This window comes from Aeromonas fluvialis, assembly GCF_000819885.1.
GTDB lineage: Bacteria > Pseudomonadota > Gammaproteobacteria > Enterobacterales > Aeromonadaceae > Aeromonas > Aeromonas fluvialis.
Genome location: NZ_CDBO01000013.1, coordinates 1 through 57,671, shown reverse-complemented (window position 1 = coordinate 57,671; position 57,671 = coordinate 1). Strand labels below are relative to the sequence as shown.

Sequence of the window (57,671 nt, the reverse complement as noted above, 5' to 3'; positions counted from 1 at the left end):
ATTTGCGCTGCTCTTTGTGCTCGCCCTGCTGATCTGGCGACAAATGAACATCTCATTTCTGCAGCACAAACTGATGCAGCAACTCAATGACAAACTGCTGCGGGCCAATCAGGCGGCAGAGGCCGGTACAAGAGCCAAAAGCAGCTTTTTGGCCAACATGAGCCATGAAATTCGCACCCCCATGAATGGCATTCTCGGCATGCTCTCACTGCTGGCCGACCGGGATATGGATCCGAGGGAGCGAGACTATCTGGAGACGGCGCGCGAATCAGCAAACCATCTGCTCGGTCTGCTCAACGACATTCTGGACGTATCCAAGCTGGAAGAGGGCAAGATAGAGTTGCAGATGGCTCCCCATCACCTACCCCAGCTGCTGGAGGATATTCGGGCCCTGATGCAGAGCAACTGCGATGCCAAAGGGATCAAACTGACCCTGACGGTTGCCCCCGATACGCCGGAGTGGTTGATGATCGACCCGCTCAGAGTGCGCCAGATCCTCTTCAATCTGGTGAGCAACGCCATCAAGTTCACCCACCAGGGAGAAGTGAAGATCCACGTTGATAGCACCTTGCTGGAGCAGGATCACCACTCGATACACATCTCGATTCAAGACTCCGGGATCGGCATGAGCAAACATCAGCTGAAGAACCTGTTTCAACGATTCTCCCAGGCTGATGTCTCGATCACCCGCCAATATGGGGGATCGGGTCTGGGACTTGAAATATCCCGTAACCTCGCACGCCTGATGGGCGGTGATATCTCGGTTGAGAGCAGCGAAGGGCATGGCAGTACCTTTACCTATATCTGGCCCGCCAGAGCCACGACCCCATCGATTGTTTGCCTCCCCGCCAAGCCGATGGATCAGGAGCGCTATCGCATCTTGCTGGTTGATGACAATGCCACCAACCGCAAGGTGATCGGCGCCATGCTCGACTCCGTCGGCCATCACGTCACACTGGCCATTCAGGGAGAAGAGGCGCTGGAGAAACTGGGTCACTCCGAATTTGATCTGGTGTTGATGGATGTCCAGATGCCAGTGATGGATGGCCTGGTGGCCACCACCCGGATCCGCACCTCTCAGATGCCCTGGGCAGATATCCCCATCATCGCCCTGACGGCTGATGCGATGCCGGAATCCAAGCAATACTATCTCTCCCATGGCATGAATGGATATATCACCAAGCCCATCAATAAAGAGATGCTGCTCAGTGAAATAAACCGGCATATTGCCCATGTTCGGCTCAAATACGACGCAACCGTGCGTGTCTCCACGCAATAACCCCCCGATTACCTCATGCAGGAAAGAGGGGCACTTTAGATGAGACCGTTCACGGTGAAATAACCAGCGCCATCTTGAAAATGTCCGGCTGGATAATATTAATCGTGCTGAAACCGCCCTGTTCTCGACATGGGGGACTATCGAAATATCGAAATCCTCACGGCGTATCTAGCCTCGCGGAACACCTGCGATTAGCTCCCCTTATATCCCCGCCCGATTGGGCGGGGGTTTACGGGGCATCGGCTAAATAACGAAAAAAAACTGCACTAATATGATTTTCAGTATGGTTCCCACGCCAGGAAAAATCATCGCGTAGCAGATTTCTGGACGACCTGTCGGCGCAAGTTGATTACCATACGCAAGGATAGCTGGGTTACCAGTTGCACCGGATGCGATCCCGAGCAACTCATCAAATTTAATTTTGAAGATGAAGTGTCCGAGCAAGATAACGGCTAGCACGACGACTGCAAGCTCAACGACCCCAGCGATAAAGATATTTAGCCCTGCCCCTGCGATGTTGTTCACAAAGGGAGCACCTGAAGAGATGCCTACGCTAGCTAAGAACAGGGTTAGGCCAAAATTGCGCAGTAGGGTATTGGCAACTATCGGCATGCTCCAGTTTAACGGACCAAGGCGACCGACATAACCAAGTACTAAAGACATAATCAACACGCCACCGGCTATTCCGAATTTAACCACACCCACACCCGGAATAGGAAATGGAATCAAGCCAATCATTGCACCAACAGCGATGCCTAAACCCATGGCAACAAAACTGTATTGGAACTCTGCATTGATAGAATCACCTAATACCTTTCTTAGTTGCTCCTTTTTACTAGGTTCAACTAAAAGGCCCAGTTGATCACCATACTCAAGCTCTAAATCAGGGTTGGCAAGTAGATCAGCATCACCTCGGCGAACTTGAATAATTTCTACCGAGATACCTTTTGGTAGAGGAATATCACGTAATTTCCTGCCAATTAATTGTTCTTTTGAGACAAACATCCGCTCATAGTCGAGGTTGTGTCTATCTTCAGAAACATGGCCATGTTCGGTGGCTTGCAACATAGCAATATGCTCAGGGTAACCAGCAACCAAGATCGTGTCGCTGGCGTCGAGCTGTAGATCATTCTCTGGAATAAGGTTGACGTTGTTACGTCTTATCGCGAGCAGGTTCACTTCATCAGGCAGTTTATGCATAACATCACCCACCTTTAGTCCTGTGAAATTCTGCGTTTTTGCATCCAGTTCGCCAGTCACTATTCGCTTAGGCGCTGGGACGTCTATGTTAGGTTTAAATATGCGTAATGCTAGGTAAAAGAATATCATCGGGCCGAACACACCAAAGGGATATGCAATGGCGTAGGCAACAGCAGGATCGTTATTACCAGAAGCATCAATTGCTGCCTGTAAACTGGCGGTGCTGGTCAATGAACCCGCAAACATACCGGCAGCAAAATCTGTTGAAAAACCCATGGTTTGACTAAGCAAAATGGCAGTGCCAAAACCGGCCAACACAGCGATAGCAGCTAACAGATTGGCTTTGATACCGAATGAACTCGCTAAGCCAGAAAAAAAGTGCCTGCCGTATTGAATACCAATGCCGTAGAGAAACAGTACCAACCCCATCAAACTCAACAAACCAGGCGGGGTAGCGTTAGGGGCAATGGCGCCAAAAGCTAAACCAACAAAAAGCACAGCGCCAATGCCAAGAGAAAAACCACCAATATTGATCTTTCCGACGGCGTAGCCGATGCCAATCACCAAAAATAGCGTGATAAATGGCTGAGAGTCTAAAAAATGCGCAATGTTTTCAATCATTTTTTGTGATCCTTATATAGTGGTCAAGTGACTGCCCACGCCATGACATGTGACCGTTCAGCTGATCACCGAACTCGATAATAAAGCGATTTAAGGCAAGCCTCCAATTCTGGATCGGCATGGTCCTTTTTTTGGAAGCTTGCAGTATAGCAAGTGTCATCACGCCTGCTGGCTCTGTGTCCGTAATGCCTGATGACCAGCCAACCCCTCGAGCAACAAGTCCAGCAGCATATTCTGCAATGCCCTGGCCTTATCGGGGTGAGAGAGGTACGTCAGCGACATGCCCTGTTGGGTTTCCATGCGTCCGATGACGGCTTCATCCACCGCATTCGGGAAATCGCCATGCAGGATCGATTCCCGTGGGTTATTGCGGACCTGCTCCATCAGGGGCCCGTTTTCACTCAGCTTGCTGACCATCCCCTGCACCCAGTCGAGCTTGTCCCCATCAGTCACGTCCAGGCCAAACAGATCATTCATCCGAGCCAGCAGTTCGGAGAGGAAGTCCTTCTTCTCCTCTTTCGGCTTGGCACTGCCGAGGGAGGCGATCCCCTCCAGTCCATAACCGGCCGCACTCTCTTTGAGTTGCAGATCCTGGGTCCGCTTGGCCTTAAGGTGGTAGTGGCTCAGCATCACCGAGGAAAGGTCTACTTGCTCTTCATCCAGCACCTCTTCCCGCAGCAGGGGCAGCAGGTGGCGTGCAAAGACACACAGCCGCTCCATGTCGTAATCGTCGAAGGGGGTGATCTGGGAGACAAACTCATAAAACCGCACATAGCCGCCCAGGTTCTTCTTGAACAACTCCAGCACCGAACGGGCTTCCCCCGCCTCCTTCAGGCGACGCTCTGCATTGACCTGGTCGCTACCTGAACCACCCTGTTCCATCAGCCACTTGAGCTGGGTCCGACACTCCCGAATAGCATCGATGGCAAGCCGGTAACGCTTGGCGAAGCGATCTCTGGCCGGAACGGCGTGCCGCAAGAAGGCATCAGCACCCCGTTTGGGGTCGAAGTAGGCATCGGTAAACGCCACCACCTCGGGCCAGGTAAAGATCCCTTCGCCCTTGAGCTTGTGAAACAGGTCATAGATCAGGTTGGGGTCCGATACCGAGTCCAACGTGGCGGTTTCGTAATACTTCTGGAACTCTTCCAGCACATCCTGCGGGTCGTTCACGAAGTCGAGTACATAGGTACTCTCCTTGCCCGGATAGGTGCGATTGAGCCGCGAAAGGGTCTGGATGCAGTCCACCCCGGTTAAGCGTTTGTCCACATACATGGCACACAGCTTGGGCTGATCGAACCCGGTCTGGAACTTGTTGGCCACCAGCATCACCTGATAGTCAGCCGTATCGAACGCCTTACGCATGTCCCGGCCCTTCAGCTCCGGGTTCATGTTCCGCTCGTTCCACGTCTGCCCCTCGTCCTCGATGTCGCCCGAGAAGGCCACCATGGCCCGAATGGCTTGATAACCCTGGTCCTTAACGTACTTGTCGAACGCCAGCTTGTAGCGGACCGCCTCCATCCGGCTGCTGGTTACCACCATCGCCTTGGCTTGTCCGCCCAACAGCTTGCCAACATGCTGGCGGAAGTGTTCGACAATCACCTGCACTTTCTGGCCAATGTTGTGCGGGTGCAGCCGCACCCACTGGGAGAGCTTGCGTTTGGCCCGTCGGCTGTCCACTTCTGCATCAGCCGCTTCGCTCTCCATCGCCAGCTTGAACGCCAACTGGTAGTTGGTGTAGTTGCGCAACACGTCAAGGATGAACCCCTCCTCGATCGCCTGGCGCATGGTGTAGACATGGAACGGCTCGGGTTTGTTCTCATCCGAAATGGGCAGATGGGGCTTGGGCGGGCGACCGAACAGCTCCAGCGTCTTGGCCTTGGGGGTGGCCGTGAAGGCGAAGTAGCTGATGTTCTGACTGCCGCCACGGGCAGCCAAGGTCAGGTTCATCACATCCTCGGCCGAGAGCTCTTCCTCATCATTCAGCTGCTCGGCCATCAACACCTCACGCAGCTGACGAGCAGTCTTGCCGGTCTGGCTGGAGTGAGCCTCGTCGGCCACCACCGCAAAGCGGCTGGCTTTCAGGCTGGTGCTCTCCTGAATGGCCTTGAGCACATGGGGGAAGGTCTGAATGGTGACGATAATGATTGGCGTGCCCGAGGTTAACGCCTCGGCCAGCTGAGCCGATTTGCTGCCATCCCCCTCTTCCCGATTAATGCGGGAGATCACCCCGGAGGCGTGATCGAACTGAGCGATGGTCTCCTGCAACTGGCTATCGAGCACGGTACGGTCGGTGACGACGATGACGGAATTGAATAGCTTCTCACTCTCTCCGGCATCGGTGTCACGCCGCAGCGACGCAAGCTGATGGGTCAACCAGGCGATAGAGTTCGACTTGCCAGAGCCCGCCGAGTGCTGAATAAGGTACTTCTGGCCGCTCCCTTCTTGGCTCAGTGTCGCCAGCAGCGTCTCGACCACCTTCCACTGGTGGTAGCGGGGGAAGATCATCGTCTCTTTTTTCTTGATGCGGCCCAGAGCGTCCTCATCCAATTTCACCTGCAGATGCAGATAGCGGCCCAGAATAGTGAGGAAGGTCTCGGGGGCGAAAATCTCCTGCCAGAGGTACTCGCTGGCGAACCCTGTCTCAGGCTGATCGTTCCCTGCCCCACCCTTGGCAGTGCCCCGGTTGAACGGCAAGAAGAAGGTATCTGCCCCAGCCAGCCGGGTGGTCATCGCCACCTCGAACTGATTGACGGCAAAGTGCACCAGCGCCCCCCGCCTGAAGGCCAGCAAGGGCTCACGCTTGCCCGCCGTCACCAACGGGCGGTCGACGCGGTACTGCTGCTTGGCGTTCTCCAGGCTCTGCTTGAAGCACGACTTGAGCTCCAAGGTCGCCACCGGAATGCCGTTCAAAAACAGAGTGAGATCGAGTCGGCCCTCATAGCCATGGGGGCTATAGACCAGCTCTGGCACCACCCGCAGCCGGTTCTTGGCATACCGCTCGCAAAGCGTGGGGTTAAGGTCATGGTCGGGCTTGAAGGTGGCCACCGCCAGCCGATGCCCTCTGTCCTCTACCTGATGACGGAGTAACCACAAAGTGCCCCGCTCATCGCTCTCAAGGGCTCTCACCACGGCGTTGAGCAGATGACGCTCCGGCTCCTCACCGTAGGTCTTGCAGTATTTCTGCCACCCCTCAGGCTGGCTCTCCTGCACATAGGCGATCAGATCGATCGGGTAGAGGGCTCGCGCTTTGTCATAGTGAGCCGACTCACCGACCAGCCAGCCCGAAGCAGCCAACTGCGCGATGATATGATCTTGAAACGCCTTCTCGCGGGCCTTATGGTCCTGACTCATAACTGACCCCCTCGGGCCAGCAGTACCTGATACAGCGCCTGCATCGCCGCAAGATGCCCCGGCAGACGGCGATAGATCTCGACCGCAAGATCTTCCTTGTAGGTATGCGAGGTCAGATTGCGATCTTTGAGCATCGACAACCAGACCGTCTCATCGGCCAGCCAGTGGGCCGCATAGGCCTGGCTCATGCACTCACGGGGGGTATTGGCCTCAATCCCTTCTGCGGCCAGCGCCTTTTTCAAGGTCTTCCAGGTCAACTCGATACAAAACTCGAAGCGTTGGATGCTGGCATCCACCACCAGCGGCTGGCTCACGTCATAGCTCAGGGATTCGGCGAGGCGTTTGAGGGCGTTGCCAAGGGCAACCAGATTCAGATCCAGACTCATTGCACCTCCTTAGGGCGTCATTCGACGGAAGAGCGGCACCCTGTCACGCAGGATGGCCTGATACAGCGGGCTCTGGGGCGACTCGTCATCGAGTCGCACACAATCGATCGGCAGAAGCGTATCGGCCTCATCGACGATCGCCAACACCTGCTGCCATTGCGCCTCGCTGGCACCGGGGCACTCGATGGCGAGATCGATATCGGAACGCTCACGGTGATCGCCACGGGCCCGCGAGCCAAATAGCCAGATCGCCTCGACAAACGGCAATCTCGCCAGTGCCTGCAAAAATTGGTAATCAACAAGCGGCATACCAGACCTCAGTATTTCTTATGCTCATTGGCTTGGCTGTAGAGAAGACATTCCATCTGCGACATGATGCGGGCCTCCTCGGTCAGGCGACGACCCTGATGCCCCGTCGCTCATCGAGCCGATTGTAACCCAACACCGTATAGACCACCTCGTCACCATCAAACGGGCCATGGCAGATCGAACACACATCGGTGCCCTTTTTATTCAACCGTGCCAGATCTTTTTCATATTTGGTTTTCATGCGGCCTCCTCGTCACTGGGTGGCGTCCAGCCACGCAGATCGATCTTGCCGGTGACGGCGGCGGAAATGAGGGCGATGCGGCGTTCTTGGAGAAGTAAGTTCTGTTGCTGAAGCTGGTTATTCAGACAATCAAATGTGCACAACCTTGCCGCGACATATTTCAGGATATCATTCGCTTCGTCCATTGGCGGAACAGCAATTGGCAATTCTTTGATTGTGCTTTGACCTATATTCTGCATCGAATCACTGGCACCAGAGGCAGATAGCTCGATTTGTCCCCTATACGCAGAGGTGCCAAGCAATAAAGCTACAAACTCTGGGCTTGCGCCAGATGACAATTTAATTCGATACAGCTTATCGCATAGTAAAAGCTGATCATAATCGTCATCGACAACTGCCGCACTACCAACTAATTCACGAGTGTTAGCTCGCGACACTAATAGCTGCCCTTTTTTTAAACGATATTCTGTTTTCGGCTCTAGTTCAGCAGGTAATGCTTTATGTTCACTAAATCTGAATACGCCTCCATTGACGCAGCCGACCTTCATAACACCAAATTCATCTTCTTCAGCAAGGCGAGCTTCACATTGAGGCGACCAGCCTTGATCCATTGAAATAATATGATGTTTCAACCTTCTGACAATCCAATGCTCCGGCACTTGGCCGAGCCACTCGACGCCGGAATCTTTCATGGGAGCATTCGGGTTAAGGCCCTTGGTGACGGCGTGGGAGATCACCGCCTGCCGCTTCTCTTTCAGCAGTTCGATCAGCCTCTGCTGCTGGGCAATCAGTCGGTCTATCCGGGCGGTTTCGTAGTCGAGGAAGGCGGCGATGGTCTGCTGCTCTTGGAGGTTCGGCATTGCAATCTGGTACTGGTATAGATCCTCCATGCGGAATGATGCTTGCATGTGTTCCGGTATAAGACCACGTTCATAGGAAAAAAGTGGCTGACAATGATAAAAGTAAAATCGTGTATCAATAACATCTGACGTTGGTATTATTACCATGCAGTTTTGAGAAAGACTAAACTTCCCTTTCAAAAATGAAAGAGTCATGGCTTTTGCACCTACTGTTGTTGCAAATAAGCACCCATCCTGAGCGGAATCGAACTCGTAAGAATTGATACTGCCCATGACCCCATCATTCTCAGTCTGGCCACTGTATACAGGGAAATCACCAGGGTTATCACCACAAAATTCTTTTGTAAGCATCTGGGCATTGCGGCCTTTTTGGGCTTTAAAATACCAAGCGATTTTTTTTATGGCCCAGTGATTTGGTATTTTCCCCAACCACTCTACTCCCGAATCTTTATATTCAGGATACGGTTGATATTTGCTGATTGAATTATGTTCGGCAGCTATCATCTCTGCTCTCCTTGTTGTTGGGCCTGTTGCCAGAAGGGATCTTGCTGCCAGCTCACTGGCATCCCCATATGGGCAAGGGATATATGGGGGTATTTGGCTAGCAGTGTGACCAAGCGGGATGACCAGGCACTGTCCGGGCTGACACGCGTCAACAGGCTCTCGATGATCACCAGCAAGAAATAGAGACGTTTGCGAGCATTGAGCTGTTGTCTGGCGTTGACCGGCAACCGCTCTGATACGATGGCCAGTCGTTCGGAGCCCTTTTTCGGCCATAAGGGGGCCGTACCGAGCTCACGATTCCAGACACGGCTATGGTGAGCACTCCAGTTACGCAAATCTGAGAGCGAGCGAAACCAGGACTTCAACACGGCATGGGGCCAACCAAAGTGGCCGGCAATCTCTTTTTGCACCTCGGGTGATCTCAAATTGGCAAAAAAGCTGGAGATTTGAGCAAAGGTCAACAGTTCCATCACCATCCAGACCGGTGGCTCTTCAGATGCGTCTGGATATCGTTGCCGATAGTGCGCCATAAAATGCTCCATCTTATGGCCCTGGGCTTTCTTCCGTAGCTCCGCCAGCAACCAACCGTGATCATAACGGCTGTCAAACAGTGCAGGATCCAGGTAACAGAATGGATCCTTGTAATGGGTTGCCAGCACCTCTGTTAACCGGGCTCGCAGTGCGACCTCCAACCGCTCAATGGCATCGAGCAGCAATAAGCGTAACTCCCTGTCAAACACATAGAGCTCAAGCACCTGCTCAAAACGAGTACCATCAATAAAGTGGTGCTCATCTTGATCCGGAATGTAAAAAGGCCGGGTGTAGGCGCTGAGACGAAAGTAACTGATATTGGCGAGATAATGACGAGCCCTGGCATCGTCATCAATCAAGAGGCCACGTTCGGCAAGCAGGGCCAGCTGTTCATCCAGCGACAGAGGGGGTTTAAGGTAGCTGTTCACTGAAATCCTCCGTTCATTGCAACGCAGTGGATTTCGAGCATAAAAAACCCGCCAGAGTGTGCATCGTAGAGAGGCATGGCGGGTGTGTTGCCCGCAATATTAGGTATCGGACGTCCGATAGTCAATCTCTTTGCGTCATATTGCGTGCTATTGCGTCCAACCCCGTCGGCAATGCCTGAGTAGCCAGTATGCATTGGTATCATGAATGCACCTGTGCCAGCAGCTGCATGATCTCCTTGGCCACTGCATCGAGATCGGCGTCGATGGCTTCCAGCGAACGGGGCGGCTGGTACTGGTAGAAGTGGCGGTTAAAGGGGATCTCGTAGCCCACGATGCCTACCTGACCATCGAGTGGATCGGTCTTGCTGGTGTCGATCCAGGCATCCGGTACATGGGGCAGCACCTCCCGCCGGAGATACTCATGAATGTCTTCCCCGAGCGGCACGTTTTCGTAGTCCCGCAGATCGGAGCTGGCCTCCATTTCCCCCTTGCTCTTGCACACTTGGGCCTCATCGCTCTGCTCACCAAAGGTGCTCACCAGCAGTTTAAAGGCGGGGGCTGGCAGTTTGATGGTGCCTAATGCCTTGGTGAGCTGCTTTTTGAACTGCTCGCGGCAGAGCAACCGCTCGGGCAGCGTTGGCAGGGCCGCAAGGATGGCTTGCTGCAAATTTGCATCTAGCTTGGCCCAGCCCTTGTCGGCGGTGAGGCTGGCGAGCCGCTCGGCATCGTGCGGGGTGAATGCCAGTTTCAGCGGCCGCTCGATAGTCAGGCGGCGATAGCCAAAGGCGGTGGTGGGGAAGATCTTGGCGATCGGGCTCGCCTCGAAACGGCTGGCGAGGCGGACTACTTCCTCGATGGCCTCATCGCTCAATTGCTTACGCTTGGAGCCCAACGACTTACGCATCGGGCTGTGCAGGTCACTGGCGTTAATGAGCAGCACCTTGCCCTTACGCTCCGCCGGTTTGTGGTTCGATAGCACCCAGATATAGGTGGCGATGCCGGTGTTGTAGAACATGTCGGTGGGCAGGGCCACCAGGGTATCGAGCAGGTCGTGCTCCAGGATATAGCGGCGGATCTCGCTCTCGCCGCTGCCCGCCCCACCAGTAAAGAGCGGGGAGCCGTTGAGGATGATGCCGATCCGGGCGCCCTGATCTTCACCATTGGCGGGCTTCATCTTGGCGATCAGATGTTGCAGGAACAAGAGTGAGCCGTCAGAGACACGGGGCAGACCCGCCCCGAAGCGGCCACTGTAGCCCTTTTGCAGGTGTTCGTCCCGCACTTGCTTCTCGACCTTCTTCCAGTCCACCCCGAATGGCGGGTTGGAGAGGCAATAGTCGAACCGATCGGTCGGCAGCTGGTCGTCAGAGAGGGTGTTACCCAGCTTGATGTTGTTGACCTCCTGCCCCTTGATCAGCATGTCCGCCTTACAGATGGCGAATGACTCGGGGTTGAGCTCTTGCCCGAAGGTGGCAAGTCGTGCCGCCGGGTTCAGCTCGTGCAGGTACTCCATACCGCATGAGAGAAAACCGCCGGTGCCAGCGGTGGGATCATAGATGGTTCGCACCACGCCCGCGGTGGTCAGAGCCTCGTCATCAGCCGCAAACACCAGCGAGGTGGTGAGCCTCACGATATCACGGGGGGTGAAGTGCTCACCGGCGGTCTCGTTAGAGCTTTCGGCAAATTTGCGGATCAGCTCCTCGAACACCAGACCCATGTGGTAGTTGTCGACAGTCTCGGGAGAGAGATCGACGTTGGCGAAGTTGCGGACCACCTTGTAAAGCAGGTCGGCATCTTCCAGCAGATCGATGCTGGCGGCGAAATTGAAGTGCTCGAACACCTCGAATGCCTCACGGGAAAAGCCCCGCACATAGGCATCCAGGTTATCGCCAATCTGCTTCTCGCCGAGATTGTCGAGGGTGAGCTTGGCGATGTTGTAGAAGCTCTGCCCAGCGGCATTGAGCAGCAGCTTATGGCGGGCCAGCTCGGGCAGCGCCTTGGTGCTCTCGGCGGTGGCCAACACGTTTTCACGGGTCGGGGCCAGCACGCACTCAAGACGACGTAACACGGTGAACGGCAGAATGATGCGACCATACTGGGACTGCTTGAAATCACCTCGCAGGAGGTCAGCCACCGACCAGATCAGGTTGGCAAGGGAGGAAATATTGGTTGTCATGGAAACCCCGTGGGACCGCCCTGCGGTCTGAGACAGACGAAATGGCACGGATTCTACCACGGCAAGCCAGCCATGGGGGGGATACAGGTAGCACTTAACTCCCTGGTTGGACGTACATGTCGCATGTTCAAGCGGCTCGGTTTGGGCCTGCTGATGGGGGATTCCCGTCTGTGCAGTGGATGAGGAAAACGGCCATTCTGTGGCTTTCCGGTAATACCAGACGCCGTGGGGACTGAGCCAGAGATTCATCGATGAGCGCCTCGTCGTCCACACAACGTGGATGACCAAGGGCGTTAGGAAGGTAACTTATTGAAGTGCAGAAACAAGTGGTGGCCCTACCAGCCACATCCCGGCACTCGAGTCCCCCACCTTGGCTGCTACCTTCCGGTCCTGACCAGGTCGACGGGTTATCAATGCGAGAGGACCAATAGGACCACCGGCGAGGAGAATAGGCAAACTGGCCGCTCAATGCAATGGCTTTCTGCCATCCAACAGTTTGTTTGCCTTATTTTTCAACAATCTGCCGAATGAATCAGCTAAATAGCATAAATTTGGCCCCCACCAGCAGCATCAGCAGGGCAAATGCCTGCTTGAGGCGTGTTGGTGACAGGCGGTGTGCCAGTTTGGCGCCAATGCGGGCGAACGGGGTGCTGGTCAGCACAATGCCCAGCAGAGCGGGCAGATAGATGTAGCCCACACTCCACTCGGGCAGATCGGCATGATCCCAACCCGCATAGAGGTAGCTGAGGCTGCCTGCAAACGCGATAGGCAGGCTGCAGGCGGCGGAGGCCGCCACCGCATTGCGCATTGGCACCGAGTTCCAACTCAGATAAGGGACGGTGAGCGAGCCACCGCCGATACCAAACAGCGCCGACAACCAGCCGATAAGGGTGCCTGCGATGCCGGTGCCAAGCGCTCCTGGCAGGTGTCGTTCCGCCTTGGGCTTGAGGTTGAGCCCCATCTGCAACGCCATGGTCCAGGCGAAACAGCCGATGATGATATTGAGGGTACCGGCACTGAGCAGGTTGGCGGTCATGCCGCCAAGCCAGGCGCCGACCAGCATGCCTGCACCTAGACGCCGGATCATCACCCAGTCGACAGCACCAGCCTGCTGATGGGCTCTAAGCGAGCTGAAACCAGTGAAGATCATGGTGGGAAGGGAGGTACCAAGGGCCAGATGGGTAATGATCTCGGGTTCAAACCCCATCGCACGAAAACTGACCACCAGCACGGGAACAATGATAAGACCGCCGCCGATCCCGAACAGTCCCGCTAACATACCGGCAAAGGCGCCCAGCAGGAGGTAACCCATAAACAACATAAAAATTCCTGTGTTAAACAAAAACTGGCCAACACGGCCGGACAACAGTGGATATCAGCATGAAAAAAAAGAGATGGCGCGAGGGCCATCTCTTCATTGTGCCGGTCACTGCAGCGGAATAGTACCGTCCATCACCTTATATAAGGCCAGCACGGCGCAACCGAGCAGGAGCGCTGTCATCCCCTGCTCCAGCCGGTTAAGTCCGCGCAGACCGTGATGCTGACGCGCCTTCCAGTAGATGAAGATGCCCGGGCTATAGAGCAGCGCCACCAGCAGCAGGTACTCGACCCCGGCTGCGTAGACCAGCCAGCAGCCGTAGACGGTCGCTATCAGGGCCAGCAGCAGATCACGCTTGCGCTGATGCGGTTGACCCTCATAGCTCTCCCCTTTCATTGCCAGCTTCAGGCCATAAGCGCCCGAGAAGACGTAAGGCACCAGCGCCGCCGAGGTGGCGATGTTGACCAGCGCCAGATAGGTGCTGTTCTGGAAGTAGATGATGATGAGGAACGTCTGCACCAGACAGGTGGAGCACCAGAGCGACACCTGCGGCGAGCCGTTCTTGTTCTCCTTGGCAAACCAGCTCGGGAACACGCCGGTCTTGCCTGCGATGTAGGGCACTTCCGCGGCCAGCACGGTCCAGCTGAGCAGAGCCCCCATCACCGACACCACCAGACCGATGTTGATGAGCCAGGCCCCCCACGGGCCGACTACGGCTTCGAGGATCATCGCGGTAGAGGGGTTCTTGAGCGCCGCCAGTTGCGGCTGGCTCATGACCCCCAGCGAGAACAGGGTCACCATCACATAGAGCGCCAGGGCGCCGAGCAGCGCCAGCACAGTGGCGCGGCCCACATCCTTGCGATGACGGGCACGGGCGGAGACCACCACGGCCCCTTCAATCCCGATAAAGACCCAGAGGGTCACCTTCATGGTGGACTTGACCTGATCCATCACGGAGCCCAGCTCCATGTTGTTCTGGCCCCAGATATCCAGGGTGAAGGTATCCATGTTGAAGGCCAACAGCACAGCGACACAGAAGACGATGAGCGGCACCATCTTGGCGATGGTGGTGACGATGTTCACCAGCGCAGCGACCTGCACCCCGCGCAGTACCAGCGCATGCACCGACCAGATCAGGATGGAGGCCAGCGTGATAGCCACCGGCGTATTGCCATCACCGAAGATGACGTTGTCCGGCGTATCGAAGAAGTAGCTCAGGGCGCTGAACACCACGATGGCGTAGGAGACGTTGGCCAGCAGCTGGCAGAGCCAATAACCCCAAGCCGCGTTGAAACCGATGAAATCGCCGAAACCGGCTTTGGCATAGCTGAAGATGCCGCCATCGAGATCAGGGCGGCGCATGGAGAGGTTTTGATAAACCAGCGCGAGACAGATCATGCCAAGGCCCGTGATGGCCCAACCCAGGGCGACCGCCCCGGCACTGGCATGCGCAGCAATGTTTTGTGGCAGACTGAAGACTCCGGCGCCGACCATGGAGCCGACCACCAGCGAAATGAGGGCGCCCAGCCCTAGTTTCTTGTCCATCTCAATCCTGTTTATTTAGGCGGCGGCAGAGCGTCCGTATTCATACTGCGCGCAATATGGGAGGGGCTGGAAATCCTGACCCCGTGAAAAAGGCGGCAACTATATTGCATGACTATTCCGACCGCAATCCTTCGTCCCGTCAATCATGCACCGTCTTGACCGCGCGCAATTTTACAGTACTGACCCCGGGGGCCTGTGAGCTGGCTCAAATTAAGAAAGACCCATTGATATTTCTCATTTTTTTGCCAACACAACCTGACTCGCATGGTCCCCATGCATCCCCATTCAGCCCCACGTTGGGTAAATAAACTGCATACAAAAGCCCCGGTGGAAACACCGGGGCTCATTGTGTAAATCCCTATAAACGCAAACCGCCATCCAGCTCTATCATCCGTCCCGACAGATAGTCGTTGGCAAAAATAAAGCTCACCGTCTCGGCCAGCTGCTGCGCCTCGCCAAGGGCGCCGACCGGAATCGCCTGCTGCATCCGCGCCATCGCCTCCGGCTTCATCGCCGCCGTCATGTCGGTGGCAAACACCCCGGGGGCGATCCCCATCACCCGAATACCGTGGCGGGCCAGCTCCCGCGCCCAGGTCACCACCAGCGAGGCGACACCTGCCTTGCTCGCGGCATAGTTGCTCTGGCCAATATTACCGGCGCGGGCAATGGAGGAGATGTTGATCATCACCCCCCCCTGCCCCCCTTGAGCCATCAGTGCAGCCCCTTCGCGCCCGCAGAGGAAGGTACCGGTGAGGTTGACGTCGATGACGCTCTGCCACTGGGCCAGCGTCATCTTCTCCACCAGCTCACCCTCTTTTACCTTGATCAGCATGCCATCGCGCAGAATGCCGGCGCAGTTAATAAGGCCATGCAGTACGCCAAAGTGCGCCTTGATGGCGGCGAACGCGGCTTCGACCTCAACTTCGCTCGCCACGTTGCAGACGAACAGGGCGCAGCGACCGTCACGGCTGCGCACTTCCGCCTCGGTCACCTCCAGCTCGGCGCGGTTGACGTCGATGAGCGCAAGCTGAGCCCCCTGTGCCCCCAGAGCCAGGGCGATGGCCCGCCCCAAGCCACGTCCTGCGCCGGTAATCACGATGACCTTATCTTTGATATCCATCAATGCTCCTTGTAGCTGGTCGAAGGGAGATGCCTTGAAGAGAAGTGGCCCGTCAGGCGGGATCCTGTTTATCCAGATAGAGTTCGACGATGCTGGAGAAATCCCGACTCCCCTGCCCCCGGGCGGCATGCAGGTTGAACAGGTTACGCGCGAGCGCCCCCATCGGCACCGCGCTGTGGCCATGCTCGGCCAGCGCCATGGCCAGCCCCAAATCTTTCACCATCAGGCGAGTCATAAAGCCCCCCTGATAGTGACGGGCGGCAGGGACATTCTCCATCACCCCGGGCCAAGGGTTGTAGCGCTCCAGACTCCAGTTGTTGCCGGAGCTCTTGCCCATGATAGTGGAGAGCACGGCGGGATCCAGCCCCTCCTTCACCCCGAGGGCCAGCGCTTCGGCAGTGCCCGCCATGTGGATCGCCAGCAGCATGTTGTTGCACATCTTGGCGATCTGCCCGGCTCCCAAGGCGCCTGCGTGAAACAGATTCTGCCCCATGCAGGCGAGCAGGGGGTTCGCCGCCTCGAAATCCGCCACGTCGCCACCGACGATGAAGGTTAGCGTCCCGGCGGCCGCACCGGCGACACCACCAGAAACAGGGGCATCGATAAAGTGCAAACCGCGCGCGCGGGCCGCCTCCCCAACCTGACGGGCCGAGTCGACATCGATGGTGGAGCAGTCGATCACCAGTGCGCCTTCAGGCAATGCCGCCAGCAGATCCTGCCCTTCCGGCAACCAAAGGGCGCGCACATGCTCCCCTGCTGGCAGCATGCTGATCACCACCTCGCAGCTGGTCACCGCCTCGCGGGCATCCCCTGCCGCGATACAGCCTGCCGCGATGGCACGCTCAATGTTTTCGGCAACCAGATCAAACACCTGCACTGAATGCCCGGCCTTTGCCAGATTGGCCGCCATGGGGCCCCCCATGTTGCCGAGCCCGATAAATCCTATCCTTGTCATCCCGCTTGCTCCTTGCGTTGCTGATGGCGGCATCCGCCGGTTACCGAGGTGTTATCCTTTGCAGGCCAACGGATTGCCCCCCTGCGGCCAGCGATAAAACTCATCCAGCCACTCCCCTTCCAAAGGCACCTGCTGCCAGCGGGGATCTTTATCCTTATCGATCAACAGGGCCCGCACCCCTTCCACAAAATCCCCCTTGAGCACGCAGTTGACCGAGAGGGTCAGCTCCTCGGCAAAGACCTCGGCCAAAGAGTGACGGCGAGCCTGCCAATACTGGCGCCACAAAATGGCGCGGCTGATGGGGCTACCGGTGCGGCAGATCTGTTGTGCCTGCTGGAGTACCGCCTCCTGTTGATCGAAAGCGGCGCTGAACAGCCGATCCAATACCCCTTGCAGCGAGCGCCCCGCCAGCAGGGCATCGATCCGCTGTTGATGGGGCAACAGAACGGGTGCAGGCAACTGCGCCGTCACTTCATCATGCAAACCCCTGAGCAGCAGATCGATCTGCTCACGGGGATCACCACTGCCAGCCCAATCGAGCACAGCGAGGCGTGACAACAGCGCACTGCGCTCGCCACTGGCGATGGCGTGATCCGCCAGACCAAGACCAAGGGCATCGGCGCCATTGAAGCGAGCGCCAGTCAGACCAAGCCAGAGCCCGAGTCGTCCCGGCATCCGGCTTAAATACCAGCTCGCCCCTACATCGGGGTAGAGGCCGATGGTCACCTCCGGCATGGCCAACAGGCTCTTCTTGGTCACCACCCGAAAATCGGCTCCGGCAAACAGGCCTATCCCGCCCCCCATGCAGATACCGTCCGCCACGCAGATAAGGGGCTTGCGATAACGGTGGATATGATGGTCGAGCCGGTACTCCTGCTCGAAAAAGTCGCGGGCATACTCGAACAGTTCCGCTTCACTCGCCTCCTGCTTGCGGTAATAGAAGGAGCGGATATCACCACCGGCGCAAAACGCCTTCTCACCCGCCCCCTGCAACAGCACGCAGGCGATGGCGGGATCCTGCTCCCAGCGGATCAGCGTCTGTTGCAGGATCGCGATCATCGGCAGGCTCAATGCGTTGAGCGACGCTGGGCTGTCGAGGGTCAACACCCCGATCTGATGGCCATCCTCGGTGGGATGGCAGCTAACCTTGACCGGCTCACTCATAAACGGCTCCATATGGATTTACTCTGCTGGGCCATATTGCCAACGGGGCGCCCGTTTCTCCAGGAAGGCGGCCACCCCTTCACGCTGGTTGGCATCGCTAAAGAGATCGAGAAACAGCGCTCGCTCAAGGGGCAAGGCTGCATCCCGCGGGCCACTGCGCCCCTGATTGATCAGGGTTTTGCAGGCGCGCAGGGCGCTCGGGCTCTGGCGCTCCACCAGATGGGCCATCTGGTGCGCCGCCTCCCACGCCTGACCGGTTTTCACCACCTCCTCCACCAGCCCCATCTCGTAGGCCAGCGAGGCACTCACCTTCTCACCGCAGAGGATCATCCGCTTGGCCCAGCCCGGCCCCACCAGCTCGGTCAGACGCTGGGTGCCTCCCGCGCAGGGGAGCAAGCCCACCGAGGACTCCGGCAGTCCCAGCAACGCCTGCTGCTCGGCGATGCGGATATCACAGGCCAGCGCCACTTCCAGCCCGCCGCCCATGGCATAGCCATTGATGGCGGCGATAGTGACCCCGTGAAAACGGGCCAGCGCCCCGAAGGCCTTGCCAAAGGCCTCGGCCACTTCACGCGCCTGCTCCACATCCCCCTCGACAAACATATTAAGGTCGGCACCGGCACAGAAAAATTTATCGCCCGCGCCGCGGATCACCAGCGCCACCACGTCGGGGCGGCTGTCGAGCTCCACCATCATCTGCAAAAAAGCCTGCAGGCTGGCGAGGGTCCAGGTGTTGGCAGGGGGATGGTCGAGGGTGATATAAGCAACGTGGCCATGATATTCGAGTCTGATCCTTGTCATAACATTGTCCTTGTCGATGAAGCTGCCGCCATGATGACAGGCTTGAATGACACCAACCTGTGGCTGGCTCACAAAGCCGAAACCGGCATGGCATGGCGCAAATCGGGTGGCAGTAGACACCCCCTTGATGCGACCACCGGTTAGCCCAGCGACAAGCCGGGATCGGCCAGCATGCGACGCGCGATGATGAGTCGCATCACCTCGTTGGTGCCCTCCAGAATGCGGTGTACCCGGGTATCGCGCAGATAGCGCTCGAGCGGATACTCGCGGATATAACCATAGCCGCCAAAGAGTTGCAGAGCCTCATCGCAGACCCGATAACCCACATCGGTGGCAAAACGCTTGGCCATGGCGCACCAGGCACTCTTGTCCGGCGCCCCGCGATCCAGCTTGTCGGCGGCCTGACGCACCAGCAAACGGGCGGCAGCCAGCTCGGTCGCCATGTCGGCAAGGCGAAACTGCACGCTCTGGAATTCGCTGATCGGGTGACCAAATTGCTGGCGCTGCTGCACATAGGCCAGCGCATCATCGAGCGCCTGCTGGGCGGTGCCTACCGAGCAGGTGGCAATATTGATGCGCCCCCCATCGAGGGCCTGCATGGCAAACTTGAACCCTTCCCCCTCCTCACCGAGCCGATAGCTCACAGGGACGCGCACCCCGTTGAACGCCACCTCCCTGGTCGGCTGGCTGTTCCAGCCCAGCTTCTCTTCCGGCTTGCCATAGACGATGCCCGCGCTGTCGGCCGGCACCATAAAGGCAGAGATCCCCGCCGCCCCTTCACCACCGGTGCGCGCCATCACCACCAGCACGTCTGTGCTACCCGCCCCCGAGATAAAGACCTTGGTCCCTTCGATGAGGTAGCTGTCACCCTCGCGCAGCGCACGGGTCTTGAGGGCCGCCGCATCTGAGCCCGCGCCCGGCTCGGTGAGGCAGTAGGAGCCCAGCAATTCGCCGCTGGCCAGTTTGGGCACCCACTCCTTGGCAACCTCGGTGGGCAACCAATTGCCCAGCATCCAGCTCACCATGTTGTGAATGGTCAGATACGCCGTGGTCGAGGTACACCCCATGGCGAGGCGCTCGAAGATGAGGCTCGCATCGAGGCGCGGCAACCCCAATCCGCCAAACTGCTCCGGGGTATAGAGACCGCAAAAACCGAGTTCGGCCGCCTGCTTGATGGTCGGGATCGGAAACTCGTGTTCTTTATCCCAGCGCGCGGCATGGGGTTTGAGCGCATCGTCGGCAAAGGCGGCGGCCGCCTCCACATACGCCTGTTGATCATCGGTCAGGGTAAAATCCATCTCGTCGTTCGCTCCCTTGTTGCCCCGCGCTTATTGTCCCGCGCTTATTTTCCTGAGTTAGCGCTTTATGACGCGGCGCCCACACACTGGTCATTCGGATCTGCCACTATGGCGCGGTTGTCGTGGTCGCTGATGACGCGATCACGCCCCCTCTTTCGACCCACAACAGATTAACAATTGATTTACGTTTACGCTAACGTAAACTTATGACAGAAGTGAAGTGCATAAATGGACTGACCACTGCCCGCCGAGACGCCCAGTCAGCTGGTCGAACCAACCTTCCTACCCGACTGTCATATCCGCAAGGAGAGCATGGATGCAGATGGATGAGACCCTCAATGCCCTGACCGAACAGGTTGCGGCCTTCTGCCGACAAGTGATCGCCCCGCGCGCCGGCGAGATCGATCAGAGCAACGCCTTCCCCCGCGATCTCTGGCCCCGGATGGGTGAGCTGGGGCTGCACGGCATCACAGTGGCCGAGGAGTATGACGGGGTGAACCTCGGCTATCTGGCCCATGTGCTGGTGATGGAGCAGGTGAGCCGCGCCAGCGCTTCGGTCGGTCTCTCCTACGGCGCCCACTCCAACCTCTGCATCAACCAGATCCACCGCCACGGCACGGCGGAGCAAAAAGCACGCTACCTGCCCCCGCTGGTGAGCGGCGAGCATGTGGGGGCGCTGGCCATGAGCGAACCGGGGGCGGGCTCCGACGTGGTGAGCATGCGCCTGACCGCGGTGCGCGAGGGCGATCACTTCGTGCTCAACGGCAACAAGATGTGGATCACCAACGGCCCGGATGCCGACACCTTCGTCATCTATGCCAAGACGGATCCCGCCGCCGGCCCCAAAGGCATCTCCGCCTTTATCGTCGAGGCAGGCACTCCCGGTTTCTCCACCGCCCAGAAGCTCGACAAGCTGGGGATGCGCGGCTCCAGCACCTGCGAGCTGGTGTTCGACCACTGCCAGGTGCCACAGGAGAACCTGCTGGGCCCCTTGCACGGCGGGGTCAAGGTGCTGATGAGCGGGCTCGATTACGAGCGGGTGGTACTGGCGGCGGGCCCCCTTGGCATCATGCAGGCCTGCATGGATGTGGTGCTGCCCTATGTGCGTGAGCGCAAGCAGTTCGGCCAGGCCATCGGCGAGTTCCAGTTGGTGCAGGGCAAGCTTGCAGACATGTATACCCGCCTCGCCAGCAGCCGGGCGCTGGTCTACTCGGTGGCGAGCGCCTGTGATCAGGGTCGCACCAGCCGTAAAGATTGCGCGGCCGCCATCCTGTTTGCCGCCGAAAACGCCACCCAGATGGCGCTCGACGCTATCCAGCTGCTCGGCGGCAACGGCTACATCAACGAATACCCCACCGGCCGCCTGCTGCGGGACGCCAAGCTCTACGAGATAGGCGCCGGCACCTCGGAGATCCGCCGCTGGCTCATCGGCCGCGAGCTGATGGAGGATAACCCATGAGCAGGCTCCACTCCCGCCTCGACACCGCAAGCCCGGAATATGCGGCCAATCGGGACGCCATGCAGGGGCTGGTCGATGACCTCCATGCTCGCATTGCCGAGATCGCGCAAGGGGGCGGCGCGGCCAACAACGCCCGCCATCAGGCTCGCGGCAAGCTGCTGCCCCGCGAGCGCATCAATCAACTGCTGGACCCGGGCTCCCCATTTCTCGAACTGTCGGCGCTGGCTGGCTGGCAGGTCTATGACGAGCCGGTGCCCGCCGCCGGTATCATCACCGGCATCGGCCGGGTTTCGGGCCGGCTCTGCATGCTGGTGGTGAACGACGCCACCGTGAAGGGTGGCACCTACTACCCGCTCACGGTGAAAAAACACCTGCGCGCCCAAGCCATCGCCGAGCGGCTGCGCCTCCCCTGCCTCTATCTGGTGGATTCCGGCGGTGCCTTCTTGCCGATGCAGGATGAGGTGTTCCCCGACCGGGATCACTTTGGCCGCATCTTCTACAACCAGGCCCGCATGTCGGCCCAGAACATCCCCCAACTGGCGGTGGTGATGGGGCTCTGCACCGCTGGCGGCGCCTACGTCCCTGCCATGGCGGATGAATCCATCATGGTCAAGAGCCAAGCCACCATCTTTCTGGCTGGCCCGCCGCTGGTCAAGGCCGCCACAGGGGAAGAGATCAGCGCCGAGGCCCTGGGCGGCGCCGAGGTGCACTGCGCCCACTCAGGTGTGGCGGATCACATGGCCCGTGACGATGCCCATGCGCTGGCTATCGCCCGCACGCTGGTTACTCATCTGGGTAACGAGCCGGTAGCGACCAACCCCGGCTACGAGCCCCCCTGTTACCCCATAGAGGAGCTCTACGGTCTGGTGGGCACCAGTCTCAAACGCCCTTACGACGCCCGCGAACTGATCGCCCGACTGGTAGATAGCTCTGACTTTGACGAATTCAAGGCGCTGTTCGGTACGACCCTGGTCACCGGCTTTGCCCGTATTTGCGGCATGGAGGTGGGGATCCTCGCCAACAACGGCGTGCTGCACAGTGACAGTGCCCAGAAGGGGGCCCACTTTATCCAGCTCTGTAACCGGCGCGCCATTCCGCTGCTCTTTTTGCAGAACATCACCGGCTTTATGGTGGGGAGTCGCGCAGAAAAAGAGGGGATCGCCAAGCACGGCGCCAAGCTGGTGACCGCCGTAGCCTGCAGCCGGGTGCCCAAGATCACCCTGATCGTCGGCGGCAGCTTTGGCGCTGGCAACTACGGCATGTGTGGCCGCGCCTATGAACCCGATTTTCTCTTTAGCTGGCCCAACAGCCGCATTTCTGTCATGGGTGGCGAGCAAGCTGCCGGGGTGCTGGTGCAGGTGCGTCGGGACAAGCTGGCAACCGAGGGCAAGGACTTGAGCGAACAGGAAGCGACCGCCATCCGTGCCCCGGTGATCGAGCAGTATGAGCGCCAGGGTCACCCCTACTACGCCAGCGCCCGCCTCTGGGATGATGGCGTCATCGACCCGGCCCAGAGCCGCATCGTGCTGGCGCTGACGCTGGCAGCCTGTCAGGGTGCCCGCATTGAACCCGAGCAGTACGGCATCTTCCGGATGTAAGGAGCAAAACGATGTCAGATCCACTCACTTCCTCAGCACTTGGCTCTTCAACACAAGGCCCGTTTCGGCTGGAGCGGCATGGCCCGCTGGCCGAGCTGGTGCTGTCGCGCCCGGCCCGCCACAACGCCTTTGATGCCGAGCTGATGCTGGGGCTACTCAACTGCCTCGATGATCTGGCCCATCTCCATGGCCACTCCCTTGCCGAACGACCCCATGCACTGTTGCTGCGGGCAGAGGGAAAACACTTTTGCGCGGGCGCCGACCTCAACTGGATGCGCAATCTGGCCCACGCCGATTTCGAGCACAACCGGGAAGATGCCCGGGTATTGGCGCGGCTGATGCAGACCCTCGACGAGCTCCCCTTCCCCACGGTGGCGCTGGTGCAAGGGGCCGCCTATGGCGGGGCGCTGGGGCTGATCTGTGCCTGCGATCTGGTGCTGGCCAGCGACGATGCCCGCTTCTGCCTCTCAGAGGTAAGCCTTGGCCTGGTGCCTGCCGTAATCAGCCCCTACGTTGTACGTGCCATGGGAATGCGTCAGGCGCGCCGCTACATGCTCAGTGCCGAGCCGTTCGATGCCATCACCGCCTGTCGGCTCAATGTGGCACATCAACTCTGCAAGCCGGATCAACTGCTGGCGGAGGGACGGGCGCAGGCCCTGCGTCTGTGCCGCAACGGGCCGGAAGCGATGAAAGAGACCAAACGGCTGCTGGCGGCGATAGAGGCCCACCCTTCCCGCCTTCATGAAGAAAAAACCGTCGAGACCATTGCCCGGGTTCGCGTGGGGCTCGAAGCCCAGGAGGGGATACAGGCCTTCTTCGACAAACGCCCTCCCGCCTGGCGTCCCCGTTTCAAGGATGAGACATGACCCATCACACCCCGATTAAAGGTCTGCTGATCGCCAACCACGGCGAATATAACCGGAGTGCGGATCAACACGTTTTGCACTTGTGCACCTTGAACAACAGGGAGCCAAAATGACTCATCACACTCCAATTAAGCGCCTGCTGATCGCTAATCGCGGCGAAATCGCCGTGCGGATCATCAAGACGGCGAAACGCCTCGGCATCCACACCATCGCCCTCTACTCCGATGCCGACGCCCACGCCATGCACACCCGTCTGGCTGATGAGGCCTGGCATCTGGGGCCTGCACCGGCCAGAGAGAGCTATCTCGACACCGGCAAGGTGCTGAAGATTGCCAAAGCGGCGCGTGCCGATGCCATCCATCCCGGTTACGGCTTTCTGTCGGAAAACAGCGATTTTGCCACCGCCTGCGAGCAACGCGGCCTGCGCTTTGTCGGTCCAAGCGGTGCAGCCATTCTCGCCATGGGCGACAAATCGGGCGCCAAGGCGCTGATGCAGGCTGCCGGCGTACCTGTGCTGCCCGGCTATCACGGCACGGATCAGCGGCCGGACTTCTTGCGCGATCAGGTGAGCCAGATTGGCTTCCCGCTACTGATCAAGGCGGCCAGTGGCGGCGGTGGCAAGGGGATGCGCCGGGTCGATCAGCTGGCCGAGTTTGACGAGTCGCTGGCGGCAGTTAAACGGGAAGCCAAGGCCGCCTTTGGTGACGATCTGGTACTGCTGGAGCGCTATCTGCCCCAAGCTCGCCATGTGGAGGTGCAGGTCTTTGCCGATAGCCTCGGCAACGCCATCTATCTGGGGGACAGGGACTGCTCTTTGCAGCGACGCCACCAGAAGGTGATCGAAGAGGCGCCCGCCCCCGACATCCCTCCGGCTCTGCGGCGTGCCATGGGGGATGCGGCCGTGGCCGCTGCCAAAGCCATCCACTATCAGGGGGCGGGCACCATCGAATTTCTGCTCTGCAAGGATGAATTCTTCTTTATGGAGATGAACACCCGGCTGCAAGTGGAACATCCCGTCACCGAAGCCGTGACCGGGCAGGATCTGGTGGCTTGGCAGCTGGCAGTGGCCGAAGGCAAGCCGCTGCCACTGACTCAGGATGAAGTGGTGCTGCGCGGCTATGCGGTGGAGGCGCGCCTCTACGCCGAGGATGTGGCGGCCGGTTTTCTGCCTGCCAGCGGGCCCATCCACTGGCTCCACTGGCCCGTTGGCGTGCGCATCGACACCGGCGTTACCGCTGGCGATGAGGTCAGCCCCTATTACGATCCCATGATCGCCAAGCTAATCGCCCACGGCCAGAACCGCGCCGAGGCGTTCGCCAAACTGGCCGATGCGCTGGCGGCGCTGGATCTCGGCCCGTTGGTGCACAACGGCCCGCTGCTGCTGCGGCTGTGTGAAGAGCCTGATGTCTTGGCCATGCGCCACCATACCCAGTGGCCCATCCCCACCACAGCGCAGCCCATTCCTGAGCTCGCCTGGCCGCTGGCTGCCCTCTGGCTGGCGAGCCGCCCTGCGGGTCACTCCCCCTGGCAGCAGGCCTGCGGATTTCGGCTGGGGCCGGATCGCAGCTGGACGGCGGCGGTGCGCATCGGCGATGAGCGCCGGGTATTGACCCTTCACGATCATGGCGGCCAGTTTGAGTGGCAAGGGGAGATCCTTTGCTACCAGAGAGGCGATGACCATATCCTCCTGCAACAGGGTGGCTGCTGGCAGCAGATCCCCATTCAGACGGTCGCAGGCACGGAGGCAACCTTTGTCATGACCCTGGCGGACCAGCGCATACGTGTCACTGCCGCTGATCAACAACACGATCACCACCATGATCAGGCAAACGAGAAGGTGCAGGGTGCCATCGCTCCCATGCACGGCATCGTGGTGGCCGTGCTGGTCGAGCAGGGGCAAACTGTCAACAAGGGGCAACCACTGCTGGTGCTGGAAGCGATGAAGATGGAACATCAGTTGCACGCAGAGCGAGACGGGATAGTTGAAGCCCTGCAGTGCAAGCCGGGCGATCAGGTGAGCCAGGGGGCTGTGCTGGTGCGCTTTGCCGATGCAGATACCGCCCCGGCGCATAACGCCATCAACCAACAAGCGAGCAGATCATGACCAGAGGATTAGCCATGCCGGATGACAGGGTCAGTCTGGTGGAGATGGGGCCGCGAGATGGCCTGCAAAATGAAACCAGCCCGCTGGCACTGATCCAGCGGCTGGAGCTGATCCAGCGACTGGCCGACAGCGGCCTGCAACGCATCGAGGTGGGCGCCTTCGTCTCGCCCAACAAAGTGCCGCAGATGGCAGACTCCGCCGCACTGTTTCAGGCTCTGCCGCGCAAGGGGCCGACCCGTTACGGTGCCCTGGTGCCCAATTTGCAAGGCTTGCAAGCTGCCATTGCCGCCCGCGCCGACGAGATTGGCCTCTTTACCGCCTGCTCCGACGGGTTTACCCGCGCCAATATCGGCATCAGCGTCGAAGAGTCCCTGGTGCGCTTCGCCCCGCTGGTACAGGAGGCACGCCGCCTCGGCATCAAGGTGCGCGGTTATCTCTCCACCGTCATCGCCTGCCCGTTCGACGGTCCGACCCGCCCGAAACGGGTCGCCGCCATGGCCGAGCAGTTGCTGGATCTCGGCTGCCAAGAAATTTCGCTGGGGGACACCATCGGCGTCGGCACCCCGGGCACGGTGGCGCCCATGCTGGATGCGGTGCTGCACGAGATCCCCGCGGGTCGGCTCGCGGTCCATTTTCACGACACCTACGGCCAGGCGCTGGCCAATCTGCTGCCCGCGCTGGAGCGCGGTATTCGCACCATCGACTGCTCGGTGGCAGGCCTTGGCGGCTGCCCCTATGCCCCTGGGGCCTCCGGCAATGTTGCCTCGGAAGAGGTGGTCTACCTGCTGCACGGCCTTGGCATGACGACGGGGGTGGATCTCGACAAACTGGCCGCCACCGGTCAGTGGGTCAGCAAGCAGCTCGGTCGCCCCAACGGCTCGCGGGTCGGCCAGGCATTGCACGCCAATGCCGAACGGCTGCGTGCCCGCCTCTGCCAGCCCCTCTCCCGGCAACAGGAGTCATGACCATGTCCCGTCCCCTGCCCGGCAAAGAGATCACCTACAGCATTTCGGAATTAGCCCATGAGTTCGATGTTACGCCGCGCACCATCCGCTACTACGAGGACGAGGGGTTGCTCACCCCGACCCGGGAGGGGCAAACCCGCATCTACAGCCACCGGGACAAGATCCGGCTCAAGTTGACTCTGCGCGGCAAACGGCTGGGGTTTAGCCTGGCGGAGATCCGCGAGCTGTTCGATATGTACGACACCGACCGGTCGAGCAACACCCAACTCCACTCCATGATCCAGCTTATCGAGGCAAAACGCGACGTGCTGCGCCAGCAACTGGAGGATATCCAGATGGTGATGGCCGAGCTGGAGGCGGCCGAACAGCGCTGTGTAAATTCCCTTAACAACTTGAAAACCGGCGCAGATTAACCGAATCTGGGAGCAATCTATTGCCTGGGGGATCCCATGAGATATTGGTGCTGGTTTTTGCTCTTGTTCAGCCTGTCTGGCTGGAGCCACCCCCTCATCAAGGTTGGCGGATACCCCTATGCCCCCTTCGTGGTCAAACTCTCCGATTCGCACTATGAAGGGCTGACACTGGATCTGGTCGCCAAGCTCAACGAAATCCAGCAAGAGGTCAGATTCGTCTTTGTCCCCACATCGGCCACCAACCGCTACAAGGCGCTCGATCTGGGCCGTTTCTCGCTGATGCTGTTTGAAGACAGCAAATGGGGTTGGAACACAGATAAATTCAAGATGACTGCCCCTTTTCTAGGTGGTGGCGAGGTCTATGTGGCCCTGCGCAAAGCAGGCCGGGATCAACGCTTCTTCGACGACCCCTCCCAGCACCACCTTATCGGGGTGGCCGGCTATCACTACGGCGTCGGCCAGTTCAATGCCGACCCTGTCTACCTGCAGCGCAAGCTCAATATCACGCTGGTCAAAGACAACATCAACGCCCTGCAAGCCCTGCTCAAAGGGCGTGGCGATGTGGCCATTCTCAACATCTCATACCTTAACCAGTATCTGCTGGCCCACCCCGACACGGCCGACCAGCTGCTGATCTCGCAAAAATGGGACCAACGGTATCAACACCGCGCCATTCTCCACCCTGCTGCCCCCATTACCTCAGCCCAGTTGGAACAGTGGTTGGCGACCCTGCAACAAAAGGGTGAACTGGATCCCCTTTGGACAAAGTACGGCGTACAACAGCACGCAACCCCATGATGATTATCCAGCTTTTCGGTACTATGGCGGGAACCAAATGGGAGTGCACCAAATGAACACCACCGAGCCCGCGTCCCCCAAGCTCCGCTTGCTGCGCTACCTTGCCTACGCTTTCCTGCTGCTTCTTATCCTATTCACCCTGCTGCTGTGGCAGACCCCCCGTCTGATCCAGCGCTATCTGCCTGGCTGGCTGGCCGAACACTACGGCCTGCAGCTGACGCTGGGAGAGATTGACGTAGGGCTGCGCACCCCTTCTCTCACCCTCAGCGCCACCGCCCTGCTCGATGCCAAACAGCAGCCCATCATCCGTTTTGAGCAGCTCTTTATCACCCCCGACCTGCACGCCAGCTGGCAGCAGAAAGGGGTAGTCCTCTCCGCTGTCACCCTGACCAAACCTGTGGTGCTACTGCAACGGCTGGCTGACAAAAAAGGGGATGTTCGACTCAATCTGACCGATGCGCTGGCCACCCTGCTCGCCCCAGCCCCCTCCCCCGTGCGCGAGACAACCAGCGCCCCGCTGCGGGTCGACATCGCCAGCCTCGCAGTCACCGACGGGCATGTACGCTATCAGGATCAGCGCAAGGAGAGCGACCCCGGCTGGTTGCCCCCCCTCAATCTAGAGAACGTGACCCTTAAGCTCGATAACCTGCGCACAGAGGCAAATCACCCGACCGCCTATCAACTGAGCGCCGCCATCAACGGCAAAAGCAACCTTGCCGCTCACGGCAGGCTAGACGTAATGAGCGGCATGGGTCAGGGCAAGGTGAGCCTCAAGCAGGTCGAGCTGAAACCCTTCGCCCCGCTCTGGGCCCCCTACCTCAAGCTGGATCTGGCCAAGGGGCACGCCAATGCCGAAGTGGAATACCTGCTCAAAGAGGGCAAGCTCGGGGTGCAGTGGCAATTGTCCAAAGGCAAGCTGACCCTGGACAACTGGCAGCTTAAAAAACACAAGGGCGACGAGTTTGCCCGCTTCAGCCAGCTGGCCCTCAGCGAACTGGCCGTCGATGGCCAGAAACAGTCGCTGCAGATCGGCAAGGTGACCCTGCAACAACCCCTCATCAAGGCCACCCTCAACGCACAGCAGGAGCTGGATCTGGCTGACTTGCTCATTGAACAGGCCCCCGCCAACCCCGTCAAAGGGGGCAATGCAGCAAAAAAGATGACCAACGATGCGGCACCCAAGTCGGCACCAAAAACCAAGGCAGCCGGGAATGCCAAGATAAACGCGGCAGACACACCCTGGCAGTGGCAGATCACGCAGATCGCCATCGATAAGGGCGATCTCACCCTCACCGAATCGAGCAGCGGCAAACCGCTGGTACGCCAGCTCTCCGGCCTCAAGCTGGCGCTGGGGCCACTGAGCAGCAAGGGGGAGCAACCGAGCAAACTGACTCTGGCCACCCACTTCAACCAGAGCAGCCCCCTGGCCTTTGATGGCCAACTGACCCTGACCCCTTTCACCTTAAGCGGCGACATCAACCAGCAGGGACTACCCCTGACGCTGGCACAACCCTATCTGGCCGATCTGGTACGCATCAAGGTGCAAAACGGGCTGCTGAGCAGCAAGACCCGCCTTGATCTCGCCACCACCGCCCAAGGAGATCTCAGCAAGCTGACCCTGCAAGGAGGGCTCGATGTCAACGGGCTCAAAGTGGTCGATCGGGCTGACAATCAGCGGCTGCTGGAGTTCAATACCCTGGATCTCACCGGTCTGACGTACGATGGCATCAGCCAGCAGATGCGGATCAAGGACATTGCCCTGAACAAGCCCTTCGCCCGCATCGAGGTCAACGAGGATGGCACCACCAACCTGCAACAGCTGCTGTTACCGCAACCGACGGCAGCCAAAAGCACTCAATCGGATACAGACAGCAAGGCTCCCGACTTTCGTTTCACCATCGATCAGTTGCGCACCGAGCAGGGCAACCTGCGCTTTACCGATCGCAGCCTGAGTCAGGATTTTGTGGCCGATATCGCCTCGCTCGGCGGCCAGAGTCGTCATATCAGCAATATTCCGGGGCAACGCTCCGAACTCGCCTTTAACGGCAAGGTGGATCGGTATGCGCCAGTGACCATTCGCGGCGGCACCAACCTGCTGGTCGCCAACCCGATCCTCGACATCGCGGTGGCCTTCCACAATCTGGAGCTCACCACCTTTACTCCCTACTCGGGTACCTATGCCGGTTATGCCATCGACAAAGGCCAGCTCTCCATGAAGCTGCACTACAAGCTGGAGGGTAACCGGCTAGAGGGGGATAACGACATCACCATCAAGAAGCTGCAACTGGGCGAAAAGATAAAGAGTGACCAGGCCAAAGACCTGCCGCTGGGGCTGGCCATCGCCCTGTTGAGTGATGCCAACGGGGTGATACAGATGAACCTCAAGGTGAAGGGCGATCTCGATCAGCCGGACTTCAGCATCGGCAATATCTTCTGGGATGTGTTGGGCAACACCCTGAGCAAGGCGATCACCTCCCCCTTCTCCCTGCTCGCCTCGCTGGCCGATGGCACCGACGATTTCGACGAACTCCCCTTCCTGCCGGGGGATCCCGATCTGACCCCCACCCAGCAGGAGAAACTGATCAAGCTGGCACAGGCCCTCAAGGATAGGCCCAAACTCAGCATGAATATTCGTGGTAAGGCCAACTTCAACGAGGAGCGTCCCATCCTGCAACGACAAAAGCTGGAACGGGTACTGGCCAGGCTCACCGGCAATCAGGCCGATCTCGACCTGCTGGAACAAGACCCCACCCTGCAAGAGGCGCTGGCCCAGGCCTATGAAGAGCGCTTTGGTGAAGATCTGGATGATCTGGCCGATCGGCTCCATCTGGATGAAGATAGCCCCGCCCTGCGGGCCCAGGCGGTGATCCTGCTGCGGGATCAGCAGCTCATCACGGCCAAATCACTGCGCAATCTCGCCATGCGCCGGGCACAAAATACCAAGGAGTTTCTGGTAGACAGCCAAGGGATCACACCTGAACGGCTGTTTGTGCTCGACAGCCAGGTCAAGGAAACGGACAAGGAAGCCAAAGTGATCCTGACGCTGGATCAGTAACGCCACCGCACTTCGCAAAATGCGTAATAAAAATACAACCATTTAACCGCCTTGACACCTTTTGCTCACCAAATCACCCAAAATGGTGAGCGGCTGGCCTCATATGCAAATTATTACGTAGTTTATTTACTATTTATTCCCCTAGCCCTCTTGCGGTAGCGCCATAGCCTGCCTAAAATCGCGCGTCTTTTGTTAACCCCCCCCCCTATTTTTGGAGAACGCCACGTGAGCGAAAAATTGGCCAACCCTGCCCCTCTGGGTCTGATGGGTTTCGGTATGACCACCATCCTGCTGAACATCCATAACGCAGGTTTCTTCCCTATCAGCGCCATGATCCTGGCCATGGGCCTGTGCTACGGTGGTATGGCACAGATCATCGCCGGCATCATGGAATACAAGCGTGGCAATACTTTCGGTGTGACCGCCTTCACCTCCTACGGTTTCTTTTGGTTGAGCCTGGTGTTCCTGATGGTGATGCCGACCATGGGTCTTGCCGAAGCGACTCCGCACGCCTACATGGGCTGGTACCTGCTGATGTGGGGGGTGTTTACCCTGTTCATGCTGATCGGCACCGTCAACTACCCGCGTGTGAAGCAATTCGTATTTGCCTCCCTGACCGTGCTGTTCTTCCTGCTGGCCGCCCGTGACTTCACCGGCAGCACCCTGATCGGCACCATCGCCGGTTTCGAAGGCATCATCTGTGGCGCCAGCGCCATCTATCTGGCCATGGCCACCGTGATCAACGAGCAGTTCGGCCGCACCGTGATGCCTATCGGCGATCACAAGAAAGCAGCCACCGTACAGCTGAAAGCGGCTGCCTGACAGGCAAACCACGCTAATTGAGAATAAGGCACCTTCGGGTGCCTTCTTTTTGTTACCTGATTACCCATCTGCCTCAGCCAGCTTCAAGAGCCGATATGGCATTGGAGGAGTAGTTGGCAGCTTGGCTCTGCAGCGCACTCTTCACATTTCCTGTCATGATGTTGAGCCGGATGTGTCAGCCAATCCAGGTTACCTCGGTGACGACACCCAACTATTCACCATCGGCCTCCTACCCCTGAAACAGGCAAATCCATCGGGTATCACCGCACTCCCGCTGGCAAGATGTCGTTTGACCCACTCACCGATGTGCAACCATCGACCACAGTCACTCGCATCCTGATGGGATCTCCTCTCTTGCTCAGGGCTACTGCCGCCACAAACGGTCTCTTGCCCCCGCGCAGCTCACCACGTGGGTTATCAGGTTCATCAATGTAACTTGAGGGGAGTGAGCGAGGCTGTATCCCGTCAATCTGATCCCAGCCTTTATCCAGCACGGCATGCAATAGAAAGAAAGAGGGAGGCATCATGCCTCCCTCGCTTGTTAGCCCTGAGAATAGACGGGCTGGTACTCAAATAAGTGAACAGCAATGCGCCCTATTAGCGGCATTTTTATTAGAGAATACGTACAAAGGAATTACCAGCCGGTGACTTCGCGCAGGGCCTTACCGATATCGGCAAGCGACCGGACGGTTTTCACGCCAGCATCTTCCAGCGCGGCAAACTTCTCGGCGGCGGTCCCCTTGCCACCGGAGATGATGGCGCCGGCGTGGCCCATCCGCTTGCCGGGAGGGGCAGTAACACCGGCAATATAGGAGACCACCGGCTTGGTGACGTGGGCCTTGATATAGGCAGCCGCGTCTTCCTCGGCGTTACCGCCGATCTCGCCGATCATCACGATTGCTTCGGTCTGCGGGTCGTTCTGGAACATCTCCAGAATGTCGATAAAGTTGGAGCCCGGGATGGGGTCGCCACCGATACCGACGCAGGTGGACTGGCCAAAGCCCTCGTCAGTGGTCTGCTTGACCGCTTCGTAGGTCAAGGTGCCGGAGCGAGAGACGATGCCCACCTTGCCCGGCTTGTGAATGTGGCCCGGCATGATGCCGATCTTGCACTCACCGGGGGTGATGACACCCGGGCAGTTAGGGCCGATCATCCGCACGCCGGTCTCTTGCAGCTTCACTTTCACATCCAGCATATCCAGAGTCGGGATGCCTTCGGTGATGGTGACAATGAGTTTGATGCCCGCATCGATCGCTTCCAGGATCGCGTCCTTGCAGAACGGTGCCGGCACATAGATGACGGTGGCGGTGGCGCGGGTCGCTTCGACTGCGTCACGGACGGTGTTGAACACCGGCAGCCCCAGATGGGTGGTGCCGCCCTTGCCCGGGGAGACGCCGCCCACCAGCTGGGTGCCGTAGGAGAGCGCCTGCTCGGAGTGGAAAGTACCCTGACCGCCGGTGAAACCCTGGCAGATGACTCGGGTGTCCTTGTTGATCAGTACGCTCATCAGTTGGCCTCCGCTGCTTTGACGACTTGCTGCGCGGCATCGGTCAGACTCTTGGCCGCAATGATGTTGAGGCCGCTCTCGGCCAGCTTGATACCACCCAGCTCGGCGTTGTTGCCCTCCAAGCGGACCACGACGGGCACCTTGACCCCCACTTCCTTGACCGCACCTATGATGCCTTCCGCGATCATGTCGCAGCGCACGATGCCGCCGAAGATGTTGACCAGCACCGCGTTGACGTTGCTGTCGGAGAGGATGATCTTGAACGCCTCGGTCACCCGCTCCTTGGTGGCGCCGCCGCCGACGTCAAGGAAGTTGGCCGGCTTGCCGCCGTGCAGGTTGACGATGTCCATGGTGCCCATGGCCAGACCCGCGCCGTTGACCATGCAGCCGATGTTGCCATCGAGCGCCACATAGTTGAGCTCCCACTGGGCGGCGTGCGCTTCGCGGGGGTCATCCTGAGAGGGGTCGTGCATCTCGCGCAGCTTGGGCTGACGATAGAGGGCGTTGGCGTCGATGTTGATCTTGCCATCCAGGCAGTGCAGGTTGCCCTGCTTGGTGATCACCAGCGGGTTGATCTCCAGCAGCGCGAAGTCGCAGTCGAGGAACATCTGGCCCAGACCCATGAAGATCTTGGTGAACTGTTTAATCTGATCGCCGACCAGACCCAGTTTGAAAGCCAGTTCACGGGCCTGATAGGGCTGCGGGCCAACCAGCGGGTCCAGGCTGGCCTTGTGGATCAGATGGGGGGTTTCGTGGGCGATCTTCTCGATATCCACGCCACCTTCGGTCGAGGCCATGAAGACCACGCGGCGCGAACCACGGTCAACCACGGCGCCCAGGTAGAGCTCTTTGGCGATGTCGGTGCAAGATTCCACCAGGATCTTGGTGACCGGCTGGCCGTTGGCGTCGGTCTGGTAGGTCACCAGATTCTTGCCCAGCCAGTTCTGGGCGAAGGCACGGATCTCATCCTTGCTCTTAGCCACTTTCACGCCGCCCGCTTTACCGCGACCACCGGCGTGTACCTGGCACTTGACGACCCAGGTATTGCCGCCAATCTTGTCGGCCGCTTCAGCCGCTTCATGCGGGGTAGCGCAGGCATAACCTTCGGAGACCGGCAGGCCATACTCGGCAAACAGCAGTTTTGCCTGATATTCATGCAGATTCATAGATGCTCTGTCCGTGTTGTAGTTATTTCCGTCCGGGGTTGGTGTTTCTCAATCCCCTGTGAGTGGGGGCCTGGGCGGCCCCTCCTTATCTTTCAATCGCTCGGGTATTACTCAAACGACCAGCAGCACATCCGGCTCGGGGCTTAGGCCCTTTGCCTGGGTGCTCCCGGGTTAGACGTCCAGCAACAGGCGGGTCGGATCTTCCAGCAGCTCCTTGACGGAGACCAGGAAGCCCACCGACTCGCGGCCATCGATGATGCGGTGATCGTAGGAGAGCGCCAGGTACATCATCGGCAGGATCTCGACCTTGCCGTCGACGGCCATGGGGCGGTCCTGGATCTTGTGCATACCCAAAATGGCACTCTGGGGCGGGTTGATGATCGGGGTGGACATCAGGGAGCCGAACACACCACCGTTGGTGATGGTGAAGTTGCCGCCGGTCAGTTCATCCACGGTCAGCTTGCCATCACGGCCCTTGCCAGCCAGGTCTTTGATGGCCTTCTCGATGTCGGCCAGGCTCATGTTGTCGCAGTCACGCAGCACCGGGGTCACCAGACCACGGGGGGTGGAGACGGCGATGCTGAGGTCGAAGTAATTGTGGTAGACGATGTCGTCACCATCGAGCGCCGCGTTCACTTCCGGGTAGCGCTTGAGGGATTCAACCACCGCCTTCACGTAGAAGGACATGAAGCCGAGCTTGATGCCGTGCTTCTTCTCGAAGATCTCGCCGTACTGCTTGCGCAGCTTCATGATGGGCGCCATGTTGATCTCGTTGAAGGTGGTCAGCATAGCGGTGGTGTTCTTGGCCTCCAACAGACGCTCGGCGATACGCTTGCGCAGACGGGTCATGGGCACGCGCTTTTCTGTGCGACCGGCCAGCGGGGCGACCGACGCAGCCGGAGCCGGAGCCGCAGCGGCAATCGGCGCAGCGGCAGGCTTGTTGCCCTCTTTGATGAAGGCTTCCACGTCTTCCTTGGTGACACGACCGCCCTTGCCGGTACCGGTCAGCTTGGTGACGTCGATGTCATGCTCGGCCACCAGACGGCGCACGGAGGGGCTCAGACCATCGGCAGCGTCATCGGCCACGGCGTCGACCGGCTTCTCCTTGGTCTCTTCACCGGCCACGGGAGCCGGCTTGAGCATGGCGATCAGCTGGCGGGAGAGCACTGTGGCCCCTTCGCTTTGCAGGATGTCGCCCAGCACGCCGGCTTCGGGGGCTGGCACTTCCAGCACGACCTTGTCGGTCTCGATGTCAACCAGCACTTCATCACGGGCAACCAGATCACCCGGCTTCTTGTGCCAGGTGGCGATGGTGGCATCCGCCACTGATTCCGGCAGGTCCGGTACCTTGATCTCGATAGTCATCTAATCAGTTCCTTGTTACTTCTTGGCCAGCAGGCTTGTTCCAGAGTCGGAGAGGGTCGGCGCGACGGCGCGCCCTCTCCTTCGCAACGGGTTTATTCCAGAGTCAGCGCATCTTCCACCAAGGCTTTTTGCTGCTTGGCGTGGACCGACATGTAGCCGACGGCAGGGGAAGCCGACGCCGGGCGACCGGCATAACGCAGACGGGCATGACTTGGCAGCACGCTGTCATAGTGATGACGGGTGCAGTACCAGGCGCCCTGGTTCTGCGGCTCTTCCTGACACCACACGAAGTCGGTGACATGGCTGTAATCGGCCAGAATGGCGCGCACTTCCTCTTCCGGGAAGGGGTAGAGTTGCTCGATACGCACCAGGGCCACGTCCTGCTGCTCGGCCTTGCGACGGGCATCGAGCAGGTCGTAGTAAACCTTGCCTGAGCAGAACACCACCCGCTTGACTGCTTTGGGGTCCAACGCATCGATCTCGCCGATGGCGTTCTGGAAGGTGCCGTCAGCCAGCTCTTCGAGCTTGCTCACCGCCAGCGGGTGACGCAGCAGGGATTTGGGTGTCATCACGATCAGCGGACGGCGCATCGGGCGCACCACCTGACGACGCAGCATGTGGAACACCTGCGCCGGGTTGGACGGCACGCAGACCTGCATGTTGTGCTGGGCGCACATCTGCAGATAACGCTCCAGACGGGCGGAAGAGTGCTCCGGCCCCTGCCCCTCGTAACCGTGCGGCAGCAGCATGGTCAGGCCACACATCCGACCCCACTTCTGCTCGCCGGAGGAGAGGAACTGATCCACCACCACCTGAGCGCAGTTGGCGAAGTCGCCAAACTGGGCTTCCCAGATGGTGAGGCCGGCCGGCTCGGCACTGGCGTAGCCATATTCAAACGCCAGTACCGCGTTCTCGGTCAGCACCGAGTCATACACCTCAAACGGCCCCTGTTCGTCGTGCAGGTTGCACAGCGGGGTGTAGGTGCTCGCATCGGTCTGGTTGTGCAGCACGGCGTGGCGATGGAAGAAGGTGCCACGGCCGGAGTCTTCCCCGGTGAAGCGGATGCGCGCGCCTTTGTCCACCAGAGTGGCGTAGGCCAGGGTCTCGGCAAAGCCCCAGTCCACCAGCTTCTCGCCGGCGGCCATCAGGCGGCGGTCTTCGTAGATCTTCTCGACCTGGCGTTGCAGCACATGGGTCGCCGGGTACTGGCTGATGCGCTCGCCGAGGGACTTGAGGTGATCCATGGGCACAGTGCTGTCGTAGCTCATGGCCCAGTCGTGGCCCAGATAGGAGGTCCAGTCCACGGAGTACAGCTCCATCGGCCGCCACTCCTTGCTCACCCGTTCGCCGCGATCCAGCGATTCACGATACTCGTTGACCAGTTCGGTCGCCCGCTCCTGGGCGATGCTCCCCTCGACCACCAGCTGATCGGCGTAGATCTTGCGCGGGGTCGGATGTTGCTTGATCTTCTGGTACATCAAGGGCTGGGTCGCGCTCGGCTCGTCCGCTTCGTTGTGACCGTGACGACGATAGCAGACCAGCTCGATCACCACGTCGCGCTTGAAGGTGTTGCGATAATCCAGGGCGATCTGGGTCACCAGCACCACGGCTTCCGGATCGTCCCCGTTGACGTGCAGGACAGGGGCCTGCACCGCCTTGGCGATGTCAGTACAATATTCGGTGGAGCGCAGGTCACGAATATAGGAAGTAGTGAAGCCCACCTGGTTGTTGATGACGATGCGCACAGTACCACCCACGCCATAGGCGCGGGTCTGGGACATGTTGAAGGTCTCGGCCACCACCCCCTGACCGGCCATGGCCGAATCGCCGTGGATGGTGATGGGCAGTACGGTCGAGCCGTCCTTGTCACCGCGTCTGTCCATACGGGCACGCACCGAGCCGATGACTACGGGATTGACGATCTCGAGGTGAGACGGGTTGAAGGCGAGCGCAAGATGGACATTGCCACCCGCGGTGGCGAAGTCGGAGGAGAAGCCCATGTGGTACTTCACATCACCGGTGCCCCAGGATTCGCCATGCTTGCCGGCAAACTCGTCGAACAGGTCCTGCGCCCGCTTGCCGAGCACGTTGATCAGCACGTTGAGGCGACCGCGGTGGGCCATGCCAATAACGGCCTCTTTGCAGCCCTGCCCACCGGCGCGACGGATCAGCTCCTTGAGCATGGGGATCATGGCGTCGCCCCCTTCCAGGGAGAAGCGTTTGGCCCCCGGGAACTTGGCTCCCAGATATTTCTCCAGCCCTTCGGCGGCGGTCAGACTCTCGAGGAAGCGGGTCTTCTCTTCGAGGGTGTAGCTCCCCTTCCCTTCGATGGATTCGAGCCTGTCTTGCAGCCATCGCTTCTCCTCGGTGGAGGTGAGGTGCATGTAGTCGGCACCTATGCTACCGCAGTAGGTCTTCTTCAGCGAGGTGTAGAGATCGGAGAGCACCATGGTCTCGCGACCGATGGCGTAGGAGCCCACATTGAAGGTGGTCTCCATGTCTGCACCCTGCAGGTTGTGGAACGCAGGATCAAGTTCGGCAACCGTTTCTCGCTGCCACAGTCCCAGCGGATCCAGATTGGCATTCTGGTGACCACGGAAACGAAACGCGTTGATCAGTTGCAATACCCGCACCTGCTTGGCGTCCACTTGCGGATCGGAGACTGGGGCACTGTAGCGAGAGGGATCCTTGGCCAGACGACGGAAATAATCGCGGACCTGGGAGTGGGGTTGTTCAACCGCATGACCATTGACCTGGGGCAGCTCGCTAAACAGGCTGCGCCACTCGTCGGACACGGAGTCAGGATTTTCCAGGAAGGATTCGTACAAATCCTCAATATAGCTTGCATTCGCACCAGCCAGGTGAGATGACTCCAACCAGGCCTTCATCACGCCGTTATGCATTTCTATCCCTTGTACTTCTTGTTACTGCTACGCAGCTTGTAGGGTTCAAACAGCCATCTTGCCACGGGTGGGATGGCTATCCGGAAGTCGGGCCAGCACCGGGCCGGCCCAAATACTAAACAGCCCGATTGAGCAACATCGACTTGATCTGGCCAATCGCCTTGGTCGGGTTCAAGCCTTTAGGACAGACGTTCACGCAGTTCATGATGCCGTGGCAACGGAATACGCTGAAGGCGTCGTCCAGATTACCCAGTCGCTCTGTGGTCGCGGTGTCGCGGCTGTCAGCCAACCAGCGGTAGGCGGCAAGCAACCCGGCCGGACCGATGAACTTGTCAGGGTTCCACCAGAAGGAGGGGCACGAAGTGGAGCAGCAGGCACAGAGAATACACTCGTACAGGCCGTCAAGCTTGGCGCGTTCTTCGGGGGATTGCAGGTGCTCACGCACCGGCGGCAACTTCTCTTCATTGATGAGGAAGGGTTTGACCTTCTCCCACTGTGTGTAGAACTGGGTCATGTCGATCACCAGGTCTCGGATCACCGGCAGGCCGGGCAAGGGACGGATAACGACCTTGTTGCCCTTCTTCAGCAGATCGGAGAGCGGGGTGATACAGGCAAGACCATTCTTGCCATTCATGTTGATGCCGTCAGATCCACAGACCCCTTCGCGGCAGGAGCGGCGGAAGGCAAGTGTGGGATCCAGCTCTTTCAACTGGATCAGTGCATCGAGCACCATCATGTCGGAACCTTCAGGAATATCAAGATGATAATCCTTCATATGGGGGACGTTATCAACGTCCGGATTGTATCTGTAGACAGAGAATGTGACGTTCATTGTGCTTGGCTCCGCAATCAGTAAGTCCGGACCTTGGGCGGGAACGCCTCACGGGTCTTGGGTGACATGTTGACAGCGCGACGGGTCATGGACTCGGTGTCCGGGTGATAGAGGCTATGGCACAGCCAGCTCTCGTCGTCGCGATCCGGGAAGTCAAAGCGGCTGTGGGCACCGCGACTCTCGGTACGGAAGTTGGCCGCCACTGCCGTGGCAAACGCCGTCTCCATCAGGTTGTCCAGCTCCAGGCACTCGATGCGCTGGGTGTTGAACTCTTTGGAGGTGTCATCCAGACGGGCATGCTTGAGGCGCTCGCGGATGAGTTTCAGCTCGGCCAAGCCTTCGGCCATCGCCTCCCCTTCGCGGAACACCGAGAAGTTGTTCTGCATGCAGCGCTGCAGGTCTTTGCGGATCTGCACCGGATCTTCGCCATCACGGCAATTTTCCCAGCGGTTGAAGCGCGCCATGGCAGCATCGATATCAGACTCGGACGCCTCACGACCATGGGCCATCTCGCCCAGGGTATTGACCAGATGCATGCCGGCTGCACGGCCAAACACCACCAGATCCAGCAAGGAGTTGCCACCCAGACGGTTGGCACCGTGTACGGAAACGCAGGCGATCTCGCCAACCGCAAACAGGCCGACTACCGGCACGTCGTTGCCATCCTTGTCTTGTGCCAGACACTGGCCATTCACGTTGGTCGGCACGCCGCCCATCATGTAGTGGCAGGTCGGAATGATGGGAATAGGTTCTTTGACCGGATCCACGTGGGCAAAGGTGCGAGAGAGTTCGCAGATACCCGGCAGACGGGATTCCAGCACCTCTTTGCCAAGGTGATCCAGCTTGAGCTTGATGTGCGGGCCCCAGGGACCGTCGCAGCCACGGCCTTCGCGGATCTCGATCATGATGGAACGGGCCACCACGTCGCGACCGGCCAGGTCCTTGGCGTTGGGGGCGTAACGCTCCATGAAGCGCTCGCCATCCTTATTGAGCAGATAACCGCCTTCACCACGGCACCCTTCGGTCACCAGCACCCCGGCACCGGCGATACCGGTCGGGTGGAACTGCCAGAACTCCATGTCCTGCACACCTACCCCGGCGCGCAGGGCCATGCCGACACCGTCACCTGTGTTGATGTGGGCATTGGTGGTGGACTGGTAGATGCGACCAGCGCCACCGGTGGCCAGCACGGTCGCCTTGGCCTTGAAGTAGACGACCTCGCCGCTCTCCATGTCGATGGCGGTACAACCCACCACGTGGCCGTCCTGATTCTTCACCAGATCCAGTGCATACCATTCGGAGAAGACGGTGGTCTTGTTCTTGACGTTCTGTTGGTAAAGGGTGTGCAGCAGGGCGTGACCGGTACGGTCGGCCGCCGCTGCGGTACGAGCAGCCTGCTCGCCACCGAAATTCTTGGACTGACCACCAAACGGACGCTGGTAGACGGTGCCGTTGTCGAAGCGGGAGAAAGGCAAGCCCATGTTCTCCAGCTCATAGATAGCCTCGGGGCCAGTCTTGCACATGTACTCGATGGCCTCTTGGTCTCCGATGTAATCGGAACCTTTTACCGTGTCATACATATGCCACTGCCAGTTGTCATCGTGGGCATTGCCCAGCGCAACCGTGATCCCGCCCTGGGCGGAGACAGTGTGAGAACGGGTTGGAAAAACCTTGGACAACAGAGCGCAGCTCTTGCCGGACTGGGCAATCTGCAGGGCGGCGCGCATACCGGCGCCACCGGCACCAATCACCACCGCATCAAATTCACGAGTTGGAATAGTCACCTTACACACCCCACAGCACGACGAAACCCGTCAACAGATAGACAAACAGCACCACGACCAGGGCAAATTGCAAGGCCCCGCGCAGCCCTACCGGCTTGATATAGTCGGTCAACACCTGCCACAGACCAATCCAGGCGTGGATCAGTACGCACAGCAGGGCCAACAGGGTGAATACCTTGGTGAAGGTGTTGGCGAAGAAGCCTACCCACACCTCATAGGTGATGTCGTTGAACGCGACAAAGCCCACCAGGTAGAGGACATAGCAGGTCATGATGAGAGCGGTGGCGCGGATCAAGATGTAATCGTGAACGCCGCTACGCCCGAAAGTTGCAGAATTGGTTACCATACAAGCACTCCCGCCAGCACAGCCAGAACAGCGGTAATGACAAAGGCCACACGAGCGCTCTGATTACCGGATTCCAGCTCTTCCCAATAGCCCATATCCATGACCAGATGACGCAGCCCGCCCACAATGTGGTAAGCCAGCGCTGTCAGGATCCCCCACAGCACGAGTTTGACCATGAGGTTGTCCATGATGGCAACCACGGTTGCAAACCCTTCGGGAGAGGCGAGTGAAGTGCCAAGCATCCACAGCAAGATGCCCAGTGCAACAAAGGTGATAACCCCTGAAACACGGTGCAAGATGGAGGCGATGGCAGTGACAGGAAAGCTGATCGTTTGTAGGTCGAGGTTGACCGGTCTCTGTTTGTTTTTCACGCTTGCCCACTCAGCTCTATTGAGCACGTTAGTTATTGTTTTAACTCACACTTGAGGGCACGGGATGGTGATTGTTGGCTATTTGTTACCAAAACACTCTGAAAAAGCCAAAACACGAATTTTTGGTTTCACATCAGGCTTTGCCAAAGCGTTTCAAACACCAGCAGCCATGACCCACGTGGCGCAGTATATCGATGGCCTTAACTGAAGACAATCAAGCAGCTACAAAGAAAACACAAAAGCGCAAACCCGATCGCATATTTAATTTAACAAATCATTAATGCCACACCAGCAAAATTGACATTGATAGGGAACTCTGTTTCAAATAGGGCGCTCCAGCCACCTCGGTATGGGTAACAACCTTTGCCAGCGTCATAAAAGTCGTAATAGAGTAGGACTGGAACCAAATTATAAAGAGCAAAGGAGACGTGCTATGGCTGATAAGATAGCCACCCTACACCTGCCCGGGAAAGATCCGGTTGAACTGCCGATCCTCTCGGGAACCGTTGGACCGGATGTTATCGATGTGAGAAAGCTGGGTGGGCAAGGGTATTTCACCTTTGACCCGGGCTTTATGGCGACCGGTTCTTGCAAATCTGCCATCACCTATATTGACGGGGATCAGGGTGTCTTGCTACACCGTGGTTACCCCATCGCCCAGTTGGCCAAAGAGTCCAACTACCTCGAAGTCTGCTATATCCTGCTCTACGGCGAGGCCCCCACAAAGGCCCAGTACGCCGACTTCCAGCGTACCGTAACTCGGCATACCATGGTGCACGAACAGATCGCCTTCTTCTTCCGTGGCTTTCGTCGTGACTCCCACCCCATGGCCATCATGTGCGGTGTGATCGGCGCCCTCTCCGCCTTCTACCACGATGCCCTCGACATCAATAACGAGCAGCACCGCGAGATCTGTGCCTTCCGCTTGCTCTCCAAGATGCCGACCCTGGCGGCCATGTGCTACAAGTACTCCATCGGCCAGCCTTTCATGTACCCGCGCAACAACCTCTCCTACGCCGGTAACTTCCTGCAAATGATGTTCGGTGTGCCGACCGAGGAGTACAAAGTCAACCCTGTGGTTGAGCGCGCCATGGATCGCATCTTCACCTTGCACGCAGATCACGAGCAAAACGCCTCGACCTCGACCGTCCGTCTGGCTGGCTCCTCCGGCGCCAACCCGTTTGCCTGTATCGCTGCCGGTATCGCCTCCCTGTGGGGACCGGCACACGGCGGTGCCAACGAAGCCTGCCTGCGTATGCTCGAAGAGATAGGTTCGGTGGATCGCATCCCCGAGTACATCGACCGCGCCAAGGACAAGAACGATCCGTTCCGTCTGATGGGCTTCGGTCATCGGGTCTACAAAAACTATGACCCCCGTGCCCAAGTGATGCGCGAGACCTGTCACGAAGTGCTGACCGAGCTGCAGATTAAGGATCCGCTGCTGGACGTGGCCATGGAGCTGGAGCGCATCGCGCTCTCCGACCCCTACTTTGTCGAGAAGAAGCTCTACCCGAACGTGGATTTCTACTCAGGCATCATCATGAAGGCGATCGGCATCCCGATGAACATGTTCACCGTGCTCTTCGCCATCGCCCGCACCATCGGCTGGATCGCCCACTGGAATGAGTTCCACTCTGATCCGGATAGCAAGATCGGCCGTCCGCGCCAGCTCTACGTGGGGCACCCGCAGCGGGACTTCACGCCGCTTGATCAGCGCTAATAGACTGAATTGACATGGTTTGTTAAAAAGGCGGTCATTGACCGCCTTTTTGTTTGCCGCTTTAATGCCCTTTTCAGCTCAAGGAGCCCTTATGAAACCTCTGCTTGCCAGTGCCGTCCTGCTGCTCACAGCCTGTCAGGGCACAACGGCCCAACAGGGTGAGACCCTCTATATCAACAGCCAGTTGTTCGATTGCGTCGGAGTTGGCCCAATGCAGTGCATGCAGGTTCGCAGTGATGAGCAGCAGCCCTGGACGCTGTTCTACCAGGATATTGAAGGCTTCCGGTTCGAGCCGGGCTACCGGTATCAGCTCACAGTCAGCAAAGAGCAGCTCACCGATCTACCGGCCGATGCCCCCTCCCTGCGCTATCAGCTGATCAAGGTGGTGAACATGGTCGCCAGCAAGTAACAAACACGATCAAAAAAACGGGGGATGGCTGATGCCATCCCCCGTTAGTTTATGGGTACTGCGCCTCATCAGGCTGGTGCCAGCGCCATATGCAGCAACGGATAGGGCTTGCCCTGACCATCCAGCGACGAGCGACCCGTCACTGTGAATCCCATCTTCAGATAGAAGCCAACCGCCTGTTCGTTCTGCTCGTTGACGTCAACCTGCGTCGCGCTGCCCTGTTCGATGGCATGCGCCACCAGCAAACGCCCCACGCCACTACCGCGCGCCTCGGGAACCATAAACAGCATCTCCAGCTTACCCTCGTGCACTCCGCTAAAACCCGCAATGTGCCCCTCTTCTGTGCGAGCACAGTGCAGTGTCACCGCATCGACAGAATAAGCGGTTTGAGAGCCAGGATCTCGGCCTCGGGCAGGAAGTGGTGGGTCGCCCGCACCGAAGCCTCCCACAGATCGATCAGGGCCGGATAATCAGCCCGGGATACCGGAACAATCGTCATGAAATAACTCGATATGATAACCAGCGGGAAGAGACACCTTCCCGCTGGCAACGGTGATTAGCGCGCCTGCACCGCCTGCAGCAGCACCGACATATCAGCGCCAAATTTGCGGCTGCGGATCGCTTCGCGAATATCCGCTTCGCTATAACGGCTGCCCGGATAAACCACCACACAGGCCGTGTCGCCCGGTTTGAGGAAGTGGGTCTCACCAAACGGGGTATAGCGGGTAGCACCAATACTGATCAGCGCATGGGGGGGATGACCCGCCTGCGCCAGCAGTCCCTGAATGTGCTCCGCCGGCCCCTCATCCTGCTGATGGTTGAACTTGTCGATGGCCCAATCGAGCAGCTTGCCGTGAAAGTAGCTGTAATCGATGGCGGCGCTATCTACCCCGTAGGTGTGCAGCTCGCCGTCACGCTCCAGATAGCAGGCGATGCGGTAGTCATCGAGCTCGCAACCGGCGGCGAAAACGGAAAGCGGCAGCAGCCTGGCCGCCAGCCCCTTGCTCTCCTGCCCCCAGTTCTTCTTCTCGCTGATCTTCTTGGCGTTGGGACGACGGATGGAGCAGTCGTTATAGGCACCAAAGGCGCGGGGATGAATGGCCACCACCTGCTTGTCCGCATACTCCAGCTCGCACCAGAGGGCCACCTCCGGCTCGATCTGCACCTTCTCGTCACCGCTGACCGCCGCCTCCGGCAGAAAGATCGCCATGTCGCTCAAAGGGAAGACCCCGAGCTGGCCCGGATGGCCCGGTACGAAGAAGGGGAACAGCGCTTTGGGCGCGGTGGTATCACGCACCACGACTGCCACGAAATCCGACGCTTCACCCGCCTGCTCCAGATGACCGGCGAAATTGCCCGCCACCCCGAGTCCGATAAAGTTGCTCTCTGCTGTCACTTGCATCTTGCTCACCTGCATCTTGCCAACGCAAGGTAGCAGGCTCGTCGCCCACTACCGCTAAAGTGGCAAGATTAAACCACAAGGCCCCCGCCTTCGCCCAGTCCGGCCCTGTCGTGATGTGCGCCAGTCCGCTTTTTAGGGATGGAGCACTGCGCTTGATCACCCTTTCACCAACGGGGTTGCCCCGCTGGAAACAGTGCATTTCCGGCCTCTCCCCTCTTTCCCCTTGGGACTCAACCTCATCTTTGTTAGGCTGCCAGCATGCAAAACAGCGGCGCGCTTGGGTGCGCCAGGCTCATTACGGCAACCCCATCGGAGAGAAAACGGATGATCGACAAACTCGCCTGGCTCACCTTTAACGATCAGCAACTGCTCTGCGCCCGCTCCCACGGCAAAGGCATCTATTACATCCCCGGTGGCAAGCGCGAACCGGGGGAGAGCGACGAGGCGGCGCTGATCCGCGAGATTGAGGAGGAGCTGGCCGTCACCCTGCAACCCGATACCCTGCGTTTTGCCTGCGAGTTCAGCGCCCAGGCCGACGGCAAACCGGCAGGGGTCGAGGTGCGACTGCGCTGTTACACCGGCGATGCGAGCGGCACCCCGGTTGCCTCGGCCGAAATTGCCGAGCTGCGCTGGCTCGACAGCACTCACCTCGATGAGCTCTCCCCCGTCTCCCGTCTGCTGTTTGCCTGGCTGGTTGAGCAGGGGTTGATCCGCTGACCCCATAACCGGGAGCGATACAAACAAAAGAGGTGAGCAAATGGCTCACCTCTTTTGCTTCTGACATGGCAGTAATCAGGGCAGTATCACCGCTCGCACCTCCACCTTCGGCGAATCAAACGCATCTTGCGCGGCGATCAGCTGCAACTCGTAAGCCTGCTGGCGCCAGGTCTCTTGCAGCACCGCATCTACCGAAGCGTTGGTACGCTCGAACGCGCTCACCGCATCGTGACCAGCCAGCAAATTGGCCAGCATCAGGGCGCTGATAAGATCGCCCACCCCCACCGGCTGGCGGGCAAAGTCGTAGAGCGGACGGGCAATCAGGTAATCCCCTTGCGGGGTTGCCAGCAGCATCTCGAAGCGGCTGGCGTCCTGCGCCGCACGACCGAGATGTTTGACCAGCACCAGCTTGACGCCGCGGGCCAGCAGCTGATGGGCGGCGGCGCGGGTCTGGTCCAGATCCGCCAGATGGGTATCGCAGAGGGTCTCCAGCTCCAGCAGGTTGGGGGCCATCATGTCGGCCAGCGGCAACGCTTTTTCTGTCAGGAAACGGGTGACACCAGGGGCAACGATACACCCCTTCTCGGGATGCCCCATCACGGGGTCGCAGAAGTAGATGGCACCGGGGTTGGCCGCCTTGACGGCGTTGACCACTGTCAGGATCTCGTCCCCCTGCTCGGCAGAGCCAAGGTAACCGCTCAACACGGCACCACACTGGCTCAACACCTCGATATTGCCCAATCCTTTCACCAGCGCACTGATATGGCCCGCCGGCATCGCCATCCCCTGCCACCCCTGGGCATATTGGGTGTGGTTGGAAAACTGCACCGTGTTGATGGGCCATACATCCATACCGAGGCGGCGCATAGGGAAGACGGCTGCGCTGTTGCCTGCACAACCAAAGACCACGTGGGACTGAATAGAGAGAACGGATTTCATCGAGGATACCACAGCAAAGGATCAGCAAGGTGGGCAATATATCGGATGAAGATAAGGATGCACCACCTTGGCGCGGTATAAACTCACATTTTCCTGACTACAGTCAGGTTTTTACACTATCTAGCCAATTTCGGCATGGTCAGCGGCGTCATCATACGCGCCACGACCGTTACATGCTGTTACGCTCAACGGCAACGGGCAAAGTGATAGACCCACCCCTCGTCACGAGGCATATCACAGGGAGCATGTACCAGTTCGGGCAACGCCGGCACCTGGCCACCCGCGGCATATTGCAGCGCCATCAGGGCGCAGAGCGCCGCATCGTAGCGATCGGTGCCAACCTGCACATCTTCGGGCAGCAGCGCCGCCAGCTCGGGCCGTGCCGGGGATGCCTTGCCGCCGACTTTGGTCAGTGCCGGATAGACCTCCAGCACGGCGCGACTGGCTTGCTCCTGCACCTTGGGCACCAGCTGCAAGTCCGAGAGGTGCGGCAGCATGGAGAGCGCCAGGGTGGCATTGTTGCCAAGCCTGTCAAAGGTGGCCGAGAGGGGCTTCTTGCCATATTGCTGATAAAGCCAGCGCTCGCAGTCACGATAGGCGTAGGGGTTGTCTATCTCCCGCTCGGGCGCGGCGCAGCTGTGTGGCTGGCCGTTGAGCAGATCGCGCAAGGCGCGGGGAAAGGCGAGCGGCGCATCGATACCGAGCGCCAGTTGCGGGCAGGCTTCGACCTGCATCAGGGTCAGCTCGTTTTGCAGGGCCGGACGCAGCAGGGCGGCCAGATCCGGCGCCACCCGCGAGCTCAGGCGGAACAGTGGCGATACCCCTAGCCAGTGCAGGCGGTTGGAACCGACCTGCCAGCCCACCACAGCCACCGCTTGGGCGCTGCCCTGCCAGCCCCGCACATCCCAGCCGATCCCGATTGCACTCATCTGCCCTGCCGTCATCACTTACCTCTTTTCGCCTGTCACTAGTTGCAAGAGGCACAGGGTAATCAGCAGATGCCGTTAACGCAAAGCGAACCGCCTTGTCAGAACGATTTCTGGAAGTTCACCAGCGGCAGAATGGGGAACACGCCGTTAGCTGCGTAGTTGGCCAGCCCGATCTGCAAGCCATCGAGATGCCGGGTGGCATTGATAAAGCCAATCTGGAAGGTGGTACGCTCGGCGTAATTGACGAAGCCGACGTTGGCCAGCGCATTACCTTTGGCAATGTTGACCGCCCCCAAGTTAAGCCCTTGCACATTGTTGGTCAGGTTGACCAGCCCCAGATTGACGCCGGTATCCTGCCCTTCATGCCAGTTGATGGCGTTGATGGCGACCCCGCCAAACTGGTGGCGTACCCGGCCAACCCCGAAGAGGACCCCGAGTTGCAAACCGCTGAACTGATCCACATCGGAGAGGGCGAAGATCGGCAGATCGATCCCCTTCACCTGACCGGTACGGCCATAGAGCAGCGAGGCGCGAGCCCCTTCAACCTGATGGGATGCGGGCAGATTGACCCCGGGTAGCGAGACCTGCACCGGAGTACTGGCCTGCGCGACAACGCTCAGGGTAAGGGCGCTGCATGCCAGCAGCAGTCGTGAGAGTATCATGGGAGGCTCCTTGCACCATTCACCAAATAAAGAGGCTATCTTAACAGCCGGGGCAAACAGAAAGCAGTGCGGCGAGCACCGCTTGCGTCATCACTCGTCCCAGCCACGCCACAAAGGGGGGCCATCGCACGGAACAGCACAACCCAGCATCAAACACTGGCACACGGACACCATTTTCACCACCATGGCCCAGCTTCCCTTTTCTTGCCGGAATGAACTGCCTAAAATAACCGCCCTGCCAGATCCGGCATTTATCCAGCTAGAGGATTTCCCATGGAGACGTTTCTGCTCGAAGGCCACCCCTTCGTTGCCTTGTGTGACCTTATCAAACATCAGGGGTGGGCCGATTGTGGCGGCGCCGCCAAAGCCCTCATTGCCGAAGGGCTGGTCGAGGTGGACGGTCAGGTCGAGACCCGCAAGCGCTGCAAGATCGTGGCCGAACAGGTGGTCAACTTCAATGGCATGAAGGTCGTGGTGAAAGAAGGCGTTAGCCCGGAGATTGGGTAAACCGGTCTTGGGGAGCCACGCTCTGGCTACCCGCTAGCTGGCCTTGATCGACAGGGTTAGCACAAAACGCGCCATCGCCTCATCCCCGTGCAGTGACGGACAGGTGGCCACCACCTGGATGGGGCGATTGATGCGCTGACCGCTTGCCAGCGATTCGTCGATCATGGCGTCAATCTCCTCCCCCGCCGCGCAGTCGAACTGCACATCCCCCTCCGGTCGTTTCAAAAACTCCCCCTGCACATCCTTGAAGGCGAAGTGCACCTTCTTGCGCCGCTGCCGCCCTTTCTCCATCACCAGCAGACCGCCTACCAGATCGGCGCCGGTCGCCAGCGCGCCAAAATACATGCTGCCCAGATGGTTGCGGGTACGCCAGCCAAGGGGAATGCGAATGCGCAGCGCCTTGGCGTTCATCTCTTCGATGATCGGGGCACAAAACCCGATGACGGGAATGTAGCGCCAGGCAAACAGCCGAAGCGCCAGATTGGCTTTGAAGCGTTGCAAATCCATATGCGAACTGATCCGATGAGTTAATGTAAACAACATGTTGCCTGCATCTGCGCCATTCGACAAGCACAGGGATCACGGTTACGACCTTTTGCCCAACGCAAAAAAACAGAGGGAACCGCACCGGTTCCCTCTTTTCGTTCATGTCGCTGTTACAGCAAATGTGCCGCTCAGGCGCGCTTCTCTTCCAGCCAGGCCCCCTGACTCTGCATCTCGAACAGCTGGGCATAGTGACCGCCGAGGGCCATCAGCTCGCTGTGGCTGCCCCGCTCGCTCACCTGCCCGCGGGAGAGCAGCAGGATCTCGTCCGCATCGACGATGGTCGAGAGGCGGTGGGCGATGGCGATGGTAGTGCGGCCACGACGCGCGGCAGAAATAGCCTGCGACAGCGCCAACTCGGTCTGGGAGTCCACGCTCGCCGTCGCTTCATCCAAAATGAGGATGCGCGGATCCCCCACCAGCGCACGGGCAAAGGAGAGCAGTTGCCGCTGACCGGCGGAGAGGTTCTTGCCCCCCTCCTCCATCAGGGTGTTGATCCCCTGTGGCAGGCTGCGCACAAACTCGGCCAGTTGCACCTCGCTGAGCGCCTGCCAGAGCCGCGCGTCATCTATTCCTGCGCGGCCGAGACGCAGGTTCTCCGCCAGAGTGCCGACGAAGATAAAGGGATCTTGCTGCACCAACCCGATGCTGCGGCGCACCGCCGCCAGCGACAGGGTATCCAGTGCGTGATCATCAAAGCGGATCTGCCCCTGATCCAACGGATAGAAGCCCATCAGCAAGCTGATGATGGTGGACTTGCCGCTGCCGGTATGGCCCACCAGCGCCAGCATCTGGCCCGGTTTTGCGGCAAAGCTGACCTCCCGCAGCACCTGCTGCTCTCCATCGTAGGAGAAGCTCACCCGATCGAAACTGACCCGCCCTTCCAGCGGGCACTGCTCGCCGTCGGTGCTCTCGCGGGTTTCATCGAGCAGGGCAAAGACCCGCTCCCCCGCCACCATCGCCTGCTGCAACTGGTTGAGCTGGTTGGTCATCTCGATGAGTGGCTCGATCATCCGCCCCAGATAGCTGATAAAGGCGTAGAGCACCCCCACCTGAATGGCACCCGCGTGACTCACCCCCTCGTGGGCGAACAGCGCCAACAGACCGATCAGCACCATCATGTAGAAGAGATCGATGAGCGGACGCAGCAAAATGCCGTTGATCTTGAGACTCTTGATCCGTGCCGACCAGTGCTGCTGGTTCACCTCGGCAAAGGCGTTGGCAAAGTGGCGCTCCTGCACCATCGCCTGGATCACCGGCATCCCCTGCAGCGACTCGTTGAGGCGGCTGTTGATGTCGGAGAGCAGGCTGCGGGTCGCTCGCACCACCGGCACGCTCAGTTTCTGGTAGAGCCACATCACCCCGCCCACTGCGGGCAGCAACAGGGAGCAGACCAGCATCAGCCGCAGATCCAGCAGCGCCATGGAGATGAGGATGCCGCACAAGAGCACCACTTTTTGCACCAGCAAGCCGATCACCTGCACATAGAGGTTCATGATCGCCTCGGTGTCATTGGTGATGCGGGAAATCAGCGAACCGGAGCGATGCTTGTCAAAGTAGCGGGCCGGCAAGCGGATAGCTGTGGCAAATACCTGCTCGCGCAGGGTTTGCACCACCGCCTGGGCGATGCGGTTAAAGCGCAGGGATTGCAAATAGAAGCCCGCCGCCGAGAGCACCTGCAAACCCAGATAGCCCGCCGCAATCAGGGCTATGGTGGGCAGCACGATATTGCGTGGCGCCAGATAGTCATCGATAAAGAGCTTGATCAGCAGCGGCCCGGCCACTTCGGCGCCGGTGGCAAGCAGCAGGCAAATCCCCGCCTGGATCAGCCAGCGAGGATAGCGGGCGCAGTAGGCGAGCAGTCGTTTAATGGTCGGATTCACAGGCTCTCCTCCACCGCTTCTTCGAGACGCTGGTAACGCACCATATCTGCATACCAGCCATTGTGCGCCATCAGGGCACCGTGATGACCCCGTTCGCTGACGGCCCCCTGCTCCAGCACCAGGATCTCATCGGCCTGCTCCACCGCCGTCATGCGATGACTGACCAGGATCAGGGTGCGACGATGGGCCTTGAGGGCATGCAGAATTTGCTGCTCGGTGTGGGCATCCACCGCCGAGAGCGCATCATCGAGCACCAGAATGGGCGCATCCAGCAGCAGGGCGCGGGCAATGGCCAGCCGCTGCTTCTGGCCGCCGGAGAGGGTCACCCCCTTCTCCCCCACCTCGGTCTCATAGCCTTTGGGGAAACGCACGATATCATCGTGGACACAGGCAATACGCGCCACCCGCTCGACCTCTTCGCGGCTCGCATCGGGCTTGCCGAGGGCAATATTGGCGGCGATGGTAGTGGAAAACAGGAATGGCTCCTGCGGCACATAGGCAAACTGGCTGCGCAGTGTAGCGAGCGGCAACTGGTCAATCGGTACGCCCCCCATGGCAATCGAACCGTGAGTCGGATTGGCAAGGCGCATCAACAGCTTGAGCAGGGAGCTCTTGCCTGCCCCGGTGCGCCCTACCACCCCGAGCATGCCCCCTTGCTCGAGGGTCAGGTCGATATCCGCAAGCAGGGTGCGCTGCTCAAGTCGATAGCTTACCTCATTGATCTGTAAAGGAAACGCACAGACAAAGACCGCCGGCTGGGCGGGCTCTTCGATATCGCAGCGATCCCCAAGCAGGCTCTCGATACGGGAGTAGGCGGCGCTGCCCCGCTCGATGATGTTGAACAGCCAGGCAATGGCAAACATCGGCCAAATCAGCTGGCCGAGGTACATGGTGAAGCTGGTGAGTTCACCCAGAGTCAGCTCATCCCGCAGCACCAGCACACTGCCCCCCGACACCGCGAGGAAGTAGGAGCACCCGATACAGAGATAGATGACCGGATCGAACTTGGCATCGATGCGGGCCACCGCCATATTGCGCTCCCCCGCCTGCCGGGTCAGCTCGGCAAAACCCTCATCTTCCAGCGATTCGACCGCATAGGATTTCAGCACCCGCACCCCGGAAAGAGCCTCCTGGGTCTTGTTATTGAGCCGGGAGAAGGCCCCCTGCGCCGCCTTGAACTCCTTATAGATCTGCTTGCCAAACCGGTTCATGAAAAAGGCCATCACCGGCAACGGCAGCAAGGAGACCAGCGTCAACTGCCAGGAGTACTGGCTGCACATGATGGAGAGCACCAATACCCCGACCATGATGGAGTCCACCAGGGTCAGCACCCCTTCGCCAGCGGTCATCTCCACCGCCTGAATGTCGTTGGTAGCATGGGCCATCAAATCGCCGGTACGGTGGCGCTGATAAAAATCGGGGCTCATCCGGGTGAAATGACTGAACAGGCGATTGCGCAGGACATAGGCCAGACGGTAAGAGGCACCAAACAACATCACCCGCCAGACGTAACGCAGCAGATAAATCAGCACGCCCAGACCAAACAGCCCGGCCAGATAGCGCATCAGGGTGCCATTATCGAGATCCCCCTGGGCGATGCCATCCACCACCCAGCCTACCACTTTGGGTGGAACCACGGTCAACAGCGCCACCAGCAGCAGCAGGGAGATGGCCGCCAGATAACGGGGCCACTGCGCCTTGAAAAACCAACTCAATCGTAGAAATACGCTCACACCACCAACCTTTAGCGCTGTCTACCCGTGAGCGCTCCCAAGAACGACCATCAGAGAAGCCACGCAGAAATAGAAGAATGAAAACAATCGCCTCCGGCTGGAGGCGATTCGAACGAAAGCTCATCATATCCCGAACCGGGATTATTGAGAATAATAACTATTTAATTTGCTGTGACATATGATCATCCCCTGATGAATAGGGATTATACGAATTTTCATGCTGCTCACCGGTCAACAGGAAGTGTGACACTTCTTCCCGGGTCCGGCTGAACACCTGTTGCAACTGCTCCAGATCCGTCTCGCTCAGCACCTCGTTTTGCCGCAGGCGCCACTCCAGTTCACCAGCCAGCAGCAGCAGTCGAGCCGCCGAGATATTGGCCGAGACCCCCTTGAGGGTGTGCAACAGCTTGCTGGCCACCTCGGGTTGTTGGCGGCGCAGGGCTGAGCGGATCTCCCACAGATCGTCCTTGTGCTCCGACATGAACAGCTTGAACAGGATCTGCAGCGCCTCCTTGTCCTGATCCAGCCGTTTAAGGGCATCCTGCAGATCGAGGATCCCCATCATATCCGGCGGTTTCACCTCCATGAACCCCGCCTGTTCTGCCCCCTGCGGCGTCACCCACTGCAATAAATTGTTGTAAAGATCCAGCTTGCTCACCGGCTTGGTCACATAGCCATTCATCCCCACCCCAAGACAGCGATCCTTGTCACCGGGCATGGCGCTGGCGGTGAGAGCAATGATGGGCACATCGTGCTTGTCGACCATCTTGCGGATCTGGCGGGTAGCATCGAGCCCGTCCAGCACCGGCATCTGCAAATCCATCAGGATCACGTCAAAAGGCTGCTCGGCGACCCGCTCCACCGCCTCCCGACCATTGCTGACCACACACACTACCGCATCGACCCGACGCAGATATTCGATGATGAGCTGCTGATTGACCCGGTTGTCTTCGGCCAACAACACTCGGGTACCCTGCAACAGGGATTTGAAGTGCTGCTGATCCCCCTGCGCCTCGGCCTTGCGCAGATTGAGTTCATACGAGCTGCCATTGAGCAACTCGTCCACCTTGGCCAGCAGGGCATTCTCGGTCATCGGCTTGGGCAGAAAATGGGTCAGCCCCATACTGTCCATTCGGGCGTGCAGCCCCTCTCTGGCCCAGGCGCTGATCATCAGGATGGGGATCCGTCGCCACTGGCTGTGCTGATACATCTCCAGCGCCAGATCGAGTCCATCCTCCTGCCCCATGCGCCAGTCGAGGATTGCCAACCGCAGATTGGGCCCCTCTTCACGCAACAATTGACGGGCACGGGAAAGGGAGTTGACCGGCAGCACCCGCACACCCGCCCGAGTCAGGATGTCCCGAGCCAGCTCCAGCACCAGTTCATTGTCATCCATTACCATCACCAGCGGCTGATTCTCGAAGAAGACTTTCCGTCCGGCCACGCCGTAGACCGCTTGTGCCATAGGGATATCGAACTTGAACAACGAACCCACGCCAGGCTTGCTCTGTACGGTGATCCTCCCCCCCATCAGCTCCACCAGCCGCTGGGAGATATTGAGACCCAGACCTGAACCACCATATTTGCGGGTATTGCCCGCCTCCAGCTGGGTAAAGGCCTGAAAGAGCTGAGTCTGCTTCTCTTGGGCAATACCGATGCCGGTATCGCGCACACTGAAGCGGATCCGCATTGGATGGGTGTTGGCCAGTTCGATGGAGACTTCGACCTCACCACGTTCGGTGAATTTGATGGCATTGTTCACCAGATTGACCAGCACCTGCCCCAGCCGCAGGGGATCCCCACGCAAGAAGACCGGCACCTCCGGCGATTTGCGAATGATCACCTCCACATGTTTGCGCTCCGCCAGATCGGCAAACATGCCTGCCAGCGAGTCGAGCTGCTCGCTAAGATCGAAGTCGATCTCCTCCAGCGTCAGCTTGCCGGACTCCACCTTGGTTAAATCAAGGATGTCGTTGATAAGCAGCAGCAAGGTATCGGATGAAGTTTTGATCTTGCCCAGATAGTCCCGTTGCTGTTGATCCAGCTCGGTCTGCAGCGCCAGCGAGCTGAAGCCAATGATGGCATTCATGGGGGTGCGGATTTCGTGGCTCATGTTGGCCAGAAAATCGCTCTTGGCCTGAGCCAGCAAGCCCGCCTGGCGCGACAACTCGCTCAGCTTCTGGTTGCGACGCCACAGGGTATAGGCCACCAGCACAAAACTGATCAAGGCACCGCCCAGCACCATTAAATAGACACGATTGAGCAGAGATGACGCCCGTTCCAGTTTATCCACCTTCCAGCGCACCAGGTTATCGCTCACCTGCATATCGATGAGTCGATGGCGCAAGATATGGTAAGCCATCACCTGACGACTCAAATCCTTGCTCAGGTTAACCAAGGTGATCACCTCGGGTTGCGAGTGATAATGGGAAGCAAGAGTACGCTGCAACAGGCTCAACTGTTGCTGATACCGGTTATCGGCACTGTGCTGCAAAAAATGGCTGAGTTGGGCCAACTCATTAAGATCACGATGCAAAAGGCTCTCTGCCGGCGTGATAACGCGTACCTTCTCAAGCTGATGCTCAAAGGGTTGCACGATATATTCCACCGCCTTTTCCATGCTGTACAGTCTGGTCAGATCCATCTGGTAGAGTTCCAGATCCTGCAGCAACCTCCTGGAAAGAGGGGTTTGCTCAGTCTCTGCCTCACTACGGACCTTGTGAACAAAGCTATCGATGATACCGGATAGCTGGATGAGCCGTTGCTGGACATTGCTGTCGCTGGCGCTCTCCCGACCGAGCAGGTAAACGCTGTCGGTGTTGATCCGGTTTAGCACTGCCTCCGCAGCCTGATTCAGGCTGTATGCCCGCTGCTGCTGATTAAGCAGTTGCCAGCAAAAAACCGAGAAGCCGAGCAACAAAGCAGCAACCAGTAGCAGTACCACAGGGCTCTTCCGTGATCCTTTCTTCATCCGGTTTTGACTCTCTACTTATAATGGCCGCTGAATTATCCGGCTTGGGCAGAGCCCAGAGTAGAAGTATCCACTCCAGCCGAGCACTGTGTTAACGTTATGTCACTCTTTAACTCTGGCACTCTTTTCATCACCGCCACCAGAGCCGATCTTCAAGGAGGTTATTATGTCATTTATCACTACTTATTGTAGCCACTGCTTTACCAGAAACCGGCTGCCCTCCCCCCATGTAAACCACTCCGCCAAATGTGGGCACTGCAAGGCGTCCCTGTTCAGTCTGACCCCTTGCCTCGGGAAGGCGGATAACTTCGATACCCTTATCAGTTCCGATATTCCGGTCGTGGTCGATTTTTGGGCCAGCTGGTGCGGACCTTGCCAACAATTTTCCCCCGTCTTTCATGACGTGGCAAACGAACTCGAACCTCGGATGCGCTTTGTTAAAGTCGATACCGAACAGCAGAGCGCTATTGCAAGCCGTTACGCCATTCGCAGCATCCCCACCCTGATGGTCTTCAAGCAGGGCAAACTGGTGGATCAGATAAACGGTTCTTTGCGTGACTGCTCCCCGCCGCAAGCGGCGAGGCTTCCCACTTCTTAGGCCGCTACTGCCGAATTGGCAGATTTACGCTGGCCTCCATGGGTAGAAACGACGTGTCCCGCCGCCTTTAATTCCAATATACCTTGTTGTCGGATGTTCATGGCCGCATTGATGTCGCGGTCATGCTCCGAACCACAAACCGGACATGCCCACTGCCGCTGGTGAAGTGGCATATCCGGCATCTTGTGGCCGCAATCGCTGCACAGTTTCGAGCTGGCAA

The 57,671-nt window shown here is 58.9% G+C and carries 47 protein-coding genes, 1 other RNA gene and 2 pseudogenes (1 of these 50 running past the window's edge); 15 read left to right on the top strand and 35 right to left on the bottom strand.

Annotated features, from left to right (window positions below; all coding sequences use genetic code 11):
* Positions 1–1,279: the 3' portion of an ATP-binding protein gene (locus BN1125_RS03880; protein ID WP_042010801.1), read on the top strand. It extends 548 nt beyond the left edge of the window; 1,279 of the gene's 1,827 nt are visible here — the last part of the coding sequence; its start codon lies off the left edge, out of view; it ends in the stop codon at positions 1,277–1,279.
* Positions 1,280–1,522: 243 nt separating this feature from the next.
* Here BN1125_RS03880 and BN1125_RS03875 read toward each other — a convergent pair whose 3' ends face one another.
* The 16 genes from BN1125_RS03875 to BN1125_RS03800 form a co-directional block, all read right to left on the bottom strand.
* The gene (locus tag BN1125_RS03875; protein ID WP_042010800.1) at positions 1,523–3,100 is read right to left on the bottom strand and encodes an aspartate:alanine exchanger family transporter; all 1,578 of its coding nucleotides are present in this window, start codon (positions 3,098–3,100) and stop codon (positions 1,523–1,525) included.
* Between the two features lie 159 nt (positions 3,101–3,259).
* Entirely contained in the window at positions 3,260–6,451 is a 3,192-nt protein-coding gene (locus tag BN1125_RS03865) for a type I restriction endonuclease subunit R (protein WP_042010798.1), read from the bottom strand.
* Entirely contained in the window at positions 6,448–6,837 is a 390-nt protein-coding gene (locus BN1125_RS03860; protein WP_042010797.1) for an HI0074 family nucleotidyltransferase substrate-binding subunit, read from the bottom strand. The genes BN1125_RS03865 and BN1125_RS03860 overlap by 4 nt, the downstream gene beginning before the upstream one ends.
* 9 nt (positions 6,838–6,846) lie before the next feature.
* Complete coding sequence (locus tag BN1125_RS03855; RefSeq protein ID WP_042010796.1) at positions 6,847–7,146, bottom strand: nucleotidyltransferase domain-containing protein; 300 nt, start codon at positions 7,144–7,146, stop codon at positions 6,847–6,849.
* Positions 7,147–7,228: 82 nt separating this feature from the next.
* Positions 7,229–7,387 (bottom strand): hypothetical protein, encoded by a 159-nt coding sequence (locus BN1125_RS18895; RefSeq protein ID WP_156993060.1) that lies wholly within the window; start codon positions 7,385–7,387, stop codon positions 7,229–7,231.
* Positions 7,384–8,751 (bottom strand): restriction endonuclease subunit S, encoded by a 1,368-nt coding sequence (locus tag BN1125_RS03850; RefSeq protein WP_042010795.1) that lies wholly within the window; start codon positions 8,749–8,751, stop codon positions 7,384–7,386. Before BN1125_RS03850 ends, BN1125_RS18895 begins: the two co-directional genes overlap by 4 nt.
* Positions 8,748–9,710, bottom strand: coding sequence for an Abi family protein (locus tag BN1125_RS03845; protein WP_042010794.1), 963 nt, complete (start codon positions 9,708–9,710; stop codon positions 8,748–8,750). Before BN1125_RS03845 ends, BN1125_RS03850 begins: the two co-directional genes overlap by 4 nt.
* Before the next feature lie 199 nt (positions 9,711–9,909).
* On the bottom strand, positions 9,910–11,883 hold the full coding sequence (locus tag BN1125_RS03835; RefSeq protein ID WP_042010792.1) for a type I restriction-modification system subunit M: 1,974 nt from the start codon (positions 11,881–11,883) through the stop codon (positions 9,910–9,912).
* Between the two features lie 333 nt (positions 11,884–12,216).
* Positions 12,217–12,313, bottom strand: an RNA gene (ffs, locus tag BN1125_RS18340) — signal recognition particle sRNA small type.
* Positions 12,314–12,415: 102 nt separating this feature from the next.
* Complete coding sequence (locus BN1125_RS03830) at positions 12,416–13,204, bottom strand: sulfite exporter TauE/SafE family protein (protein ID WP_042010791.1); 789 nt, start codon at positions 13,202–13,204, stop codon at positions 12,416–12,418.
* A 105-nt stretch (positions 13,205–13,309) separates the two neighbouring features.
* On the bottom strand, positions 13,310–14,746 hold the full coding sequence (gene arcD / locus BN1125_RS03825; protein WP_042010789.1) for an arginine-ornithine antiporter: 1,437 nt from the start codon (positions 14,744–14,746) through the stop codon (positions 13,310–13,312).
* A 358-nt stretch (positions 14,747–15,104) separates the two neighbouring features.
* A complete protein-coding gene (locus BN1125_RS03820) occupies positions 15,105–15,866 on the bottom strand; it encodes an SDR family oxidoreductase (RefSeq protein ID WP_042010788.1) in 762 nt (253 codons plus the stop codon).
* 52 nt (positions 15,867–15,918) lie between these two features.
* Positions 15,919–16,821 carry a 3-hydroxyisobutyrate dehydrogenase gene (gene mmsB / locus BN1125_RS03815; RefSeq protein ID WP_042010787.1) on the bottom strand — a complete coding sequence of 301 codons (903 nt, stop codon included), beginning with the start codon at positions 16,819–16,821 and terminating at the stop codon, positions 15,919–15,921.
* Between the two features lie 51 nt (positions 16,822–16,872).
* A complete protein-coding gene (locus BN1125_RS03810; RefSeq protein ID WP_042010786.1) occupies positions 16,873–17,985 on the bottom strand; it encodes an enoyl-CoA hydratase/isomerase family protein in 1,113 nt (370 codons plus the stop codon).
* 18 nt (positions 17,986–18,003) lie between these two features.
* Positions 18,004–18,786 carry an enoyl-CoA hydratase gene (locus BN1125_RS03805; RefSeq protein WP_042010785.1) on the bottom strand — a complete coding sequence of 261 codons (783 nt, stop codon included), beginning with the start codon at positions 18,784–18,786 and terminating at the stop codon, positions 18,004–18,006.
* Between the two features lie 140 nt (positions 18,787–18,926).
* On the bottom strand, positions 18,927–20,084 hold the full coding sequence (locus BN1125_RS03800) for an acyl-CoA dehydrogenase family protein (protein ID WP_042010783.1): 1,158 nt from the start codon (positions 20,082–20,084) through the stop codon (positions 18,927–18,929).
* Between the two features lie 316 nt (positions 20,085–20,400).
* Between BN1125_RS03800 and BN1125_RS03795 the strand changes: the two genes are divergently transcribed.
* The 9 genes from BN1125_RS03795 (at position 20,401) to BN1125_RS03755 (ending at position 32,164) form a co-directional block, all read left to right on the top strand.
* Entirely contained in the window at positions 20,401–21,543 is a 1,143-nt protein-coding gene (locus tag BN1125_RS03795) for an isovaleryl-CoA dehydrogenase (RefSeq protein ID WP_042010782.1), read from the top strand.
* Entirely contained in the window at positions 21,540–23,141 is a 1,602-nt protein-coding gene (locus tag BN1125_RS03790) for a carboxyl transferase domain-containing protein (RefSeq protein WP_042010781.1), read from the top strand. The genes BN1125_RS03795 and BN1125_RS03790 overlap by 4 nt, the downstream gene beginning before the upstream one ends.
* A gap of 11 nt (positions 23,142–23,152) precedes the next feature.
* Positions 23,153–24,007 (top strand): enoyl-CoA hydratase-related protein, encoded by an 855-nt coding sequence (locus BN1125_RS03785; RefSeq protein WP_042010780.1) that lies wholly within the window; start codon positions 23,153–23,155, stop codon positions 24,005–24,007.
* 109 nt (positions 24,008–24,116) lie between these two features.
* Positions 24,117–26,111 (top strand): acetyl/propionyl/methylcrotonyl-CoA carboxylase subunit alpha, encoded by a 1,995-nt coding sequence (locus tag BN1125_RS03780; protein WP_042010779.1) that lies wholly within the window; start codon positions 24,117–24,119, stop codon positions 26,109–26,111.
* 14 nt (positions 26,112–26,125) lie between these two features.
* Positions 26,126–27,076 carry a hydroxymethylglutaryl-CoA lyase gene (locus BN1125_RS03775; protein WP_156993069.1) on the top strand — a complete coding sequence of 317 codons (951 nt, stop codon included), beginning with the start codon at positions 26,126–26,128 and terminating at the stop codon, positions 27,074–27,076.
* 2 nt (positions 27,077–27,078) lie between these two features.
* Positions 27,079–27,489, top strand: coding sequence for a MerR family transcriptional regulator (locus BN1125_RS03770; RefSeq protein ID WP_042010777.1), 411 nt, complete (start codon positions 27,079–27,081; stop codon positions 27,487–27,489).
* Positions 27,490–27,525: 36 nt separating this feature from the next.
* Complete coding sequence (locus BN1125_RS03765; RefSeq protein WP_042010776.1) at positions 27,526–28,287, top strand: substrate-binding periplasmic protein; 762 nt, start codon at positions 27,526–27,528, stop codon at positions 28,285–28,287.
* Between the two features lie 52 nt (positions 28,288–28,339).
* Positions 28,340–31,342 (top strand): DUF748 domain-containing protein, encoded by a 3,003-nt coding sequence (locus BN1125_RS03760; RefSeq protein WP_042010775.1) that lies wholly within the window; start codon positions 28,340–28,342, stop codon positions 31,340–31,342.
* A 225-nt stretch (positions 31,343–31,567) separates the two neighbouring features.
* Entirely contained in the window at positions 31,568–32,164 is a 597-nt protein-coding gene (locus BN1125_RS03755; RefSeq protein ID WP_042010774.1) for an acetate uptake transporter, read from the top strand.
* Between the two features lie 60 nt (positions 32,165–32,224).
* Here the strand turns inward: BN1125_RS03755 and BN1125_RS18335 are convergent.
* The 9 genes and pseudogenes from BN1125_RS18335 to sdhC form a co-directional block, all read right to left on the bottom strand.
* Positions 32,225–32,571 (bottom strand): annotated as a pseudogene (locus tag BN1125_RS18335) (IS1595 family transposase); the annotation flags it as partial.
* 227 nt (positions 32,572–32,798) lie between these two features.
* Positions 32,799–33,671, bottom strand: coding sequence for a succinate--CoA ligase subunit alpha (gene sucD, locus BN1125_RS03750; RefSeq protein ID WP_042010772.1), 873 nt, complete (start codon positions 33,669–33,671; stop codon positions 32,799–32,801).
* The gene (gene sucC, locus BN1125_RS03745; RefSeq protein WP_042010771.1) at positions 33,671–34,837 is read right to left on the bottom strand and encodes an ADP-forming succinate--CoA ligase subunit beta; all 1,167 of its coding nucleotides are present in this window, start codon (positions 34,835–34,837) and stop codon (positions 33,671–33,673) included. The genes sucD and sucC overlap by 1 nt, the downstream gene beginning before the upstream one ends.
* Before the next feature lie 171 nt (positions 34,838–35,008).
* A complete protein-coding gene (gene odhB, locus BN1125_RS03740) occupies positions 35,009–36,202 on the bottom strand; it encodes a 2-oxoglutarate dehydrogenase complex dihydrolipoyllysine-residue succinyltransferase (RefSeq protein ID WP_042010770.1) in 1,194 nt (397 codons plus the stop codon).
* 92 nt (positions 36,203–36,294) lie between these two features.
* The gene (sucA, locus tag BN1125_RS03735) at positions 36,295–39,105 is read right to left on the bottom strand and encodes a 2-oxoglutarate dehydrogenase E1 component (RefSeq protein WP_042010769.1); all 2,811 of its coding nucleotides are present in this window, start codon (positions 39,103–39,105) and stop codon (positions 36,295–36,297) included.
* 115 nt (positions 39,106–39,220) lie between these two features.
* Positions 39,221–39,937 carry a succinate dehydrogenase iron-sulfur subunit gene (locus tag BN1125_RS03730; protein ID WP_042010768.1) on the bottom strand — a complete coding sequence of 239 codons (717 nt, stop codon included), beginning with the start codon at positions 39,935–39,937 and terminating at the stop codon, positions 39,221–39,223.
* A 17-nt stretch (positions 39,938–39,954) separates the two neighbouring features.
* Entirely contained in the window at positions 39,955–41,721 is a 1,767-nt protein-coding gene (sdhA, locus tag BN1125_RS03725) for a succinate dehydrogenase flavoprotein subunit (protein WP_042010767.1), read from the bottom strand.
* Position 41,722: 1 nt separating this feature from the next.
* Positions 41,723–42,067 (bottom strand): succinate dehydrogenase, hydrophobic membrane anchor protein, encoded by a 345-nt coding sequence (gene sdhD, locus BN1125_RS03720; RefSeq protein WP_042010766.1) that lies wholly within the window; start codon positions 42,065–42,067, stop codon positions 41,723–41,725.
* Positions 42,061–42,438 carry a succinate dehydrogenase cytochrome b556 subunit gene (gene sdhC / locus BN1125_RS03715; protein ID WP_084202241.1) on the bottom strand — a complete coding sequence of 126 codons (378 nt, stop codon included), beginning with the start codon at positions 42,436–42,438 and terminating at the stop codon, positions 42,061–42,063. The genes sdhD and sdhC overlap by 7 nt, the downstream gene beginning before the upstream one ends.
* A gap of 433 nt (positions 42,439–42,871) precedes the next feature.
* Between sdhC and BN1125_RS03710 the strand changes: the two genes are divergently transcribed.
* Both BN1125_RS03710 and BN1125_RS03705 read left to right on the top strand, forming a co-directional pair.
* Positions 42,872–44,158: a citrate synthase gene (locus BN1125_RS03710; RefSeq protein ID WP_042010764.1), complete on the top strand. Its 1,287-nt coding sequence runs from the start codon at positions 42,872–42,874 to the stop codon at positions 44,156–44,158.
* Between the two features lie 91 nt (positions 44,159–44,249).
* Positions 44,250–44,567: a DUF4377 domain-containing protein gene (locus tag BN1125_RS03705; protein ID WP_042010763.1), complete on the top strand. Its 318-nt coding sequence runs from the start codon at positions 44,250–44,252 to the stop codon at positions 44,565–44,567.
* A gap of 68 nt (positions 44,568–44,635) precedes the next feature.
* On the opposite strand, the pseudogene BN1125_RS03700 reads toward BN1125_RS03705, so the two are convergent.
* Both BN1125_RS03700 and BN1125_RS03695 read right to left on the bottom strand, forming a co-directional pair.
* A pseudogene (locus tag BN1125_RS03700) lies at positions 44,636–45,066 on the bottom strand (GNAT family N-acetyltransferase).
* A gap of 57 nt (positions 45,067–45,123) precedes the next feature.
* A complete protein-coding gene (locus BN1125_RS03695; RefSeq protein WP_042010835.1) occupies positions 45,124–45,969 on the bottom strand; it encodes a DUF5718 family protein in 846 nt (281 codons plus the stop codon).
* A 324-nt stretch (positions 45,970–46,293) separates the two neighbouring features.
* Between BN1125_RS03695 and BN1125_RS03690 the strand changes: the two genes are divergently transcribed.
* On the top strand, positions 46,294–46,686 hold the full coding sequence (locus tag BN1125_RS03690) for an NUDIX hydrolase (protein ID WP_042010762.1): 393 nt from the start codon (positions 46,294–46,296) through the stop codon (positions 46,684–46,686).
* A gap of 75 nt (positions 46,687–46,761) precedes the next feature.
* Here the strand turns inward: BN1125_RS03690 and pdxY are convergent, their stop codons facing one another.
* The 3 genes from pdxY to BN1125_RS03675 all read right to left on the bottom strand — a co-directional run bounded on the left by pdxY (position 46,762) and on the right by BN1125_RS03675 (position 49,216).
* The gene (gene pdxY / locus BN1125_RS03685; protein WP_042010761.1) at positions 46,762–47,625 is read right to left on the bottom strand and encodes a pyridoxal kinase PdxY; all 864 of its coding nucleotides are present in this window, start codon (positions 47,623–47,625) and stop codon (positions 46,762–46,764) included.
* Positions 47,626–47,810: 185 nt separating this feature from the next.
* Positions 47,811–48,569 (bottom strand): DUF429 domain-containing protein, encoded by a 759-nt coding sequence (locus BN1125_RS03680; protein ID WP_042010760.1) that lies wholly within the window; start codon positions 48,567–48,569, stop codon positions 47,811–47,813.
* A gap of 83 nt (positions 48,570–48,652) precedes the next feature.
* On the bottom strand, positions 48,653–49,216 hold the full coding sequence (locus tag BN1125_RS03675) for a VC2662 family protein (RefSeq protein WP_042010758.1): 564 nt from the start codon (positions 49,214–49,216) through the stop codon (positions 48,653–48,655).
* Positions 49,217–49,489: 273 nt separating this feature from the next.
* Here BN1125_RS03675 and ybcJ point away from each other — a divergent pair, with 273 nt between their 5' ends.
* Positions 49,490–49,723 (top strand): ribosome-associated protein YbcJ, encoded by a 234-nt coding sequence (ybcJ, locus tag BN1125_RS03670; protein ID WP_005333598.1) that lies wholly within the window; start codon positions 49,490–49,492, stop codon positions 49,721–49,723.
* Positions 49,724–49,756: 33 nt separating this feature from the next.
* Here ybcJ and BN1125_RS03665 read toward each other — a convergent pair whose 3' ends face one another.
* The 4 genes from BN1125_RS03665 to BN1125_RS03650 all read right to left on the bottom strand — a co-directional run bounded on the left by BN1125_RS03665 (position 49,757) and on the right by BN1125_RS03650 (position 56,853).
* On the bottom strand, positions 49,757–50,230 hold the full coding sequence (locus BN1125_RS03665; protein WP_042010756.1) for a DUF4442 domain-containing protein: 474 nt from the start codon (positions 50,228–50,230) through the stop codon (positions 49,757–49,759).
* A 167-nt stretch (positions 50,231–50,397) separates the two neighbouring features.
* Positions 50,398–52,149, bottom strand: a complete 1,752-nt coding sequence (locus tag BN1125_RS03660; protein WP_042010755.1) for an ABC transporter transmembrane domain-containing protein — start codon at positions 52,147–52,149, stop codon at positions 50,398–50,400.
* Positions 52,146–53,882, bottom strand: a complete 1,737-nt coding sequence (locus BN1125_RS03655; protein WP_042010754.1) for an ABC transporter transmembrane domain-containing protein — start codon at positions 53,880–53,882, stop codon at positions 52,146–52,148. Before BN1125_RS03655 ends, BN1125_RS03660 begins: the two co-directional genes overlap by 4 nt.
* Positions 53,883–54,039: 157 nt before the next feature.
* Positions 54,040–56,853 (bottom strand): hybrid sensor histidine kinase/response regulator, encoded by a 2,814-nt coding sequence (locus BN1125_RS03650; protein ID WP_042010753.1) that lies wholly within the window; start codon positions 56,851–56,853, stop codon positions 54,040–54,042.
* Between the two features lie 166 nt (positions 56,854–57,019).
* On the opposite strand from BN1125_RS03650, the gene trxC reads away from it, so the two are divergent.
* A complete protein-coding gene (gene trxC, locus BN1125_RS03645) occupies positions 57,020–57,451 on the top strand; it encodes a thioredoxin TrxC (RefSeq protein ID WP_042010752.1) in 432 nt (143 codons plus the stop codon).
* On the opposite strand, the gene BN1125_RS03640 is transcribed toward trxC, so the two are convergent.
* Positions 57,448–57,671, bottom strand: a 224-nt coding sequence (locus BN1125_RS03640) for a zinc ribbon domain-containing protein (RefSeq protein WP_156993054.1), incomplete at its 5' end; no start/stop codon positions are given. The two genes, trxC and BN1125_RS03640, sit on opposite strands and share 4 nt — an antisense overlap.

Coding starts and splice junctions, on each gene's coding strand:
- BN1125_RS03875 (WP_042010800.1), bottom strand. CDS start 3,100: ATGATTGAAAACATTGCGCATTTTTTAGACTCTCAGCCATTTATCACG.
- BN1125_RS03865 (WP_042010798.1), bottom strand. CDS start 6,451: ATGAGTCAGGACCATAAGGCCCGCGAGAAGGCGTTTCAAGATCATATC.
- BN1125_RS03860 (WP_042010797.1), bottom strand. CDS start 6,837: ATGAGTCTGGATCTGAATCTGGTTGCCCTTGGCAACGCCCTCAAACGC.
- BN1125_RS03855 (WP_042010796.1), bottom strand. CDS start 7,146: ATGCCGCTTGTTGATTACCAATTTTTGCAGGCACTGGCGAGATTGCCG.
- BN1125_RS18895 (WP_156993060.1), bottom strand. CDS start 7,387: ATGAAAACCAAATATGAAAAAGATCTGGCACGGTTGAATAAAAAGGGC.
- BN1125_RS03850 (WP_042010795.1), bottom strand. CDS start 8,751: ATGATAGCTGCCGAACATAATTCAATCAGCAAATATCAACCGTATCCT.
- BN1125_RS03835 (WP_042010792.1), bottom strand. CDS start 11,883: ATGACAACCAATATTTCCTCCCTTGCCAACCTGATCTGGTCGGTGGCT.
- BN1125_RS03830 (WP_042010791.1), bottom strand. CDS start 13,204: ATGTTGTTTATGGGTTACCTCCTGCTGGGCGCCTTTGCCGGTATGTTA.
- arcD (WP_042010789.1), bottom strand. CDS start 14,746: ATGGACAAGAAACTAGGGCTGGGCGCCCTCATTTCGCTGGTGGTCGGC.
- BN1125_RS03820 (WP_042010788.1), bottom strand. CDS start 15,866: ATGGATATCAAAGATAAGGTCATCGTGATTACCGGCGCAGGACGTGGC.
- mmsB (WP_042010787.1), bottom strand. CDS start 16,821: ATGACAAGGATAGGATTTATCGGGCTCGGCAACATGGGGGGCCCCATG.
- BN1125_RS03810 (WP_042010786.1), bottom strand. CDS start 17,985: ATGAGTGAGCCGGTCAAGGTTAGCTGCCATCCCACCGAGGATGGCCAT.
- BN1125_RS03805 (WP_042010785.1), bottom strand. CDS start 18,786: ATGACAAGGATCAGACTCGAATATCATGGCCACGTTGCTTATATCACC.
- BN1125_RS03800 (WP_042010783.1), bottom strand. CDS start 20,084: ATGGATTTTACCCTGACCGATGATCAACAGGCGTATGTGGAGGCGGCC.
- BN1125_RS03795 (WP_042010782.1), top strand. CDS start 20,401: ATGCAGATGGATGAGACCCTCAATGCCCTGACCGAACAGGTTGCGGCC.
- BN1125_RS03790 (WP_042010781.1), top strand. CDS start 21,540: ATGAGCAGGCTCCACTCCCGCCTCGACACCGCAAGCCCGGAATATGCG.
- BN1125_RS03785 (WP_042010780.1), top strand. CDS start 23,153: ATGTCAGATCCACTCACTTCCTCAGCACTTGGCTCTTCAACACAAGGC.
- BN1125_RS03780 (WP_042010779.1), top strand. CDS start 24,117: ATGACTCATCACACTCCAATTAAGCGCCTGCTGATCGCTAATCGCGGC.
- BN1125_RS03775 (WP_156993069.1), top strand. CDS start 26,126: ATGCCGGATGACAGGGTCAGTCTGGTGGAGATGGGGCCGCGAGATGGC.
- BN1125_RS03770 (WP_042010777.1), top strand. CDS start 27,079: ATGTCCCGTCCCCTGCCCGGCAAAGAGATCACCTACAGCATTTCGGAA.
- BN1125_RS03765 (WP_042010776.1), top strand. CDS start 27,526: ATGAGATATTGGTGCTGGTTTTTGCTCTTGTTCAGCCTGTCTGGCTGG.
- BN1125_RS03760 (WP_042010775.1), top strand. CDS start 28,340: ATGAACACCACCGAGCCCGCGTCCCCCAAGCTCCGCTTGCTGCGCTAC.
- sucD (WP_042010772.1), bottom strand. CDS start 33,671: ATGAGCGTACTGATCAACAAGGACACCCGAGTCATCTGCCAGGGTTTC.
- sucC (WP_042010771.1), bottom strand. CDS start 34,837: ATGAATCTGCATGAATATCAGGCAAAACTGCTGTTTGCCGAGTATGGC.
- odhB (WP_042010770.1), bottom strand. CDS start 36,202: ATGACTATCGAGATCAAGGTACCGGACCTGCCGGAATCAGTGGCGGAT.
- sucA (WP_042010769.1), bottom strand. CDS start 39,105: ATGCATAACGGCGTGATGAAGGCCTGGTTGGAGTCATCTCACCTGGCT.
- BN1125_RS03730 (WP_042010768.1), bottom strand. CDS start 39,937: ATGAACGTCACATTCTCTGTCTACAGATACAATCCGGACGTTGATAAC.
- sdhD (WP_042010766.1), bottom strand. CDS start 42,067: ATGGTAACCAATTCTGCAACTTTCGGGCGTAGCGGCGTTCACGATTAC.
- BN1125_RS03710 (WP_042010764.1), top strand. CDS start 42,872: ATGGCTGATAAGATAGCCACCCTACACCTGCCCGGGAAAGATCCGGTT.
- BN1125_RS03705 (WP_042010763.1), top strand. CDS start 44,250: ATGAAACCTCTGCTTGCCAGTGCCGTCCTGCTGCTCACAGCCTGTCAG.
- BN1125_RS03695 (WP_042010835.1), bottom strand. CDS start 45,969: ATGCAAGTGACAGCAGAGAGCAACTTTATCGGACTCGGGGTGGCGGGC.
- BN1125_RS03690 (WP_042010762.1), top strand. CDS start 46,294: ATGATCGACAAACTCGCCTGGCTCACCTTTAACGATCAGCAACTGCTC.
- pdxY (WP_042010761.1), bottom strand. CDS start 47,625: ATGAAATCCGTTCTCTCTATTCAGTCCCACGTGGTCTTTGGTTGTGCA.
- BN1125_RS03680 (WP_042010760.1), bottom strand. CDS start 48,569: ATGACGGCAGGGCAGATGAGTGCAATCGGGATCGGCTGGGATGTGCGG.
- BN1125_RS03675 (WP_042010758.1), bottom strand. CDS start 49,216: ATGATACTCTCACGACTGCTGCTGGCATGCAGCGCCCTTACCCTGAGC.
- ybcJ (WP_005333598.1), top strand. CDS start 49,490: ATGGAGACGTTTCTGCTCGAAGGCCACCCCTTCGTTGCCTTGTGTGAC.
- BN1125_RS03665 (WP_042010756.1), bottom strand. CDS start 50,230: ATGGATTTGCAACGCTTCAAAGCCAATCTGGCGCTTCGGCTGTTTGCC.
- BN1125_RS03650 (WP_042010753.1), bottom strand. CDS start 56,853: ATGAAGAAAGGATCACGGAAGAGCCCTGTGGTACTGCTACTGGTTGCT.
- trxC (WP_042010752.1), top strand. CDS start 57,020: ATGTCATTTATCACTACTTATTGTAGCCACTGCTTTACCAGAAACCGG.